This is a genomic window from Flavobacterium magnum (assembly GCF_003055625.1).
GTDB lineage: Bacteria > Bacteroidota > Bacteroidia > Flavobacteriales > Flavobacteriaceae > Flavobacterium > Flavobacterium magnum.
The window spans coordinates 1,153,429-1,211,099 of record NZ_CP028811.1 but is presented as its reverse complement, the minus strand read 5'-3'; the positions used below and the strand labels follow the sequence as shown (position 1 = coordinate 1,211,099).

Below are 57,671 nucleotides of genomic sequence, written 5' to 3'. Positions count from 1 at the left end.
GGCGATGATATCGTCAGCGCTTCAACAGGATTGGACGTTGCCAAAGAGCCATCAGAAATACTTAGTGTGGCCGGAGCTTTCATTACTACGGAATTCACTGCGAATTATTTATAACATTTAAAACTCACGATCATGAATATTATCAAATTTTTAGAGTCATTTACCAATGAGGAAATGATGCGCAGTGAAGGTTCGAGACGCGACAGTTTCGGGCAGTTCGGAAAAATAGGGAAGAATCTTGCGCTGGCAGCAGTGCCATTCGGACTCGCCACCATGTCATCAAAAGCATTTGCGGCAGATATTACACCGACCCCCGCTACGCCAACCGGTGCACTACAATTTGCACTGATACTGGAATACCTTGAAAAAGAGTTTTACATGATGGGCCTTGAATCAGGCGTAATCCCGACGGGAGGCCGCGACGAGAAAGTGTTCATGCAGATTTCTGCCCATGAAACCGATCACGTGACATTCCTGACCAATGCTTTGGGTGCAAGCGCCCCTGCAAAACCTACTTTTGATTTCACCGTCGGCGGGTTGTTCGACCCGTTTAATGACAATGGAATCGGGCAGGCTACGGCATATGCGCAGTTCCTGGCTTTGGCACAGGCATTTGAGGATACCGGTGTAAGGGCTTATAAAGGCCAGGCCGGAAACCTGATCACGCAACCGGATTTACTCACCGCTGCATTGCAGATCCATTCCGTTGAAGCAAGACACGCTTCAGAGGTCAGAAGGCTGCGCGGACTCAAAGGATGGATTGTCGGCAACCAACGTGGTGCCGGAATGCCGGCTGAGACCCAGGCCGTATACAATGGTGAAGAAGTGACCACACAGGCCGGCTTCAATACAGGCGGACCTTTCGGCGCTGATGCGGGAAGCGAAGCATTCGACGAGCCGTTGTCTACACAGCAGGTCGTGGATATTGCCAACCTGTTTATCGTGTAACGAACTGATGTGTCCGGGATTTGGCGTGCATTCCTGATACGCCGACTACAATTCCGCCAACCTATAGCATTAACCATCCGGAAACGGGTGGTTTTTTGTCGTTTTATCGGGAAGGTTTTGTGTTGTTCCAGAGAAGATTACACTTTACAACGAAAACTGAAAAACACTGCCAAAATAATCTTTTACAGACATTTGCATTTAAAATAAATAATTGTACTTTTGCACTCCCTTTATTGGGGATGGAATGTTTAATTAAAATAAATTATTGTGAACACATTAAGTTACAAGACGATTTCAGCCAACAAGGCCACTGTTTCCAAAGAGTGGGTTGTTGTTGACGCTGAAGGGCATAACCTGGGCCGTCTTGCTTCAAAGGTCGCTATGATCCTTAGAGGTAAGTACAAACCGAGTTATACTCCGCACGTAGACTGTGGCGATAACGTAATCGTTATCAATGCAGAGAAAATCAACCTTACGGGTTCAAAAATGGATGACAAAATTTACATGCGTCATACCGGTTACCCAGGAGGTCAGAGAACCTTAACTGCTAAAGTATTACAGCAAAAGAACCCTGCTGCTTTAGTTGAGAAAGCTGTAAAAGGAATGTTGCCAAAGAACAAACTGGGCGCAGAACTTTTCAGAAACCTGAATGTAGTAGTAGGCAGCGAGCACAAACAAGGCGCTCAAAAACCTAAAACTGTTAACCTAAACGACCTTAAGTAATGGCAGTAATCCACAAAATCGGCAGAAGAAAAACTGCTGTAGCGCGTGTTTATGTTTCTGAAGGAACAGGAAAAATCACCGTAAACAAAAAAGAATTCGCAACTTACTTCCCAACGGCAACTTTACAGTACAAGGTATTGCAGCCAATGACCATGACCGAAAACGCTGACAACTATGACGTTAAGATTAACGTATACGGTGGTGGTGTTACAGGCCAGGCTGAAGCGGTACGTATGGCAATTGCAAGGGCAATGTGCGAAGTTGGCGAAGGAAACAGAGCAATCCTGAAGCCAGAAGGTTTATTGACAAGGGACCCACGTATGGTTGAACGTAAGAAGTTCGGTCAGAAGAAAGCCCGTAAGAGATTCCAGTTCTCTAAACGTTAATATTACCTGTCCTGTGCTGAGCGTACAGGGCATCAAGTTCATTAAATTATTAAAAACTAAGTTATTGTTACTATTCCCGCTGAGGCTGGAAATTAGTTTAGCATCTAAATGAAGCCAATAGCCAACAGCTAACAGCTGACAGCTTATGGAACATTGCTAATTCGACAGAACGTAAACTATTACAAATGGCAAACAAAGTAGAAGTTAAAGAATTACTGGAAGCAGGTGTTCACTTCGGGCACATGACCAGAAAATGGGATCCAAACATGGCTCCTTACATCTATATGGAGCGTAATGGTATTCATATCATTAACCTGTATAAGACCGCAGCTAAGATTGAAGAGGCTAACGAAGCCCTTAAGAAAATCGCTGCATCAGGCCGCAAAATCCTTTTCGTTGCGACCAAAAAACAAGCAAAAGACATCGTTGCTGACAAAGCAAAAGCTGCAAACATGCCGTACATCACTGAAAGATGGCCGGGCGGGATGCTGACTAACTTCGTAACCATCCGTAAAGCTGTTAAGAAAATGGCTACTATCGACAGGATGAAGAAAGACGGCACATTCCAGACTTTATCTAAAAAAGAGCGTTTACAGGTTGATCGTCTGCGTGCAAAATTAGAAAAGAACTTAGGTTCTATCGCTGATATGTCAAGACTTCCTGCCGCGTTATTCGTAGTGGATATCAAAGCAGAACACATCGCAATAAAAGAAGCTCAGAAATTAAACATTCCGGTTTTCGCCATGGTAGACACAAACTCCGACCCGCGTGAGGTGGATTATGTGATCCCGGCAAATGATGATGCTTCTAAATCAATCGAGAAAATTTTATCTTTAGTAACTGCCGCTGTAGTTGATGGATTGTCTAACCGTACTTCTGACAAAGAAGAGGCTGATGACGAGACAGAAACTGCGCAGGCTGCACCGGCTGCCGAAGTAGCCGCTCCTGCCGTTGAGGAAGCCCCCGTAGCTGAAACTACTGAGGCTGCCGCTCCTGAAGCTGCTGAGTCAACTGAAGAATAAATCCATTAAATTCCAAAAGTTACATTCCAAGTTCCAAAAGGATCAGCAACTGAAAGTTGATGATTTGATAAAATTGGAATCCGGGATTTAACGATTGGAATTTCTTTTTTTACACAAAATATAATCTTAAAATAAATAAACAATGGCAACAATTACTGCTGCAGATGTAAATAAATTAAGGACAATCACAGGCGCCGGTATGATGGACTGCAAAAAAGCATTGGTGGAAGCTGATGGCGATTTTGACCTGGCTATCGAAAACCTGCGTAAAAAAGGACAAAAAGTAGCTGCCAACCGCTCTGACCGTGAGAACACGGAAGGCGCTGCCGTAGCTTTCGTAAATGCTGATAAAACCGAAGGCGTAGCCATCACACTGAACTGCGAAACAGATTTCGTAGGTAAAAATGAAGGCTTCGTAAAACTGGCGAATGATCTGGCACAGCTGGCCATCCAGTTCGACAATAAAGAGGCTTTCCTTGCTGCCGATTTTAACGGCATCACCGTTGCCGACAAGCTGATTGAGCAAACCGGCGTTATCGGTGAAAAAATTGAAGTAAACTCTTTTGAAAAACTGAGCGGAGCTTTCGTGGGTTCTTATGTTCACTCAGGGAAAATCGCCACTTTGGTAGCGCTTTCTGCTAATGTTGAAGGTGCTGAAGAAGCTGCCCGTAACGTAGCAATGCAGGCCGCTGCCATGTCTCCGATCGCTTTGGACGAGTCAGGCGTTGATTCTGCCGTAATCGAGAAAGAAATCGAGATTGCAAAAGACCAATTGCGCCAGGAAGGCAAAGCGGAAGCTATGCTTGACAACATCGCAAAAGGAAAAATCCAGCGTTTCTTCAAAGACAACACTTTGGTAAACCAGGATTACATCAAGGACGGCTCAATGAGCGTGGCCGCTTATGTGAAGTCTGTTGATTCAGGTCTTACTGTAACAGGATTCAAAAGGGTTGCCCTGGGATAATTATAATTCAAGTTACTTTGAAAGGCATCGGCTTACGCTGGTGCCTTTTTTTATTTGTAAAAGTTGCGAATCGTTGCAATCTTGTCAGTTAGGCCATGCTTAGAATTCCGTACAATGTCTGCAGAGCAAACGTTCCGCCTGGCCCAAGTCGTTACGATTGAAAAACCATGACGCGTTACAAAGCACCCGCTCATGGCCGGTAACGGCGCGTGTCATCAACAGTTAAAATTTTACGATTGATCCGAAAACCGGATCGCCGATAAAATCTGCGGGGTCTCTGAAATCCTGAAATCCAGGCTGAACTGACGTTGCTTTGTGCTGCCAGACACCCGCAGCGTCCCTTTATCTATACGATAATATCCGGTTTGTCCTTTGCAATAACAAAAACGTCCGAACAGCAGCTTTGCGTTCTGCAGCGCAGCCCCTTCCATCACAGTAGCCGTATTCGTATGGACCGATTCAAAAATGATTTCTTCGCGGTACGTCCCATCCTGCACGCCTTCGGGCACATTGCGGGTGTATGTGAGTACATACACATCGGTTGACGGTGCGTCCTGTAGCTGGTAACTCAGGCTGCCGCGTTCGCCTTCGGTAACGACAATAGACTTATTCTGGTATTTGGCAATGGTACATACTCCGTCTTCAGGGCATCCGGATTGGACTGCCAGCGGCCGTGTTGCAGATTGTCTGGCACTTTTCGCCGTATCACAGGAAAACATGGCAGCGCATAGTAATAAGGAAAGGATTTTGTTCATACCTTAAAGATTTTCAGTATTTTGTGGGTTTTAAATGTACAAAAAATAAATTAACAGCCACTCGGGTCAAATTCTCAAAACTTTAATGCACAATTGATATATTTTTTGATACATTTGGAAACTTTTTTACAATCCTTTTAAAACTTTACCCCCTTTTAAGATGAAAAAAATAATACTGTTTTTAATTGCGTTGCTCTTTACCGGGTCGATTTTTGCCCAAAAGAAAAACGCCTGGCAAGCTGCAGATCCGTCCGCTTTTTCGGGACGTGAGACCATACGCAGCGGCGCTTATTCGGAAAACCAGCAGTTCTTCACTTTTGACCTGGCTGCAATGAAAAATATGCTGGCCAATGCCCCTGAAAGGTTTTCCGGACAATCCGGCGTAAGGATCAGCATCCCGACGGTTTCCGGCAACATGGAAGAGTTCCTTGTTTGGGAAAACTCTAATTTCGAGCCGGGACTTCAGGCGAAATATCCTGATATCAGGGCATATATCGGCCGGGGCATCACCGACAATACTGCCAAACTGTATTTCAGCCTAGCGCCGGAAGGAATCCAGACTATGATCCTCAGGGCTGACAAGGGTTCAGAATTTATTGAGCCTTACACCAAAGACCATACATTATATGTATTGTTTGATTCCAATACCCGTCTCAACAACAGCCTTCCGCTGGTTTGCAGTACCGAGGACAAAATCATCAACAAACAAATCAACAGCAACCCAAGTGTCGCGCGATCTAACAATGGCGTGTACAAAACCATGAGGCTTGCTCTTTCCTGTACCGGTGAATATGGCACTTACCACGGCGGTGCAGCAGGTGCATTGGCCGCTATGAATGCGACCATGACGCGCGTGAATGGGGTGTACGATATCGATCTTGCCGTACACCTGAACATGATTGCAAACAACAACCTGATTGTCTACACCAATGCAGCCACCGACGGTTATTCCAACGCTGCCAATATGGACAACTGGAACCTGGAGTTACAGGCCAAGCTGACCTCAATCATCGGAAATGCAAATTATGACATCGGGCACCTGTTCGGGGCTTCAGGCGGCGGCGGTAATGCAGGCTGCATCGGATGCGTATGCGACAACCCGACAAACCAGGTTCCGGAAGGAAAAGGAAGCGGCATTACCTCTCCTGGTGACGGCGTGCCGATGGGAGACACTTTTGACATCGATTACGTAGCACATGAAATGGGTCACCAATTGGGCGGCACACACTCGTATTCGGTAGATTTTGAGGGCTCAGGAACCAATGTTGAGCCAGGCAGCGGATCCACGATTATGGGTTACGCAGGGATTACCGGCTCGACAACGGACGTCCAATTGCACTCGGACGACTATTTCACCTACGCCAATATCATCCAGATCCAGCAGAACCTGGCGACGAAAACCTGCCCGGTTTCGGTGGCATTGAGCAACACCCCTCCGACCGTAGATGCCGGTGCAGACTATACAATCCCTAAAGGAACCCCGTTTATCCTGACTGGCTCAGGAACTGATGCGGAAGGCGACGTACTGGAATACACCTGGGAGCAAAACGACAATTCCAATGTCGCTACGTCCGGCAACTCGAGCATCGCGTCAGCTACAAAAACGGTGGGCCCGACATTCAGGTCATTTTCGCCAACTGCTTCACCGATACGTTACTGCCCCGCTCTTAACAGGGTGTTAAGCAATAACATCACCTCTTCATTTGAATCTGTTTCCAATGTGGCGCGTAACCTAAACTTTACATTAACTGCAAGGGACAATTCACTGAACGGACCGCAGACCAATACAGATGCGATGACCATCACGGTAAGCGCCGCTGCGGGTCCTTTCGCCGTTACAGCGCCTAATTCGGTTATCACATGGCAGGCCGGATCCAATCAGAATGTAACCTGGAATGTAGCCGGAACTACGGCAAACAACATCAATACGCAGTTTGTTGACATTTACCTTTCAACCAATGCCGGACTGACTTTCAACACTTTGCTTGCGAGCCATGTACCAAATGATGGGTCGGAAACCATCACCGTACCCAACACACCGGGAACCAGCAACCGCATTATGGTCAGGGCCAACGGAAACATCTTCTTCGATGTCTCTAACAGCAATTTCGCCATCAGCGCGCCGGTGGCTACGCAGTCCATCGCTTTTACAGGCGATGCAGGAGAACAATATAAAACAGCCTGTGCACAGGACGCGTCCGTAAACTTCATTTTTGATTACTTTACTTTAGCCGGTTTTTCCGGAACAACAACATTTAGTGCCACAGGAAATCCTGCCGGCAGCACGGTAAGCTTCAACCCGACGTCAGCCACGGCCAATGGCGAAATCACGATGAGCATCACCGGACTGGCCAACAGCGCCGCAGGCACTTACCCGATTACGGTAACGGCCACATCGGGAGCCGTCACCAAGACTGTAAACTTCTATCTGCAGGTGCAAACCATCGTTACTCCCGTAGCGACAACTTCACCGGCAAACCTTGCGGTAGATCAGCTGACGGACCTCGCGTTTAGCTGGCAAACGTCTCCTGAAGCCGTATCTTACGTATTCGAATTGGCTACAGATGCTAATTTTACTAACGTTATCGATACTCAAAACATAGAATTCGCTTATTATGTTGCGCATGGCCTGATGGAAAATACTGACTACTACTGGAGGGTTGCCTCTGACAGTGGACAATGCAGGAGCGCCTACAGCCCAGTGAGCAAATTCACCACAGGAAGTTTCGATTGTAACGATTATAATTCGACCACTCCGGTGGCAATTGGAACAGGAGGTAACATTACAATCAACTCCCCGCTGACAATCACTGACAATGTATTGATCAGGGATCTCGACGTGACGGTTGACATTACCCACAGCTGGATCAGCGATCTGAGGGTTTCTTTGGTTAGCCCAAGCGGAACCGTCCTGACGATGATTGCCAATCAATGTAACGTAAATCCCGGTGTTCCGAATATGAGCGCGACCTTTGACGATTTCGGATCAACGTTGGTTTGCGGCACCGATCCTGCGATTGCCGGTACATTGAGGCCATTGAATCCTCTTTCAACATTTAATAACCAATCCGCACAAGGTACATGGACATTACGCATCCTTGATAACCAAAGTGGCGATGGCGGAAGTCTTAATTCATGGAGCATGAAAATATGTTCAGCCACACCGCTGGGCATTGAGGACAAGCCGCTGTTTAATTTTGCCGTTTACCCTAACCCGAACAACGGAAGCTTCACCGTACAATCGGACAAGCTGACTTCAGACAAAATCAATATGATGGTGTACGACATCCGCGGCAGGGTGATTTTCCAGAAGGACTTTGCCGGCAGTGCCAACTTTAACGAGACGGTCCAGTTGGATAACGTCCAGGCCGGAGTATACCTGTTGTCAGTTGCTGACGGACAGAATAAAGAAGTAAAAAGAATTGTGGTGCAATAACCCGCGATTTACCAATATTGAAAAAGGGAAAGCAATGCTTTCCCTTTTTTATTTCCCATTGTAAGTGGTCATCGTATTTTCTAGTCCGGCGGTTCCAAACGACCGTACAGCGTCGGCCGACATTTTAAGCCTTTCAGGCAATTTCGCCTTTTCGGCATCGTCCCACTCGCCCAGGACGTAATTTACCTGCTGCCCTTTCTTGAATTCGTCACTGATGCCGAAACGGAAACGCGTATAATTTTGCGTGTTCAAAACCTGGTTGATACTTTTCAATCCGTTGTGTCCGCCGTCGCTGCCTTTCGGCTTGATGCGGATGGTGCCGAAAGGCAGGTTCAGGTCATCGGTAATCACCAGGATATTTTCCAAAGGGATGTTTTCCTTGTCCATCCAGAACTTTACGGCTTTGCCGCTCAGGTTCATATAGGTATTGGGTTTCAGCAAAAAATAAGTCCGCCCCTTGAATTTATATTCGGCCATCGTGCCCAGCTTCACCGTGTCAAAAGAAAGCGATTCCTCCCTGGCTAAAAAGTCCAATACCTTAAATCCAATGTTATGGCGGGTATTCACATATTCGGCCCCGATATTGCCGAGGCCTACAATAAGGTATTTCTTCATGGGATCAATAAATTCTTTCTTAGTTGATGAAAGTAAGTTGGAAATCCAGTTCATGCTGCAAAGGTAAATGAATTAATGAATTTGACAATTCGCTGATTGCCCAGCCCCGATTGCAACGGAAATCCTTTTTGTTTTTTCTTTAAAAACAAAAAGATTGCAGTGGAAAGCGGGAATCAGCTCCAAAAAAAAAGCACCGGTTTCCCGATGCTTTTCCATAATATGTTGAAAAGATTATTTTTTCTTTCCTTTTGCAGGTGCTCCTTTTGCTGCTTTTGCTGCTTCCTGAGCCGCCTTCATCGCCGCACGCGAGATACGTACCTGAGCTACCACGGTGTTATCCGGATGCATCAGTTTGTAGTTGTCAGCAGCCAGTTTGGTAACGTACAATTTGTTACCCATTTCAAGCGGCGTGATGTCTGCCTCTACGAAATCCGGAAGGTTTTTCGGCAAAGCCTTCACTTTCAAACGACGTTGGTTCAGACGCAATACCCCTCCCAAAAGTACACCAGGAGATGTTCCTGTTACTTTCACCGGAACTTCCATGATGATTTCCTTGTCATCTTTCAGTTGGAAAAAGTCGATGTGCAGGATTTTGTCAGACACAGGGTGCATCTGGATGTCCTGCAGTACAGCATCATACGTTTTCCCACCCAAATCAATCACAACAGTGTGTGCGTTCGGAGTGTAAACGAGGTTCTTGAATTCTTTCTCTTCAGCTGAGAAATGAACTGGCTGACCTCCTCCGTATAATACGCAAGGAACCGCTCCAGCATTACGTACGGCTTTGGTCGCTGCCTTGCCCACGCTTTCTCTTTCTGATCCTTTAATTGTAATCGATTTCATTGTAAAAATATATAGTTAATAATAAAACTCTTTGTTGACAGTTAACGGTTTAAGGTTAACAGTTTGGGCGTTGCCTTTGGCCCGGGCTTTCCGTTTCAATCTTTTTTTGCAAAAAAGGATTTCCACTACAATCCCTAACGCAGTCCCCTCTTACATGAGGAATTTTCCGCTGATCGAGTTGTTCTTCTGCACCATCTTCATCACATCGGCAAACAGCTCGGCACAGGTTACGACCCTTATTTTCGGCGATTGCTTCTTCAACGGAATCGAATCGGTGACAATCAACTCGCTCAGCTGCGACTTTTCAATCTTATCGTACGCCTCACCTGACAAAATCGCGTGCGTACAAATCGCCCTGACGCTTAACGCGCCTTTTTCGATCATCAGGTCCGCGGCTTTCGCCAATGTGCCTCCCGTATCAATCATGTCATCCACCAGGATGACGTTCCTGCCTCTCACCTCCCCGATGAGTTCCATCGTATCGATGATATTGGCCGCTTTCCTTTGCTTGTAACAAATCACCACGTCGGATTCGAGAAATTTCGAATAAGCATATGCCCTTTTCGAACCACCCATATCAGGCGACGCGATCGTGAGGTTTTCCAGGTTCAGGCTCCTGACATACGGCAGGAAAATGGTCGAGGCAAACAGGTGATCCACCGGTTTCTCGAAAAAACCCTGAATCTGGTCTGCATGCAAATCCATCGTCATGATCCTTGTGGCGCCCGCAGCATCAAGCAAATTGGCGACCAGCTTTGCCCCTATCGGAACACGCGGCTTGTCTTTCCGGTCCTGCCTTGCCCACCCGAAATACGGGATGACGGCAGTGACGTGCCTGGCTGAAGCCCTTTTGGCTGCGTCAATCATCAGGAGCAGTTCCATCAGGTTGTCCGCACTTGGAAAGGTCGAACAAACGATAAACACGCGCAATCCCCTGATCGACTCTTCATACGAAGGCTGGAATTCCCCGTCACTATATTTAGAGAACGTAACTTTTCCCAGTGGCACCCCATATTTCTCGGCAATTTTCTCAGCGAGATAGGTGCTTTGTGAACACGCAAAAATTTTTGCTTCCGGTTCCTGGTGTGGCATTGTATTTAGGTTTTTCCTCCGATGTATCCTACGCGGCCTGCCCCTGTTTTTACTCAAAGCGCAGACGGCGTATAAATGCCTCGGGTGTAGTTAGTTAGTTGTGTGCCGCCTTAGCGAGGTGCAAATTTAGAAATAAAATCGGAGTAACGAAGTATATTTTTCAGTAATTTTTGCTTGCAATACAGATTATTTTTTACATTTGCACCGTGTTAGAAAAGCAGTAAGCCATTTTACTGTTTTCGCGTACATATCGATTGGTTCGATATTGTCTTCAACTGCCCGGATGGCGGAATTGGTAGACGCGCTGGTCTCAAACACCTGTGGGAAACCGTGCCGGTTCGACTCCGGCTCCGGGTACTTAAGCTCCTTGTAACGAGGAGCTTTTTTTATGCACTTTTTTTAAATCAGGAATAGCGCAGAGGACGCAAACTTCCAGAGGTTCGACTCCGGCTCCGGGTACTTTAAGCTCCTTGTAACGACGCGCTTTTTTTATGCAATTTTTTTAAATCAGGAATAGTGCAGAGAAGGCAAACTTCTAGAGGTTCGACTCCGGCTCCGGATAATTAAACTCCTTGTAACGACGCGCTTTTTTTATGCAATTTTTTTAATCAGGAATAGTGCAGAGGAGGCAAACTTCTAGAGGTTCGACTCCGGCTCCGGGTACTTTAAGCTCCTTGTAACGATGCGCTTTTTTTATGCAATTTTTTTAAATCAGGAATAGCGCAAATGGAGCAAACTTCTGGAGGTTCGACTTCGGTTCCCGGCACTTAAGCCCCTTGTAAAAAGGAGCTTTTTTATCCATTTTTTTGTCTTGAATAGTTCACGGGAAGCAAACGTCTCAAGGTTCGCCCTGTTTCCCCAATCCGTGCAATTGAGGAATGTTAATTAATATGCATAAAATATCAAACAGGAGTTAATATTTTAGCGATATTTATATTTATAAATATATTATTTTGGTTAATAAGTTCGACTTATGTAACTTTATAATGTTATAATGTCGCATTTGTCAAACTTAAATGATTTTATCATGAAAAGAATTTTACTTGGATGCCTTGTCAGCGGGCTGATAGCATCCGCAATTTATGCACAGGATTGTGGCGGTACCGGCTGGCGGTATACCGACACCACTTACACCAACAACTGCCGCAGTATTAATCTTGGCCTCGTCAAGATCTGGTCAGGCTCGATAAAGGCCACAAGCCACTTCCAAAAGGATGCTACAGGGGAAACCTGCCAGACGACCAACGAGTACCAATGTGGGACGCATGGTGACTTAGAGTGGTTCTGGGAAAACTAATTAAGGGATTAAACACAAAATGGCTGGAACACGCGGGTGATTCAGCCGTTTTATTTTAAGCTGAATTGTCATGGGAAAAATCGTAATCGGAGTTGTTTTATCGGCGATCTGCTATGCCGCGATCCATATAATACTGCTGAACGTTGGTGGCAGCAGCATCCCTGATTTCAAATATTACAGTCTTGAAGGCAAGGTCGTCGGAAAGGAAATCCTTACACAAAAAAAGAAAACGGTATTCCTATATGCGTTGCCGGATTGCGACATCTGCGCGTCCGAACTGAACAAAGTAAACTTGCTGCGCGCACAATCAGACTTTAATTTGGTCGTAATCTTCCCGTTTGACCAAAGCGTGCATTACAGTCAAAATGAGCCACCCATCCAATCCCTCCGCGCCGATGATGCCGTACTGATTGACCGAGACGATAGGTTTCAAAGTGATTTCGGGCTGGGAATTGTGGCTGAATTCCCCACCTTGCTGCTTTACGATGAGACGGATCAATTTGTGTCAAAGTACAGGCAAGTGCCTGATAAGATATAAAAAAACCCGCGAAATGCGGATTTTATCTTGTTGGTTCTACTGATCTTACTTGTCGGTCATCCTTTCGCTTAAGGTTTCCCCTTTGGCATCAAATTCCAGGATCGACAATTTATCCTCCATGGCAATGCCAACTTCGTAAATCGTGCCCTCGGAATTCGTTCCTTGCTTCACAGCGTAAACGAATCCGTTCGCCGGGAAATTCTCCTTAATATATTGCCGGGCATCTTTTGGCAGATTTGCCTTGCTCACCTGCTGCTTTTTTAAAGTCCTTGCAGATTTCTCGGACTTAACTGAATTCTTAACCGGCCGGTTGTCAAGTGCATTTCCGTAAAATGTCAAGCCGGTCATCATGGCTAATGCTATAACTAAATTTTTCATGACTTTGACTGTTAATTTGTATTCCGTGAACTTTATAATAAAATTAATCAGTCTGTCAGTCAATGTGTTACATTTAAATATTCAAGTTTTTCAAAATTCACCCAGAACGAAAAGTTAACTTACAGAGACCGGCGCATAATCAGAGCACTCTGATTCTGGATCTGGGTTTTCCTGCTTTCAGCAACCATCTGCGCCATAATCCGTCCCATCGCAATAAAATCGGTCGAAATGGTTGTAATGCCATTGGCCACAATTTTTTTCAACGGCGTCTCATTGTAGGAAATGATTCCGAAGTCGGTGCCCAAAACCAAACCCATCGCATTCGATTTTTCAATCACCCGCACCAGGTCCCGATCATTGGGGATAATATAGACTTCGCCATTACTGATAGCGCGTTGATCGAATTCCGGAATGACTTCAAACTCAAATTGGTAATCCGAACAGAATTTCAGGAAACCTTCCTTCATCCCCAAAGGCTCGCGAAAACCCGGAAAAATCAGGATCATCTTACGGTACATTTGCAGCCGCTGCCTGCCTTGAAGCAACGCATCGTAAATATCCTTTGCGAAATTCTGGTGCACCGATGGGTAGGCCTCCAATTCCGAATTGGTCTGGTCGAGAATAAAAACCTCGTCAACCGGTAGGGTTTTGATTACGTCGGCAGCAAGCGAAAGATTGGTGGGCATAATTACGTATCGGGTATAATTGCCGTTGGCGTCATCCACAAGCTTCCTGAAAACGTTAATGTTGAAATGGTGAAAGAAGATGTCAACGCGCGCTTTCGACCCAATATTGGCAAGGAACGCGTTGTACAAATCTTCCTTAAAACTGTTCAGCTCATCGAACAGCAGGAAGATTTTCTGCTCTATCGCCACCTCAGTACTTTTCACATAATAGCCCTTTCCGGGAATTGCAAACACGATACCACGCTTCTTGAGCTCTTCATAAGCCAGCAAGACCGTATCGCGCGACAACGAAAATTCCATACTGATTTTATTTACCGACGGCAATTTCACGCCACGCGGCAGGCGCGACTCTTCAATCGCTTTTTCAATCGAGCCGATAATCTGCCGGTATTTGGGCACACCGATATTGTTTTGGATGGTAATGAGCTTCATGGCGAAAAATTTTTCAAATATACCAAACTGGTAGGTACTGGTATGGGTCATACGCATCTTTTTTTATTTTTGATTTTGTATTTGATAACAAAGTGATGCAAACAAAACACATTCCACATTTTCAGACTGAGATTTCTGCGAATTCATTCGGTTTTGATGAGCAGGGTAACGAATGCTTCATTTACGAAATCTCAAACGGTAACGGGATGATTTTGCGCGCTACTGACTTCGGCGCCACGATTACCTCGCTCAAAATTCCGGACAACAGTGGCGCCCTGACCGATGTCGGCCTGGGTTTTGAATGCCTGAAGGATTACATCGATTCGTTCGGTTTGCCCAGCGCACCTTATCTCGGCGCGACGGTCGGCCGGTATGCAGGGCGTATTGCGCATGCTCGCTGCCAGCTAAACGGCAAGACAATCCAACTCGATAGCAACCACAGAAACCACGCGCTTCATGGCGGTCACCGCGGATTCAGCCAGCAAATCTGGAAATGTGTCCCCGGCACAAACACACTCACATTTACCCGCAACAGCCCCGATGGCGAGGGGGGTTATCCCGGAACATTGGATGTTTCTCTGACCTATTCACTTACCGACGACAATGAATTGAAATTAGAATATGTCGCTTCCGCAGATAAGGATACGATCATCAATCTCACACACCACAGCTATTTTAACCTTGACGGTCACGATCAATCCATCGTCTGGCAGCAGTTGACGGTCAATTCAGGGCAGCTGCTCGAGACCGATCCGGATAACGTGCCTACCGGAAATTTTATCAACGTGCAGAATACCGAATTCGATTTCCGGTCCGCCAAACCCTGCCCGAAGCGTATCGACCACACCTTTGTATTGGATAATGAAGAAGTTGCGGCGACATTATCGTCCCGCAGCGGCAACTTGCAAATGGAGGTCCGTACCAACCAGCCCGGGCTTCACATTTATGTCGGCGGCAATTGTTTTGGCAGGATTCAAGGCAAGGAAGATGCCGCGTACCATAACCTCAGCGGCATTTGTTTTGAAACCCAGAACTTTCCTGACGCGCCGAATCACGCGCATTTCCCGACGGCCATATTGAAGAAAGGCGACAGCTACCACCATCGGACGACTTACAAATTTATAAATCCCTCATCATGAAAATGAAAATTATAGCTTTACTGGCGTTTGCAGCCACATTTGCCGCTTCCTGCTCCGGCGACGACAAAAAAACCATCGAAAATCCGGCGGTTGAAGAATTCATCCGTGCGGCCGACATGTCCACGCTGCCTGAAGCAGAAAATAGCGGTGCCGTGTACAAAAGCAACGGCCAGCCCGAAGATCCATTGACCACACTGAAAAATGCGGGATGCAACACGATCCGCATACGGCTCTGGAAGGATCCCGGCACCTCACATTCAGGGATGGCCGAAGTCAAGGCGTTCGCCGCGCGTGTCAAAAACGCCGGAATGAAGGTCTGGCTGACCGTGCACTATTCGGATACCTGGGCCGATCCGGGAAATCAAACCACGCCCGCTGCCTGGCAAAATCTTGGATTTGACGATCTGAAAACGGCTGTTTCGGCTTACACGGCGACTGTCATTGATGAAATCCAGCCGGATATATTTCAGATCGGGAATGAGACCAATGACGGATTTCTTTGGCCAAAAGGGAAACTGACCACCAACGAAGCACAGTACCTGCAACTCGCTGCCGCGGTGAGCAACACGATACGCACCAAGGCGCCTAACACGAAAATCATGTTGCACTTTGCAGGGATTACGGGTGCCGACTGGTTTTTCGGCAAAGTGTCGGGCATCGACTATGATTATATCGGTTTGTCCTATTACCCTGTGTGGCACGGCAAAAATCTGACTGCTCTCAAGAATACGATCGAATCATTGGGCGCAACATATGGCAAGAAAGTCATCATTGCCGAAACTGCCTACCCGTTTACGCTGCAGTGGTCCGATTGGACGAACAACATCGTCGGACTCGAAGAGCAGCTCATCCCGGGCTTTCCCGCAACGCCTACCGGGCAGAGCGGTTTCCTTTCGGCGTTGAAAAATACGGTCCAATCCACTTCAAAAGGTTTTGGTTTCGCGTATTGGGGCGGCGAATGGGTGTCTTTTCGCGGCGCCGAAGCCACAAACGGCTCGACTTTTGAAAATCAGGCGCTCTGGGATTTCGACCACAATGCACTTCCTGTAATGGCTGCTTTCGCCGAATAAGTACTGATTTATGAACAAGAAGAAACTTGCCGGCCACACCGCAGCAGCCTTCGAAAAGGAATTCGGATCCGGGCCGCAACACCTGTTCTTGTCGCCGGGGCGAATCAATATCATTGGCGAACACGTGGACTACAACAATGGTTTTGTGTTGCCTGCCGCCATTAACAAATACGTTTGTTTTGCTGTGTCAGAAAGCGATTCTGAACAATGCACTTTAATAGCGTTGGACCTGAATGAAAAATACAGCTTCAGCCTTCCGGACCCGATTGTGCCGGTTGCCGCCATGTGGCCGAATTACATCCTTGGCGTGCTGCAGCAGCTTATCAGCATGGGATTGCCCGTCAAAGGATTTCAACTCGCTTTCAGCAGTACCATCCCGATGGGTGCGGGGCTGTCATCGTCTGCGGCAGTTGAATGCGGCTTCGGATTTGCAATGAACACCATTTTTTCATTGGGTCTTTCCAAAGAACAGCTGGCGCTTATCGGACAAAAAGCGGAGCACACCTTCGCCGGCGTCCATTGCGGGATTATGGACCAGTTTGCCAGTGTCTTTGGCAAGAAAAACAAGGTAATCAAACTGGATTGCGACAGCCTTGCCTACGAATACCACAACGCCGATTTCCGGAATTACGCGCTGCTGCTGCTCGACAGTAAAGTCAAGCACACCCACCTCACTTCAGGATATAATGACCGGCGCCGTGAGACGGCCGAAGGCCTGGCCGTGGTGAAGGCAAACTTTCCCGATGTAAAGCATTTCCGGGATTGCACAGAAGAACAGTTGCTGCAACTGCGAGAGGTACTGGGAGACGTCAATTTTCGTCGTTGCCATTTTGTGGTCAAGGAAATACAGCGGGTGCGCGACGCGGTCACTGCTTTGGAACAAGCAGATTTTGCATACCTTGGCAGCTTGATAAGCGAAACGCACCGCGGCCTTTCTAAGGAATACGAGGTAAGCTGTCCTGAAATCGATTTCCTGGTCGATATGGTATTGGGCGAGCCCACGGTGCTCGGTGCGCGCATGATGGGTGGCGGTTTCGGCGGCTGTGCGATTTGCCTGGTCGAAAAAGGCAGTGAAGATGACCTCATCGAAAAAACATCGAGAGCCTATTCAGAAAAATTCGGCATCGTGCCTGAAGCATATAAAATTAAGATTTCAGACGGCACGTCGGTATATAAACCATGATGCTTCGGAAGCAATCACAGAACCGAAAAGGTATAACATGAAAACATTCGACCGCAACGAACACCCGCACCGCCGTTACAATCCGCTCACCGGCGAATGGATACTCGTTTCCCCGCACCGGGCCAAAAGGCCATGGCAGGGGCAGAAAGAATCTTTGAGCGAGGACAGGCTGCCGGAATATGATCCCGGCTGCTATTTGTGTCCCGGCAATTTCAGGTCTAATGGTGAACAGAATCCAAACTACGAGCATGCCTATGTTTTCGATAATGATTTCCCGGCGCTGCTCAGCGATGACATTGCTTCCGACGTCAATACCGATGCGCTTTTTCGGTTTCAGCCCGAGCGAGGCATCAACCGCGTGGTGTGCTTCTCGCCAAACCATAACCTTACCATCCCGGAAATGTATGTAGCTGACATCGAGAAAATCATTGCGCTCTGGACCCGGCAATACCTTGAATTAGGGCAGCACGATTTCATCAACCACGTACAGATTTTCGAGAATAAAGGGGCGGTGATGGGCTGCAGCAATCCGCACCCTCACGGACAGATCTGGGCACAATCCTCATTGCCGACCGAAGTAGAAAAAACGCAGAGACAACTCGAGAAATACTATCGCAAAAATAATTCGAGCCTTTTGCAGGATTACCTCGAGCAGGAAATGCAGCGTGAAGAACGAATTGTGCTCTCAAACGCGCACTTTGTCGCTTTGGTCCCATTCTGGGCGACCTGGCCGTATGAAACGATGATCATCAGCAGGCGGCACTTCGGGAGCCTGATCGCTATGAGCCACGATGAGAAGCGCGCTTACGCAGAAATCATGAAGGGCATCACTGTGAAATATGACAACCTTTTTGAAACCTCGTTCCCGTATTCGTCGGGCATACATCAGGCACCGACGGACAAAGCCGCGCACCCGGAATGGCATTTCCACATGCATTTCTATCCGCCTTTGCTGCGGTCCGCGAGCGTCCGTAAGTTTATGGTCGGCTATGAGATGCTAGGCGAGGCGCAGCGAGACATCACCCCGGAAAAGAGTGCCGAAATCCTGAGGCAGCTTCCGGACATCCATTACAAACAACGTTAACTTTTCCTCTTAAACCAAAACCTATGAGCACCTTATCAACCCAGGACTATATCGTTTTCTTTTGCTATTTCATATTGATTGCCGGTTACGGACTATGGATTTACCGCAAAAAGAAGGCAGCCGAAACGTCGAGCAAGGACTATTTTCTTGCAGAAGGTTCGCTGACCTGGTGGGCCATCGGCGCTTCACTGATTGCGAGCAACATCAGTGCAGAGCAGTTCATCGGGATGAGCGGGAGTGGCTTTAAACTCGGACTTGCCATTGCGACTTATGAATGGATGGCGGCAATCACACTGGTCATCGTGGCTGTATTTTTCATTCCGGTGTACCTGAAAAATAAGATATTTACGATGCCCCAATTCCTGAACCAGCGCTATAACGGCACCGTCGCGATGATTATGGCGGTGTTCTGGCTGCTGCTGTACGTGGTGGTCAACCTGATGTCCATCCTGTATTTGGGCGCCTTGGCAATCCATGGTATTTCCGGACTGGATATCCATCTGTGCATCGGGTTGCTGGCATTGTTTGCCATCTTCATCACGTTGGGCGGTATGAAAGTAATTGGATATACCGATGTGGTGCAGGTGTTTTTCCTGGTATTGGGCGGATTGGTTGCGACCTACATCGCATTGGATCTGGTAGCTGATAAATTCGGTGAATCCGGGGTGCTCAATGGGTTCCGGCTGTTGACGACAAAGGCAAACGACCACTTCCACATGATCTTTGACAAAACCAACCCAAATTATATGGATTTGCCGGGCATTTCGGTTCTGGTTGGCGGGATGCTGATCACCAACCTGAATTACTGGGGCTGCAACCAATACATCACACAGAGGGCCTTGGGCGCCGATTTGAAAACCGCGCGTGCCGGCATCCTGTTTAGTGCCTTCCTGAAATTACTCATGCCGCTCATCGTAGTGATTCCCGGAATCGCTGCCTATGTATTATACCAACAGGGCATGTTCCAGACGGAGTTGCTCGATTCGCACGGTATTGTCGATGTGAATAAGGCGTATCCCACATTGCTGAACCTGTTGCCCACCGGACTAAAAGGCGTGGCGTTCGCAGCGCTTACTGCAGCAATCGTGGCCTCGTTGGCCGGAAAGGCAAACAGTATTGCTACCATTTTCTCGCTGGATATTTATAAGAAAGCCATCAACAAAGAGGCGGATGACAAAAAAGTGGTACGCATCGGTAAAATCACGGTAGTAATCTCGATGCTGATGGCGATATTGCTCGCGCTGGTCATCGGTGAAAAACTGATGGGCGAAGGCAAGCAGGGCTTTCAGTACATCCAGGAATACACCGGATTTGTAAGTCCGGGCGTTTTTGCGATGTTCCTGCTTGGCTTCTTTTGGAAAAAGACCACATCAAACGCGGCTTTGTTCGCTATGATTGGCGGGTTTGTATTGTCGATTGCGCTGAAATTCATGCCCGGATTCATGGACTTGTCGTTCCTTTACGATTATGGTTGGGCCGTACCCAACGGCAGTGGCGTGTATGAAATCCCTTTTATTGACCGTATGGCCATTGTGTTTGGATTCTGTGTGGTGGGGATGTATGCAATCAGTAGATATGAAACCCGTAACGGTGTTCAGCCTAATGGCCTTGAGGTGGATTCTTCCATGTTCAAAACCAATGCAAGCTTTACCGTAGGGGCAATTATTGTCTGCGCGATAACGGCGGCGTTATATATGCTGTTCTGGTAGATGGCAGTAGTAAGATGGGCATCTGTCCGATCATTAGCGCACCGGGGATTTTTTAAAAGCAGACAACACGTCCTTAAACGATAGATTACAAAATATATTGATATAAAGTATTTTATTATTGTTTTTCGATAATTTTCATATATTTGATGCGATTAAAACCATCAAAAATGAGAAAGCTGAATATTCTGAAAACACTGATTGATCTGTCCTTCCTGTTTTCGCTTCTGGCCGTTGCGGGCATGACAATCTTCGTCCCGATCTATTTATCCGGATCGGCCGATGAGGGCCCTTTAAAAATTAACGGACAGGAAGTCAGCGCTGCGGAATGGGGCGGAAAACTGGTAATCATGCTGGGCGCTGCGGGCGGACTGTTCTTTGTTTACGCTATTTATCTTTTGCGTAAGACTGTGGCGCATTTCAGAAAAAGGGAAATTTTCCATGAGGATGTCATCCGATATTTTAATGCAATCGGAAAATGTATTATTACATCAACCTTATTGACACATATTCCGCTATTTTTTTACAATATGCTTCACAGGAACCATTTGGGAATTCAAATCGATGGCGGCGGATTTGACTCGCTTTTGCTTTCGATCAGCCTCGGATTGTTCTTTATGGTGTTGGCCGAGGCTTTTAAGATCGCCAAAAACCTGAAAGAAGAGAATGAATTAACTGTTTAGTCATGCCTATAATAATCAATGTAGACGTGATGCTGGCCAAACGCAAGATGCGTTCAAACGAGCTTGCAGAGAGGATTGGCATTACAACAGCAAATCTTTCTATTTTAAAGACCGGAAAAGCGAAAGCCATCCGGTTTTCGACGTTGGATGCCATTTGTGCGGTTTTGGAATGTCAGCCCGGCGATATTATGGAATATGTAGATGACGGTACGGATAACCGTCAAAGTATGCTGGAGGCGGTTTGATGGGTTATCTGGAGTAAATTTTAAATTCATGGACAAAGCCCTAGCCCCGATGGAAGCGGCATCCTTTTTATTTTTTCTTAAAAAATAAAAAGATATAGCGGACAGCGGGAATGGCTCCTGAAAAATTAATTGATAAAAGAGAATTTATCTACACGATGGAAATTTCCTTTTTCGGTTGCATCAAGTAAATCGATATCAAGCTTTACAGCAACATTAGCAGCAAATTTCATGGCGTTTTTCTTTTCTTCAAAAGCATACATATTATAGTGCTTGTTCCCTTTATACCAAAGATTAACCTGATGGTACCCTTTGCCATCCAGGAAGACAGAAACGTATTCAAGTTGTGGAATTTCAGAGCGTACGTTCCTGCAAAATGGCCCTACATTAAATTTGGACACTAACCTATTTTTGTCAAGGTCTATCATTACGGATTTTCTTAAGGAAAAAGAAATTCCGCCTGCAAGAGTCATCCCGACGAGTTTTATGTCTCCGGCAAAACGCCTGTTCGTAGCATCATTGAGGCCGTAATCCCAGATAACAACAAACATGTCATATAAAAAATAAAGCATACCTGTAAAAAGTATGGCGGCCAGTAATGTTTTCCAGATTGGCATTCTGCCCTGGTGAACGACCAGTTCAAATTCGTCATCTTCTTTCATGGGATAAAAATAAAAAAAAGCCTGACAAATCTGTCAGACTTTTCTATTATATATCGGATCGGCTTAGTCGGCCAATACAATCACTTTGTTGTCATTCATTTCGATAGTGCCCGAGTTGATCGACAAACGGTAGGTGTTGTTGTCTACTTTCTCGAAACGATCCGCAACTTCTTTTCCGATGTTGAAGCTATTTGCCACAATCTTCACGTCACCGGCCTTCAGGATGGAGACGATAGGCGCGTGGTGGTTCAGGATCTGAAAAGAACCGTCTACACCCGGCAATGTCACTGAAGTGACTTCACCTTTAAAAAGGGAGGCTTCCGGAGAAACTATTTCTAAAATCATATTTTTTTAGTTTACTGTTTACAGCTTACAGTCTGCGACCGAATACTGCCAACTACAATTTTAAGCCTCAGCCAACATTTTCTGTCCTGCCTCGATAGCATCCTCAATAGTCCCTTTCAGGTTAAAGGCAGCTTCAGGAAGGTGATCCAGTTCCCCGTCGATGATCATGTTGAAACCTTTGATGGTGTCTTTGATATCAACCAAAACCCCAGGGATACCCGTAAATTGCTCGGCTACGTGGAAAGGCTGAGAAAGGAAACGTTGTACACGACGTGCGCGTGATACAGCCAGTTTATCTTCTTCTGAAAGCTCTTCCATACCAAGAATCGCGATGATATCCTGCAATTGCTTGTATTTCTGAAGGATTTCCTTCACACGTTGTGCACAGTTGTAGTGCTCGTCACCAAGGATGTGCGGGGTAAGAATCCTCGAAGTCGAATCCAATGGATCCACAGCAGGATAAATACCCAACTCAGCAATCTTACGCGACAATACCGTGGTGGCATCAAGGTGGGCAAATGTTGTTGCCGGTGCAGGGTCAGTCAAGTCATCCGCAGGAACGTAAACCGCCTGTACAGATGTGATCGAACCTTTATTTGTAGAGGTGATACGCTCTTGCATCGCTCCCATTTCAGTTGCCAATGTTGGCTGGTAACCTACCGCCGATGGCATACGTCCAAGAAGTGCGGACACCTCAGAACCTGCCTGTGTAAAACGGAAGATGTTGTCAACGAAGAAAAGTACGTCTTTCCCCTGGTCAGAACCAGCTCCGTCACGGAAATATTCAGCGATAGAAAGACCAGACAAGGCAACACGAGCACGTGCTCCAGGCGGCTCATTCATCTGTCCGAATACGAAAGTCGCTTTAGAATCACGCATACCGGCTTTATCTACTTTAGACAAATCCCATCCGCCTTCTTCCATAGAGTGCATGAAAGCATCTCCGTATTTGATAATGCCTGACTCAAGCATCTCGCGCAGAAGGTCATTTCCTTCACGGGTCCTTTCGCCTACTCCTGCGAATACGGAAAGACCACCGTGACCTTTTGCAATATTGTTGATCAACTCCTGGATCAATACGGTCTTACCTACACCGGCACCACCGAAGAGACCGATCTTACCACCTTTTGCATAAGGCTCGATCAGGTCGATAACTTTGATACCTGTAAAAAGTACTTCCGTTGAAGTTGATAATTCGTCGAATCTTGGAGCCTGGCGGTGAATAGACATTCCGTTAGCACCTGCTTTTGGCAAATCGCCCAAACCGTCGATAGCATCTCCGATCACGTTGAACAAACGTCCGTAAACATCCGGACCGATCGGCATCTGGATTGGTGCACCGGTACCGACAACTTCAGCGCCGCGTGCCAAACCGTCCGTAGAATCCATCGAAATGGTACGCACAGCGTTTTCACCGATGTGTGATTGCACTTCAAGTACCAACAGCGTACCGTCTTTTTTAGTGATTTCCAATGAATCGTAGATTTTTGGAAGCTCAACATCTCCGCTGAACACCACGTCCACTACCGGACCGATAATTTGCGCAACTTTTCCTATTACTTTTGACATTGCTTATGTATTTATTAAATAGCTATTTAGGTTCGGGAGCAAGCAGGTAAAAAACACCTGTTTTTTCCGAGTGCAAAGATAATTTTTTAAAATATAAAATCAATAATTTTTTGATAAAAAAATATGCGGTTGTTGCAGGATTATCTGCTTTGCAGAGTGAATACTGCTTTATTGCGTCAATTTGTACGCGAGTGTTAAGACCTACTGCCGCTTGAGTGCCATCATTGTGCTTGCTTCTGACTGTACTGCAATAATTGCCCATTCAGGGTAAAAAAAACCATTCCTGGCTGGAATGGTTTTTTTATACGTTGCCTGAGGATTTATTGAAACGCCTGCGGGTACAAAATACGGTAGTCGCCCAGGTTGACACCAGGCAGGTTCGAGCCGTACTTGGCATTGATTGCGTCAGCGAACATGTTGGCGATGAACGCGTAGCCACGTGGACTCGGGTGGATTCCGTCAAGGGAGAACGTACCACCGGTCACATAAGTCGAGGTCAGCGTAAAACTGTCGCTTACGATACCGCCGTTTGCAAGCTGTGCGAGGATTGTTTTTGTGTCCACCAACGCCAGTCCTTTTTCATTGGCAGCGGCTTCGATAATCGCATTGTATGCATCGGTAGCCGTTTTCACCTCGGCCACTTCCTCTTTCGAAAGCACCCAGTTGTCAGCCAGGGGAACAGAAACGCCGTTGACCTGCAAAGGGTTTCCATTCACCTGCGTACCGATGAACGCACGGGCTGGAAGCACAATAAAATCATCGGAAGTCGCCTGCCGGTATGATGGAATTCCGAATGCAGAAAGATTTGTCAGGTAACTGTCGTTCATTACGACCGCGTTCCCGGCACCGGCATGGAATGCAATCGTCCTCCTGTCAGCTTCAGCCTGTGAAATCAGACCCTGCGATTTTGCAAACTGGATTCCGGCGTTATACTGCCCGTAACCATTGGCACCGTTGAGCAGTGCTGCGGTATTCGCTTCCAGTGGAACCGGATTGTATGGTACTGTGGTAAAAAACGGCAGAGCATTGATGTAAGGCAGGTTAGCCACGACGCCCTTGGTACCGTTCACGGCGAGTGCGCTGAGAATCTGATTGTAAGCAAAAGCAAAAACGCCCGGGTCAGTGATATCCGAATTGCCATAAGTGGCGAAATTTGGGTTTCCCGTCTGATTCATGCCGCTTCCGCCGGAAGTGGCATAGGCCAGGACATCGTTCCCGCCGATCCACAATGAGAAGAAAGTTGGGGATTGCGCTACGGCATCTCCAAGCACAGACGCATCGGCAGCCGAGGCAAACCTTCGAAAATATGGGTTGGCCTGACCGTAACCAGAAGCCAGAAGATGAAAACTCTTCGCTCCCGGCACACCCAGATTATTAATAGGTCCCGTTACATGCGCGTCGATAGCCGTTGCGGAAATCCCGGCTACGTTCATCGGTGTGCTCGTGGCGGCGTTGAAATAAAGCCGCGTCGGGAATTGCGGTATCTGCATGCCACCCATTGAAAATCCGCCAAGGTCATCGGCCATAAGTGGGCTCGTAAAAATGCCGCCACCCGCAAGTGCAAATTGCTGTGAAAGGATATTTGGATACGAGTTCTCCTGCCCGGCCTTGAACAGCGCATTGTCACTGTATCCGGCCGCAAACGAATCGCCGAGGGCCACATATTTAGAGAAATCCGCAGTGCCCGATGTAACAACTACCGGCGCCTCACCATTGTCATCATCGCTGCTGCACGCCGTAATACTGAGCGAAAGCAAAAGCAGCCATTTGAAATTTTTTATCATGATTGAAACTTTTTATATTGATGGATTATGGATTGATTGTCAATGAGGCAAACCATTGCTGGCCGATGGCCCCTGCACCGATTACCTGGATGTAGTCTTTTCCGAAAAGGTTGGTTGCACCTACTTTAAGCACTGATTTGAGGTATGGGATCGCGTAATTGACCTGAGCATCAAATACGGTGTTTTCAGGCACCATGCCGTCGGCGAATGAAGACTGCCAAAGGTATGCGGTATTGTACCTTACGTTCATGTTAAACCCAAAATTCTTAAACAATTTCGAGTTTCCGAAGGAACCTTTGATCCTGTGCTTCGGCGTGTTAAATCCGGGGATAAAACTTGGGTCTTCAGCCTGGTCAAAACTAAATTCGGCATAATTGTAATTCACCCCTACTTCGAAATCCCTGTATACTTTTTTCGAAACGCCGATACCGAAACCTAAAGATGTTACCTGGGCTTTAGAGTTCGTATAAATCTGGTATACCCTTCTGTCGCCGTTGATCAGCGCCTGATAGGACTTCAGGTTTTCAGGGTTTGTCACATCGTTGCCCACCAGACCATAGTAAGGCGTAAACACCCTTGCCTGGCTCAGGAAGTCGTTGTAAATATTGTAGTAGGTGCTGACATCGACCGAAAGGTCATTTTTTACAACGGCACGGTAGCCAAGTTCAAAAGCCTGAACCCTTTCCGGTTTTACCAATCCGATTTCGGCGACATCAAGCAAGGCCGCCGCGCCGGCAAGGTCACCGGGATTTGCAGCCAATGCCGCGCCAAAAGCCTGTACTGATGGGATAGTATAAGAATTGTTATATGCCTGCACTCCTGAAAGCGTGGAGACAGGACCGTTCCCTGCAATAGCTGCACCAGCGGCACTGTTTGTGCGTGTTTCCACGTACCTGGTCAGGTTGTCCGGTGCCGAACCGATCAATGCAAAAGGCCCGAGATCAAGTCCGATGTATTGGTCCTGTGTCGTAGGATTTCGGAAACCGGTCTGGTACGACAGGCGGAAATTATGTTTCTTGTCTGCGCCGGCAGAGTATACGAAAGCCACCCTTGGCGAAACGAAACCATCAAAATTCTGGCTTTTGTCATAGCGAACAGAACCTGTGAATTTCAGGCGCTCATCCGTTAGGAATTTTTTAGTAACCTGCGTATAGGCACCATACTCATCGTAACGGATGGGGCCATCAAAATCTGTAAAAATTGTTCCTGCCGAGTTCATTTCGTATTGCCTGAAGGAACCTCCGAGCTGGATTTCGGCAAATTTCACGAGATCCTTGAAATTATAATTTACATCAGAATGGTACAATTTAGACCTGTCGATGAATTTAGCGCCTTCTGTAAGGTCCGGATTGTCAATAACACCGGCCAGCGCATTGTTGAACTGGGTGGAACCGGGGAGGAAGCGTCCGGTATCTGCCACTCCTCTGGCGATTGCATGGGCCGTTTCCGGAGCTTGCCCGGCAAGCGTGGCCTGAATATAAGCCCCGGCATATTGTCCGAACCAGGTGCTGTCATCTTTCCAGGCACGGTTGACATTCCACGCTGCAAAACGCATATCGTAGGAGTTTCCGGCATCCTCAGTAGTCATGTAAGCCCTTACGAAAAAGTTTTTAGCCTTCACTTCGAAACGGGTCTGGTTCATGTAGAAATCTTTAAGCGCATAACGGTTGGCTCCCTGATAAATCGTATTCCCAAATCCGAGCTTGTGCTGAAGAATGAATTCCACATCATTCGCCCAAGGACGGAAATGCAAAGAAAAATCCGCTTTTACGCTCCTGATCTTATTGTCAGTCAGATCCTGCTCCCTGTAACCGGTCCTGGCCACATTGTAATTAGGCAGGATGTTGACGGCACTGGCAGGGATCAACCCCAGCGAAGCCAGCGTCTTGCCGACATCCTTAATATTTGTTGACACCTCATCACCGTAAAGGTTGAGTCCGTCATAATTTGGATTTGGCGACAGGCCTTCCGGATTGGCGCCGGTATCCGTAGCATCTGCGGCGATCCATTCGGTGCCTTTCATATAGGTGAAATTCGCTTTTCCTGCAAAGGTATCGCTGAAAGCATGAGCCGCCCTGATGCCGAAATCATGAAATTCATTGGTACCCGCAACATCCTGTGACGTTTCGCCTCGTTTATAATAGAAACTGATGCCCTGATTTGTAAACGGGCTTTTGCTATTCATGAACAGGATCCCGTTGAATGCGTTTGCCCCGTAAAGCGCCGAAGACGCGCCGGGAAGCAACTCGACGTTGGCTGCATCAAGATCGGAGATACCGATTAAATTCCCTAAAACGAAATTCAATGCCGGCGAAGAGTTGTCCATACCGTCAACCAATTGCATAAAACGCGTGTTGGCAACCGTTGCGAAACCGCGCGTGTTGATTGATTTAAAGGAGAGACTGCTGGTATTAAAGTGTACTTCCTTAAGGTTTTCCAAACCATCGTAGAACGTTGCAGACGTGGTATTCCTGATGTCCTGCGCATTCATCCGTTCAATAGTAACCGGCGACTCCAACACCCTTTCAGGCGTCCTCGAAGCCGAAATGACAATTTCATTAAGTTTGGTCTCCTCTTCCTGCAAGCTGACGCTGAGCTTTTGACTGGCTGAAGTGACCTGCACGGTCTGCGTCGTGAACCCTACATTACTCACCTGAACGGAAAAGGGCGGCATCTGTGACGTCCGAAGCGAGAATTTTCCGTCAGAGTCAGTAATCGTACCGGTAGCGTCTCCCATTACAGCGACGCTCGCTCCTGGCACAGGCAGTCCGTTGCCATCGGTTACGGTTCCCGAAATTGAACTTTGCGCAAAAGAAATGCTGCAAAAGAACAATGACAAAATAAATAAATACACTTTCATTGGTTATGTTTTTGTTAGTTTACCCCGACAATGTACAAAGAATTTTAATATCGGTAATAAAATCAAATAAAAATTTAAGTATCGTCAGTTTTTTGGTTTTTTTCTGAATATAACACGACAATATCGATTTTTTAAATTTTCCTTAACAATTTGGTAACGCGCTTACATTAAATACTATGCATACATATTAAACAGTCCGATTTATGAAGAAAACGCAATGTGAGGGCACAAAAAAAGGCAGGAAAAAATCCCGCCTTTGTGTGTGTTAACGTAGTAAAATTTATTCCACCGTAACTGATTTCGCCAAATTACGCGGCTGGTCGACGTTGCAATTGCGCATTACGGCAATATGGTACGACAGCAATTGCAGCGGAATAGTGGTGAGCAGCGGCGATAACGCGTCGGAGGTGTCAGGAATTTCGATAACATAATCCGCGAGTTCCCTCACCTGCGTGTCGCCTTTGGTCACTACCGCAATAATTTTACCACTGCGCGACTTGATTTCCTGGATGTTACTTACCACCTTATCGTAGTGTCCCTGTTTTGGCGCAATGACGATTACCGGCATCAGCTCGTCGATCAGCGCGATTGGTCCATGCTTCATCTCTGCAGCCGGATAGCCTTCAGCATGTATGTAAGAAATCTCTTTTAATTTTAATGCTCCTTCCAGCGCTACCGGAAAGTTGTAGCCACGCCCAAGGTAAAGGCAATTGGGCGCATCTTTGAATCTTGCCGCGATCTCTTTGGCTTTATCATTGGTGAGGAGCGCTTCGGCGACTTTCTCCGGGATGATTTCAAGTTCCTGCAGGTAGCGGTGGAAATCGGTATGTGATAAAGTCCCTTTGGCCTTCGCCAGGCGCAATGCGATCAAAGTCAATATGGTAATCTGTGTTGTAAAAGCCTTGGTTGAGGCCACGCCTATTTCAGGTCCGGCATGGGTATAAGCTCCTGCATGCGTCTCTCTCGAAATGGAAGATCCGACCACATTACAGACACCGAAAACAAACGCTCCTTTTTCTTTTGACAATTTTATTGCCGCAAGCGTATCTGCTGTTTCACCGGATTGCGAAATGGCAATCACGACATCTGACTTATTGATGATTGGGTTACGGTACCTGAACTCAGAAGCATACTCTACTTCAACAGGAATCCGCGTGAATTCTTCAAGAATGTATTCGGCTACCAGACCCGCATGCCATGACGTACCGCAGGCTACAATCAAAATCCGTTCGGCGTTGAGGAATTTCTCGAGATTGTCCTCAACTCCTGCCATCTTGATGATGCCCTCATTGGCTAAAAGCCTGCCTCGGTATGTATCCCTGATGACGTTGGGCTGCTCGTAGATTTCCTTGAGCATAAAGTGGTCATAACCGTCTTTCTCAATCTGCTCCAGGTTCAGCTGCAGTTCCTGCACGTAGGGATCAACCAAAGTATCATCCTTGATTTTCCTGATCTTCAGCGGCTTATGCAACCTTACGATGGCCATTTCCTCGTCTTCAAGGTATACGGCGTTTGAAGTATATTCGATGAATGGCGAGGCATCTGACGCAATGAAAAACTCATCCTCACCCACGCCGATTGCCAGCGGGCTACCGAGACGCGCGGCCACGATTTCATCCGGGTTTTGTTTATCAAACACAGCGATGGCGTACGCACCTACAACTTGGTTCAATGCAACCTGGACCGCTTTGCCCAGCTTGAGGTTTTCTTTTTTCTGGACTTCCTCAATCAGGTTGACCAGTACTTCAGTATCGGTATCAGATTGAAAGGTGTATCCTCTTTTAATAAGCTCCTTCTTGAGCGGCTCATAATTTTCTATGATCCCGTTATGGATAATGGCGAGGTTTCCGGAATTGGAAAGATGTGGGTGCGAATTGATATCGTTCGGCACGCCATGGGTCGCCCAGCGGGTGTGGCCGATACCGATGGTACCATTGGTAGTCATTTGTTTGGCACGCTCTTCAAGATCAGACACTTTTCCCTTTGTTTTGGAAAGTTTAAGGCTGTCGCCATCGTACAGCATCACGCCGGCACTGTCATACCCCCTGTACTCAAGCCTTTTAAGGCCTTTTATAATAATGGGATAAGCCTCCCTATGTCCGATATAACCTACAATTCCGCACATAATCCTTAATTCGTGTTAGTTTGTTCCGTGTAATAAATTTCGAGTTTCAGTCGTTTATCCTCAGCAACCGTTGGGGCACTTCCCCAAAGCACTGTACCTAAAGGGTGTATCACGGCGGCCGATGGCAACCTGTCAAATGTAGTGGAAGTATTTGTAAATGGCAAAGGAAGTGTCGCAGGATTTTTAAGCTTAGCGTTCGAAATAATGTTGATTGATTCGGTCACCGCCAATCCGATGCGCACGTTTGTCGAGTCATTCCTGATCAGGTTCCTGAGGTGGTTGGTAATCCTGACCCTGTATTTCACGCCACGGCCTTTGACTTCTTCACGCTGTATAATCCCGTCATGGATGATTTTGGCAAACTTTGGCTTTGTAGAATTTGTCGTACCATCAGTGGCATAATCATATAATGGACGTTTGTTAGTGAGGTCATAAAGATACAGCCGTTCCGGTTCTGCCGGCTTCGCAACGCCGCTGCCTTCATCTGATTTCATGCTTTCACGGTCAATATAAAAGGTCAGGTTCGCTTCATTGATCAGCCATTTTTTGCTGCGTATCGCTTCAAGTTCGCCCGGACCGAACAAATCGATCACTGCGATAGAACCCTGCCCGCCTTTAAGATAAAGTTTTTCATCGCCTACCGTGGTATTGGTTGATGCCAACGCTGCGTTGTAATCGGCCGTGCCGCTATGCTGCTGCAGGCTGATGGTATTTCCCCTGAGATTCAGTACATACTTTTTCGGCACCCGCGTGAGGCTGTCCGCCGTATTGGCCTTGTTCCGGATAATCTTGTCCTCGGTGTAGGCAATATTTACGGTTCCTTTCGAGAAATCCATCATTGCCATGCTTGTGCCGTCGCTTGTGTCGTCATCTTCCATCTTAAAATAAAGTCCGCGGAAATAGTCCCTGAACGACGCATTGGTCGCAATCATTGCCGCAGGCGCGTTAAGTATCTTCTTCTGGAAGAAATCCTTGTTTAGCCTCATCCGCATGGCAGGCACTGATCTTGAGATGACCTGCTCGCCATCGTCGTTTGTCGTAGTGGAAATTACCTCTTTGTTGCTGAATGAAAAATGGTCATCCGTGAAATCTGTTGCATTGGCCATCGCATCGTTTAACTGCATCCCGTTTGCAATCGATGTGCCATCAGTATGGGATGCGGCTCCCCTTTTGTAGCTTTCGATATTCGGATCATCGTTGTAAAACGCCTGTGTGTCCTCAAATCCCGTGGAAGGATCCAGATCATTCAGGAAATAACCATTTTCGAAAATTTTAAGCTTCATTTTCCCTCCGCCGTAAATCGAATCCAGCTCGTACGTGCTTGCCCCGTCGGCAGTGCCGGTCCGGGTGCTGAAATAAGGGATTGACATGTACACGCTGTCTACGACGGCGTTGTTCCCGATTTTTGTATTCAGGTTGGTGATATCGATTTCAAGCTGCGTTACGAATGCCGCCTTGGTTACGCCAAACGTGGGGTTATCATAAATGCCCAGCGGATTCACCGGAAGGTTGTTCGACTGTACCACGCCGGTGGATTTGTCAACTGCAACCACCGTCGCGCCGGTATATTTGTCAACGAGGAAATGGTCCTCACCGATCACATCAGTCCCTATGTCGTTATAATCCTTATCGCAAGATGCAAAAAAGGCGGTCATAATCGTCAACAGGACGAGTGGTCTCAATGTGTTGTAATTCATGGGTAATCAGGAATAATTTATAGCACTTTTGTTTTGTAAAAATCGGTGTAAGCCGCTGCGAATTTGTCTTTCGGGGCGAAAGGTAAAAAAGGTTTGCCCGACGATTCTATAAATTTTGTTAAACTTGGGGAAATGGTCTCAGAGGCAATGATTACCGCGTCAGAATGCAATACGGATGCCCTGATGATGTTTTCGTAAGTAGGGGTTTCAAGATCGGAAACGGCGTCGCCGGGGATGCCGTCAAACTTGACTTTGTTGATCATTTCGATGTTCAGCGTCTCATCAAAAGGCTGTGAATACACTGAGGTTACAATCTTGGTGTCGGCGAACAACGCCTCATCCTTGTAATAATGCTTCATGTAAATCGGGAGCATGGCTGCGAGCCAGCCGTGCACATGGATGATGTCAGGAACCCAGTTGAGCTTTTTTACCGTTTCGACCACACCTTTGGCAAAGAAAATAGCGCGCTCGTCATTGTCAGGATACAACACGCCCTCTTCGTCCGCGAACGTCGCCTTGCGCTTGAAGTATTCATCGTTATCGATAAAATAAACCTGAATCCGCTCTTTTGGTATCGAGGCCACTTTAATGATGAGCGGCATGTCCAGGTCATTGACGACAAGATTCATTCCGGACAGCCTGATCACTTCGTGCAACTGGTGCCTGCGCTCGTTGATATTGCCGTATCTCGGCATGAAAATCCTAATCTGCCCGCCTTGATCATTAATCATTTTGGGGACATCATATGACATTGAAGAAACTTCATTTTCTGCCAGGTAAGGCACCACTTCAGATGATACAAACAATATCCTCTTATCCTCCATATAATACTGTGCTTTATGTATTGCCGATAAAAAACAGGCAAAAGTACAAAATTTTATGGATTTATGGGCTAATATCTTAAGTTTGCAAATTATTAATCCCATGCCCATGCAGATTTTCGAACGGCAGTCTGATTTAAAATCATACCTCAAATCAGTGGCTGACCAAACCACGGCAATAGGTTTTGTGCCCACTATGGGCGCACTGCACCAAGGGCATCTCTCGCTCATTGCACAATCCCTGAAGGATAACGATCTCACCGTGATGAGTATTTTCGTGAACCCGACGCAATTCAATAACGCGGACGACCTGAAGAAATACCCACGTACACTTCAGGCCGATATTGAGAAAATCCGCTCGGTAAGCGACAAGGTAATTGTCTATGCGCCGGCTGTAGAAGACATCTATGAAGGAAAAACGACCTCAGAAACCTTTGATTTCGACGGCATCGACAAACAAATGGAAGGGCGCCACCGCCCCGGGCATTTCGATGGGGTGGGCACCGTGGTCCGGCGGCTGTTCGACATCGTGCAACCCTCGAACGCCTACTTTGGCGAAAAGGATTTCCAGCAACTGCAGGTCATCCGCAAATTGGTTTCCAAATACAATATCCCGGTAAATATTATAGGCATGCCGATATTCCGTGAGGAAAACGGCCTCGCCATGAGTTCGCGCAACGAGCGATTGCTCCCTCAGCAAAAACAGCAGGCCTCGGTCATCTACAAGACATTGCAGCAGGCGCGGAAAATGTTTGACACCAAAAGCGCCAGGGAAGTCACACGATTCGTGGAAAAAACGCTCAGCGGCATGGCCGACTTCAGGCTTGAATATTTCGAAATTGCTGATGAATCCACGCTGTTGCCCGTCATCCGCAAAAGCAAAAACAAAAAATACCGTGGTTTTATAGCCGTTTTTGTTAAGGATATCCGTTTAATTGACACGATTTCATTTAATTAATTACTTTTGCGCCATGCAGATTGAAGTAGTAAAATCAAAAATACACCGCGTCAGCGTTACCGGCGCCGACCTGAATTATATCGGCAGCATCACCATTGATGAGGCTTTAATGGAAGCCGCCAATATTATTGAAGGCGAAAAGGTATCCATCGTCAACATCAACAACGGGGAGCGACTTGAAACCTATGCCATCAAAGGAAACCGCAACAGCGGCGACATCACCTTAAACGGCCCGGCAGCGCGCAAGGTACAGAAAGGCGACATCATCATCATCATCTCATACGGAATCCTTGACTTCGAAGAAGCGAAATCCTTCAAGCCTTCGCTTGTCTTTCCGAATGAAAAGGACAATTCGCTGACATAACCGGTGAAAAAACAGGTTACAAAATGGCTTTCCATATTGCTCCCGCTTTTGCTGGGGGTTTTCCTGATATATTACACGTACGACAAGTTCACGCCGGCCCAGCTGAAGGAAATCAAGACGCATTTCCGCAGGGCAGATTATTTTTACGTGATCATCTCACTTATCATCGCCAATCTGGGTAACCTCTCCCGCGCCTACCGCTGGAAATTTTCGCTGGAACATATGGGCTACAAAAGTTCATTTGCGAACAATTTCATGGCCATATCGGTGGGCTACCTGATGAACATGACCATTCCGAGATCGGGCGAGTTCTCCCGTGCGCTCATCGTAAAAAAATACGACAACATCCCGTTTGACAAAGGTTTCGGAAGCATTGTTGCCGAACGCATTGTCGATTCGATCGTGCTGCTTTTCCTAATGCTGCTCACCGTGCTGCTGCAATTTGAGGCGGTCAAGAAATTCGTGTTGGACAAAATCCCGCTGCGCGAAACGATTTATCTGCTTGTCATCGGCGGAACCCTTGCCATCATTGCGCTGCTGCTTTATTTCTATTCCAGGATGAAATTCATCCTGTCACTGAAGGCAAAAATTTCAGGACTCAAGGAAGGCATGCTTAGCGTGGTACGGATGGAAAAAAAATGGCCCTACCTGTTCCATACCCTCTTTATCTGGGTGAGTTACCTCGCCATGTTTTACATCACCATTTTCACGCTGCAGGAAACCAGTGACATCGGTTTTGGCGCAGTGTTGTCGTCCTTCCTTGTAGGTAGTGTAACCATTGCAATCACCAGCAGCGGCTTCGGGACCTATCCGGTACTGATGGCCAAGATCCTGTTTTTCTACGGCATTGCCGAAACAGCCGGAAGCGCCTTTGGCTGGATCGTATGGTTTTCTCAGGTATTACTGGCGATTATTACCGGAATCATCTCAATTTTCCTGCTGCCCATCCTGAATAGAAAAAAATAATTTCTTAACTTCCCCGACTGTTTTAAATGGATCCATTCCTTTAATCGTCAACGGGCTATGAAAAAAATAATTATTCTACTGGCTTTCCTCGGCTGCCTCCCCGCGTTTTCACAAAGAAGCCGCGACACCATATTCTCCGAAAAAATGAATATGGATCGCGAATTTACCGTGTCCCTCCCGCTGTCCTATGGCAAAAATAAAGACCGTAAATACCCGTTATTACTGCTTTTGGATGGGGAATACCTGCTTGACGCGTATGATGGGGCGCTTGCATATGGCAATTACTGGGACGACCTCCCTGAAGTCGTGATTGTCGCGTTGAACCAGAACAGCAACGGCGAACGCGAAGCCGATTCGGTAATGAACGAGGAAGGATTGCCCACAGAGACCGGCGCGTCATTTTTTGAATTCATCGGGACCGAACTGCTGCCCGCACTGGAAAAGAAATACCGACTGTCTCCATTCCGGATTATCGGCGGGCACGATGTCACCGCAGGCTTCCTGAACCTCTTTCTGTACAAGGAAAACCCGCTGTTTAACGCCTATATCTGCTTCAGCCCTGAATTCGGCGAACAAATGATGGAACGCATCCCCGTCATGCTGCAAACCACCAAAAAACCGATTTTCTACTATATGGCCAGCGGCGATGGCGACCTTAAGAAGAACCTTGCCGATATGCGCACGCTCGATAACAACATCAAAACCGTATTGCATGCTAACGTGTATTACGAATATGATGAGTTCAAGGGTGCGTCGCACTATTCACTGGTCCTGTACGGCATTCCGGCATCACTTTACCACATTTTCGGGCAATACCAACCCATTTCCACGGCGGAGTTTCAGGAAAAGATTGTCAAGATGGAGAAAGGCTATGTCGATTACCTGGTCAAGAAATACGACATTATTGAAAAATCGTACGGCATGAAAATGCCCGTGAGGATCAGTGATTTCAAAGCGATTGAAGCGGCCATCATTAAGAACAACGCTTTTGACGAACTCGAAAAATTAGCGGCCATGGCCAAAAAAAGCTATCCCAAAGCGATGCTCTCCCAATATGAGATGGGATTGTTTTATGAAAAAACCGGCGATACCAAAAAAGCCGCGAAAGCCTATCAGAACGCATACCTGATGGACGAAATCGGGGACCTTACCAAAGACATGATGCTCGAAAAAGCAGATGAATTAAAAAAAGGAGGAAGCAAATAATGTCGAAAATAAAGACGGCTTTTTTTTGCCAGCATTGCGGGACACAGTACCCAAAATGGCAGGGACAGTGTAACGCCTGCAAGCAGTGGAACACGATTGTGGAGGAGGTCATACAGAAAGAGGAAAAAACGTCCTGGAAGCCGTCGGCCGAAAATAAGAAAGCGGCCAAACCCCTTAAAATCGAAGAAATCGATTCGGCGCAGGAAATCCGGATGGACAGCCTCGACGGCGAATTGAACCGTGTCCTCGGCGGCGGCATCGTGCCCGGATCGTTAATCCTGCTGGGCGGCGAACCCGGCATCGGCAAAAGCACACTGCTGCTGCAGATTTCGCTCAAACTGCCTTACCGTACCTTGTATGTTTCAGGCGAAGAAAGCCAGAAGCAGATTAAAATGCGCGCGGAACGGATTACCAGCCGCGCCAACAACTGCTACATTTTAACCGAAACCAAAACCCAGCACATCTTTCACCAGATTCGTGAAATCGAGCCAGAAGTCGTCATCATCGATTCAATACAAACGCTGCATACGGATTACATCGAAGCCTCCCCCGGAAGTATTTTGCAAATCCGGGAATGCACCGCGGAACTGATCAAATTTGCCAAAGAAACGAACGTCCCCGTCATCCTTATCGGGCATATTACCAAAGACGGCAGCATTGCCGGGCCGAAAATCCTCGAGCACATGGTCGATACCGTGTTGCAGTTTGAAGGCGACCGCAACCATGTATACCGTATCCTGCGCTCGCTGAAAAATCGTTTCGGCTCTACCGCGGAATTGGGCATTTATGAAATGCAGGGCAGCGGACTGCGCGAAGTATCCAATCCGTCTGAAATACTGATTTCACCGAAAAGTGAGGAATTATCCGGTACGGCCATCGCATCCACCATGGAAGGCATGCGTCCGCTGATGATCGAAATCCAGGCGTTGGTCAGCACTGCAGTCTATGGCACGCCACAACGGAGCACGACCGGGTACAATGCCAAAAGGCTCAACATGATCTTAGCTGTCCTGGAAAAACGCGCCGGCTTCAGACTCGGTACCAAGGACGTTTTCCTGAACATCACCGGAGGTATCACCGTAGACGATCCGGCAATAGACCTCGCCGTAGTGGCAGCAATCCTTTCCTCGAACGAAGATATTCCTGTAGGAAAAGATTTTTGTTTTGCTGCGGAAGTCGGGCTTTCCGGCGAAATACGTCCGGTAAATCGTATCGAACAACGCATACAGGAAGCCGAGAAACTCGGATTTTCGAGTATTTTTGTATCGAAGCACAATAAAATCCCTGTAAAAGACTTTGGCATTAAGGTACTGATGGTCGGGAGGATTGAAGAAGTGGCCGGAGAACTGTTCGGATAAAAATTACTATTGTACATGGCGAGGAGCAGGAAACAGAAAACCTTTTTAGCATTAAAAATCACCGCAGTATTCGTAATCCTTGTCATTGCGGGGTTTTTTATATTCAGGAATACCCTGCTTGAACAAGCCATTGCACGCGTATCAGGCAAAATGGATCGCGAATACAACAGCACATTTGCTGTAAAAAAAGCATCGTTTGAAGGTTTTTGCGGGATTAACGCTGAAGGTGTTTCTTTGGTTCCGAAAAATGCCGACACGCTTTTCAATATCAGAAAAATACGGACAAGCGTCAGTTTCTGGAAACTGCTGACGGGCAATGTGCAGATCGGAACACTCGAAATCCACGACGGCTTTGTACAACTGGTCAAAAAAGGAAACGTCAAAAACTTTGATGCCTTCCTGAAAAAGGATAAGTCCGAAGACCTGCCCAGCGAAAAAAGGGATTACGCCGAGTTTGCCTATCGTCTGATTTCAAAGGCGCTGAACCTTATCCCTACTGACATGAAGCTGGAAAATCTGGCCTTCAGGCTGAACGACAATGGCAAGCAGGCTAACATCAATTTCAGCAAACTCAGCCTGATTGACAAGCAACTGGAAACGGCCATCAATGTGCGAACGAACAACTTTTCACAAAACTGGCGGATTACCGGTTTCGCCGACCCGAGGGACAACAAGGCCGACATCCGGTTTTTCAATATTGATACGGGCGCAATCCGCGTTCCGTATCTCGACGAACGGTACCACTTAAAGTCCAGCTTCGATTCGATTCGGGTGAAGGTTGACAACATCGACATGGACGGCGACGAACTGCATATCGACGGATTTGCCTCGATTGCCAACCTCAGGATCAACCACCGCCGGATCGCAAGCAAAGATGTCATCATCAAGAATGCACGGTTTGACTACCGCTTCCTGTTGGGTGAAAATTTCGTTTCGGTCGACAGCACCTCAACGGTACGCCTCAATGCGCTCAGGTTCCATCCGTTTTTATCATACGATACGGCATCCGATACGATTTACCGTTTAAAAGTAGCCATACCCAAAATGCAGGCGCAGGATTTCATCTCGTCGCTGCCCGACGGCCTTTTTACCCATTTCCAGGGCATGGAAACTGAAGGCAGTTTCAGCTACAACCTCGACTTCATGTTCAATAAAAACAAGCCCGGTGCTTTGGTTTTCGATAGTAAACTTCAAAAAGAGGGCCTGAAAATCATTAAGTACGGAGACGCCAACCTCAACAAACTCAACGGCGATTTCGTCTATCATGCCATCGAAAATGGCCGCGAGCAAAGGGGAATACTTGTCGGGCAGGCGAATCCCAATTACACACCGCTCAGCCAGATTTCGCCTTATCTCCGTAAATCGGTGCTCACTACCGAAGACCCTTCGTTCTTCTCACACCGCGGATTCATCAGCGAAGCCTTCAAGCAATCCATCATCAAGAACATCAGGACCAAAAAATTCTCCCGTGGCGCTAGCACCATCAGCATGCAGTTGATTAAGAATGTATTCCTCACCAGGGAAAAAACCTTGTCGCGCAAACTCGAAGAAATATTGCTCGTGTACATCCTGGAAAACAACCGCATCGCAAGCAAGGAGCGGATGCTCGAAGTGTATTTCAACATTATTGAATGGGGCCCGAATGTGTACGGCATCGGTGAGGCAAGTCGTTTTTATTTCCAAAAAAGCCCGTCCGAGCTTTCGCTCAACGAGTGCCTGTACCTGGCCGGCATTATACCAAGCCCGAAGCGGTTCATGTGGCAGTTTGACGGCGAAGGAAACCTGCGTTCGTACGTCAGGAAAAACCATGCCGGACTGACCAACCTGATGTTGCGGCGCGGCGTACTCAGCGCCGAAGACACCATTTATAAATCGCTGCCGGTGATTATCAACGGTCCTGCAAAAAACTACATCAGGATTACTGCCAAAGACACAACCCGGGTGGATTCCCTGCGGATCGACGAGGAGTTCGAATTTTAGCGGAAATGCTTCAGGAACGCCTCCTTGTATGTTGGTGAGACTTCTATTTCAGCGCCGTCGTGTAAGGTCAGGAAGCCTCCCTTGTTATACGATTTTACGAAATGCAGGTTGACGATGTGCGACTTGTGGATGCGCAAAAACGGCAGCGGCAGGATTTCGGAAAAATGTTTCAGGAACCGGCACACCATTTTCCTGTTGCCGTCAGTCAGGTACAAATCGGTGAAATTACCATTGCCGCGCAGCCGTACGATGTCTTCCATCCTGACGACTTCAAATCCTTCGAGGGTTGGTAAGATTACCTGCTGCTTTTCCGGTTTCGGTTCGCGGAAATTGTCAAGGATGATTTTGTTGCGGTTCAGGATTTCCTGGTTGCGGATCTGGTGCTGGACCTTGTTTACCGCCAGGATCAGCTCTTCAATACTGATGGGCTTGAGCAGGTAATACGCAGCGCTTTGGTTCAGGGCCCTGAGCGAATATTCCGAAAATGCGGTCACAAAAATGGTTTCGAATTGCAAATCCTTACAGGCTTCGAGCACGTCAAACGCATTGCCAAACGGCATTTCGACATCGAGAAATACCAATTGCGGCTGCGTATCATGCAACAGGGGCACGGCTTCGCGGATGTCCTGGGCTTCGCCGGTCACGACCACCTGCGGGCAGTATTTCGAGATGTAACTCTTTAAGGCTTCGCGCGCGGCCCGCTCATCTTCTACGATCACTGCCGAAATTTTATCAAATGCCATCATACATTATGGATTATCGGAAAATAAATGACCACTATGGTGCCGGTTTCGGGTTGTTGCTTTTCGGTTATTGAACAGCTGATCCCTTTCTTATACAACCCGTTTAGAAGTGCCAGACGTTCTTCGGTGTTGGTGATACCGCGTGACTGGTGTGCTTTTTGGTTCTTCGTTTTCAATTCCGCACTTTTCGCCAAACCGATGCCGTTGTCATCAATGGTCACTTTAATCTTCTTATCCGAAGCCGTAAAGGACAAGGCCAACAACCCTTTCGATTCCTTGTACCGCAATCCGTGCCAGATCGCGTTTTCAAGATGCGGCTGCAGGATCATATTCGGGATGAATGTATGCTCTGTGTCAATCCTTTCATCGACCGTGATGGTGTAATCAAATTTATCCGAAAAACGCAGGTGCTCCAGTTCGAGGTATTTTTTCAACTGCCCGATTTCGCTGCCGATGGTAATGAAATCCCTGTTCGAATTTTCCATGATGTCCCGCATCAGATGTGAATACGAGGAGAGGTATTTATTGGCTTCAAGTTCCTTATTCTGCGAAATGAATTGGTTAACGCTGTTGAGGCTGTTGAAGATAAAATGCGGATTCATCTCGCGGCGCAGCGATTGCAGCGCGATTTCCTTGTTCTTGATCTTGATTGCGTACAATGCCCTGGCAATGAATATAAATAGCAGGAACAACAGCACTACCGAACCGATCAAAAAATAATTGAACGTATTCTTCTTTGAAATCAACTCGTCTTTTAAGGATTTCTCCTTTTCGAGCTGCCTGATCTTTTCTTCGGTAACCCGGAACGTCCTGGCATCAATCAAGGAACTGTCGGCACGGATCAACGCATCGAAATTTTCAAAAAACTGCTCATACAGCCTCATGCTTGCCTGATCATCGCCTTTCGCCCGGTAGTATTTTAGCAACGCCCCGAGGTTTTGTTTCGCCGCGTCACTGCGACCGGATTGTAGTGCAATGCGATACGATTCTCTGAGTAAATCAATACCCTCGTTGGCCTGGCTATTCTTAAGATAGACCGACGAGAGGAGTTGCAATTGTGCGATTTCAGTGTCTGTGTCATGATTTTTCCGCGCATCTTCAAGTAGTTTCCGGTGGATTGCGATGGCTTTCTCAAATTGGTTTTCAGTGGTGTACACCTTCGCGATTTGACTTTGTATCTTAATGACCTCCTCCGGTTTGTCCTTTGAAAACGTGATTGCCTGCTCATAATTCCTGATGGCTGCCTCAGGCTTTCTCTCTTTTAAATTCAGTACCGCGTTCTGCTGGTAGGCATCCGCAGCTTCTTCGTTTTTATCCGATTCTTTTGCGATTTCCGCGTTGGAAGTGTTAAAGGTCATTTGGGCCTGCGGGCTGTTCGCGTTTTGGAGTCGGCTGAAATCATTGGCATTCAGTTTTTCAGTCGTCTTATCGCCGGTGATTTCCGCTGCTTTAAGGTAATTCATCGAAGCGGCCGCAAGATTGTTACGGCTTTCCTGGACTTTGGCCATACTGCGCCTCAGACGTGCTATGTCCTCGGCCTGACCCGGCTTGGTGTACTGCAAAGCCTTCTGTAGATACTCCTCTGCTTTCTTAAAATCCCCTTTGCTGATAAAGGTTTCCGCTAGCGATTCATAATTTCTCGCAATCGATTCGCGGTCGTTTTTTTTCAACGCGTTTTCAAGGTCGGCGGCGGCGGCGCTTACTTTCCTGGACCTGGATACTTTTTTCTTCAATTCCAGTTTGGGCGCTTTCTTTATGGTATCCTGTGACCACGCGGCCTGCGGGATCAGCAGGCAAAAACAAAAGCAACAGGCAAAAAGTCGTGGTAATTGCATACAGGGATTTTTCGGAATGTAAAGTAAATGAATCCGATACGCTTTTCCAATTGTTTTCACCAAGTCGAAACGGCGTTTCACCATTTCTCCAAACCGCGTTTCGGTCATTCGGATAATTTTGACCTGAGTTTTTAACCGATAACCATTTAAAATTATTATTATGCAAACTTCACTTACGTTCTCCGCAGTATTGCTGGCGACTACATTGAGCTTCGCCGGATGTAAAAAAGATCATGTAACCACTGCGACGGCGATGACCCAGCCGCACGTCACGGGTGAAAACACCAGGATACAGGTGGCGCTTTTGCTCGACACCTCGAACAGCATGGACGGATTGATTGACCAGGCCAAATCCAGGCTTTGGAACATTGTCAATACCCTAACCACATTGAAATATTCCGGAAAATCGCCCGAAATCGAGATCAGCCTGTATGAGTATGGCAACGACGGTCTTTCTGCGGAAGCGAATTACATCAGGCAGGTCACACCCTTGACCACCGACCTCGACCTGATTTCCGAAAAACTGTTCTCGCTGCGCACCAATGGCGGTTCCGAATACTGCGGGGCAGTGATCAGCGACGCGACACGCCGGCTGCAATGGTCTAGAGAGAAAACAGACATGAAGCTGCTGTACATCGCCGGAAACGAGGCGTTTGACCAAGGCGGCATCAGCTACAAGGAAAGTGTCGCCGACGCACTTAAAAACGACATTTTTGTAAACACTATTTTTTGCGGAAACGCCTATGAGGGCATCAATACCCACTGGAAAGACGGCGCAGACCGCGGAAACGGTAAATATTTCAACATCAACTCCGATGAAAAAGTGCGCTACATCGTGACCCCGTATGACGAGCGGATTTACAAATGCAATGAGCGGTTGAATGCCACGTACATCGGGTATGGAAAATCGGGAAAAGAGAAAAAAATGGCGCAGCTACAGCAGGATGCGAATGCGGAAACGGTGTCAAAAGCCAATTATGCGGAGCGGACCGTGAGCAAATCCAAAATGGCTTACAAGAATGCCAATTGGGATCTGGTCGATAAAGCCAAAGACGATAAAGAAGCTGTCACCAATATGAAAAAGGAAGAACTGCCGGAGGAACTGCAGGGCAAAACCAAAGAAGAACTCCGGGCATTCATTGACCGGAAAACGAAGGAACGCAGTGACATACAAAAAGAAATTGCGGAACTGGCCGTAAAACGCGAGGCTTTCATCAATACTGAAAGTAAAAAAACCAAAACACAGGACGATCTGGGCAAGGCGATCAGCCAGTCGATCATCGCGTTTGCCGAAGCTAAAGGCTACACTTCCGAAAAATAGGTATCTTTCCGTTTCCAAAAATAATGTAAAAACCAAGCTATGAAAAACATCGCTTTGCTCCTGCTTTTGATTGGCGGCGCGGCTTTGGCCCAAAAACCGCTTTTTGTGACTGCCAAAGTCAAAGCTGCTACCGTATATTCCAACTCAGCCGAATTGGTCCAGACCACTTCCGCAGTGCTCCCGAAAGGGACCAGCGAGATTGTCGTGAAAAATGTCGCGGATTTCCTGAATGAAAGTTCGGTACAGATTGCGGCGCCATCGACGGTGACGGTCCTCTCGGTGCAATTCACGAATAATTACATGAGTGAATACGAGATTGATGAGCATTCAACAGAGGTGAAAAAAGTACGTGACAGCATTAAAATCGCCGAAAAGGAAATCGGCCGACTTACCAATGCCCTGAATTCTGAAGCCAAGACGCTGGAATTGCTCGATAAAAATCAGCAGGTCTCAGGCACCAACACGGGACTGAATCTTGCAGAACTGGCCAAGGTTGTTGAATATTACAAAGCCAAACGCACCGAAATCAGCGACAATTACGACACGCTTGAAGAGAAAATCAGGAATTGGAACGCCGTTTTGGCCCGGCTGAACACAAAATTAGAAATCAATACCAAAAACCAGGAAAAAACCTCAAACGGAAAGCTGATCCTGCAAGTGATGAACGATGTGGCCGGCAACGTTGATTTTGCAATCAATTACCTGACGGCAAATGCATCATGGCAACCTTTTTACGACCTGCGTGCCAACAGCATCTCTGAACCCATACAAATGATGTACAAGGCGCGGGTGACTCAAAGTACGGGCATCGACTGGAAAAAGGTAAAACTGACGCTGTCAAGCGGCAACCCGACACAAAACAACACGGCGCCGCTATTGCAGGCTTGGTTTTTAAGGTACGCCCCGACCTATGGCGCGGTCTATCGGGACAAGGAAGAATCCGTCATCAACTCGCTGAACGGACAGATGGCAGGCGTTACTGTAAGCGCAGGCTATAAAACCCTAGCCAGCGTTTCCCCATACACTACAATCAATGAGAACCAACTCAACATTTCGTTTGACATCGACATCCCTTACGACATTCTATCCAATGGCAAAGCGCACAGCGTGGCATTGAAGGAAATCGGGCTGCCCGCGTCGTACAAATATTACAGTGCGCCGCGGGTTGAAAACGAGGCGTTCCTGCTGGCTGAAATCAGCGACTATTCGAAATACAACCTGCTTCCCGGCGATGCCAATATCATATTTGAAGGCTTGTATGTCGGTAAAACCTTTATCAACCCGAATCAGACGTCGGATACCCTGAACCTGAGTATGGGCCGCGATAAAAAAATAAGTATCAGGCGGGAAAAAGTCGTCGACAAATCTGGGACAAAATTTCTTTCTTCCAAAAAAGAGCAGCTATTTACCTACGATATTACGATTCGGAATAACAAAAAGGAAACCGTAAATCTGATGCTGAAAGACCAATATCCGCTGAGCCCGGACAAGGATATCGAAGTCGAACTCAAAGAGAGCGACGGCGCAAAAGTCAATACTGACACCGGCATAATGACCTGGCAGCTCAACCTCAAGCCGAATGAGACCCGCAAAATCCGGATCAGTTACAAAATCCGGTACCCTAAAGATCGGGTGATAGACAATTTGTAAACAGAAAGGATGTTCCCGCAAGCCAGTGTGCTTCCGGGAACATCCTTGATATTGAATAGTTGTAAACCCACCCACAAACCTCATAAGACTTAATGATTTGATGTGCGGGAAAAATTCCTACTTTTACGACTCAACACATTTTTAAATCGCTTGCTATGAAACAATTGTACGCCCTCCTTCTTCTTTTTGCGCTCAATGGCTTTTCACAAACCATCGCATTGCAGTCTTTCGCGACCGGCTTCAACAGCCCGGTCGAAATCGTAAACGCAGGCGACGACCGCCTGTTCGTTGTCCAGCAAACCGGTGTAATCAAGATCCTGAACGCAAATCAGGTCACAAACCCTTCTGCCTTCCTGAACATTTCATCGCTGATCAGCACGGGTGGCGAGCGCGGCCTGCTCGGACTCGCCTTCCATCCGAATTATGCGACGAACGGCTATTTTTACGTTAATTACACCAACACTTCGGGCTCTACTGTGGTGGCGCGCTATTCGGTAAATGCGTCGAACCCGAATCTGGCCAATACGGTCGGCACCATCCTTCTTACCATTCCACAGCCTTATGCCAACCATAACGGCGGTACGCTGCGTTTTGGCCCCGATGGCTACCTGTATATCGGTATGGGTGACGGGGGAAGCGGTGGCGATCCGGGCAACAGGGCCCAGAATAAGAACGAACTGCTGGGCAAGATGCTTCGCCTGGATGTCGATAACGGCACACCGTACGCAATCCCGGCTGCAAATCCTTACGCCGCTGCAGATGGCGCTGATGAAATATGGGCCATCGGGATGCGAAATCCGTGGAAATTTTCGTTTGACACGGTCGACGGGAATTTGTGGATTGCCGACGTAGGTCAGGAAAATGTGGAGGAAATCAACAAGGTACCTGTAGGCGACGGCGGCTACAATTTCGGATGGCGTTGCTATGAAGGCAACAGCGCATACGACACTTCCGGTTGTGCGGCGCAAAATACAATGACGTTCCCTTTTGCGACTTACTCGTCTGCCGGAGGAAGCGGAAATTGCTCAGTCACCGGCGGTTATGTGTACCGTGGCACGGCTTATCCCAACTTTGTCGGGAAGTATTTTTTCGCAGACTACTGCTCCGATAAAATCGGCATGGTCAGTAGCACCGGCTCGATTTCCTATTCATCCGTATTGCCCGGTGGCGGTTTCACGACATTTGGCGTGAATGCCTCAAACGAGCTCTTTGTTGCTTCACAAAATAACGGCGTCGTTTACAAAGTGGTAGATACATCTCTTGGCGTCAATGACGTGGAGAAGTCGCCTTTTTCGGTGTATCCGAATCCGGCTCACGGTACTTTTGCAGTCCATTCCGGAACCGGGGCGTTCCCATTACAGATTACGGTGTTTGACATCAGCGGAAAGAAACTCCTATCCCGAACCATTGAAAGTGATAACGAAAACATCGATGTCAGCGGGCTCAGTTCCGGCTTGTATCTGGTCAATGCCCAGGACAACTCCGGCATGCCATCGGTTTCGAGATTGGTTATTGAGTAATCAGGGCGCGGGATTAGGAAATTTTGTATGGATCCTTTCAATGCCCGAAATGATTTCAGGCGTGAGTACCACATGAACCGATCCGATGTTTTCGCTAAGCTGCCCCAACGTAGTTGCCCCGACGATCGTACTGCTCACCCACGGCTGCGCCTGTATAAAAGCCAATGCCAGCTGCGCAGGGCTGATACCATGTTGGTTTGCCAGATCCACGTAACAGGCTGCGGCGTCCCGGGCTTCCTTACTGTTGTATCTGGTAAAATTCGGGAACAGGTTCAGGCGCGCTTCCTGTTGGTATTGGCCCATGCCATATTTACCGGTCAGTATCCCGAAGCCCAGCGGCGAATAGGCCAGCAAACCCACCTTCTCCCTGAATAGTATTTCCGATATACCAATTTCAAGCGTCCGGTTTACGAGTGAATAGGGATTCTGGATGGTCACTGGCTTCGGCAAACCGTGTTTCTTACTTTCTTCCAAAAACCGCATCAGTCCCCAAGGTGTTTCGTTTGAGATCCCGAAATGCCTGATCTTGCCTTCAGACACCAGTATTGCCATGGTTTCAAGAACTGCTTTGGTGTTGTCTTCCCAGGCATCTTCTGAAATTTGAAACCCCAACTGCCCGAACATGTTGGATTTCCTTTCAGGCCAATGAAGCTGAAATAAATCGATATAATCAGTTTGCAGCCTGTTGAGGCTTTTTTCGACAGACAGCCGGATGGTTGCGGGTGTATACCGTAAGTCTTCGCGGACAAAGGGCAGGCCGCGGTTTGCTCCGGCCATTTTCGTAGCCAGCACCATATTGTGCCTTTTTCCGGATTTCTTTAGCCATGACCCTATGATTTTTTCCGTCGCACCGTAATTTTTCTCCAATGCCGGTACAGGATACATCTCGGCAGTATCCATGAAGTTGATCCCGCTGTCGAGTGCCATTTCAATTTGCGCATGCGCTTCGGCTTCCGTATTCTGACGTCCGAAAGTCATTGTGCCAAGACAAAGGGTGCTGACCTCAGTAGTGGTTCCTGGTAAAAAAACGTAGTTCATGAAGGTTGTTTGGGCCGCAAAGGTAAGGATCAGGCCGCATTCTCGAAGGCGATGAAATGGGAAAGCCTGCCTTTGACATCAAATATAGGGTAACTCCTGATGGCACAGTCATATGGGGTGCCGTCTTTTCGGTAATTGACAACGGTCGTTTCAAACGGCTGCGCATTGCTGATGGCACTGCGTATGGTTTTCGTCGTTGTTTTAGAAGTGGCCTGGCCCTGAAACATTTTCGGACTTTTCCCGATCATTTCCGAAGGCTCGTACCCTGTCATGCCGGTGACATTTTGAGTGGCAAATACAATATTCACCTGGGCGTCGGTTACCACAATAACCGTGTCGTATGACAGGTCGCGAACTGTCTCAAAGTTAAAATTCCAATGGTGCTGCTGCGCCATGCTCGCGAGTTGCCTGACGTCTGCGGTATTCCCGAACACTTTCTGGAGGTGCATTGAAAAAAGATCCCAACTCAGCAACAACGGGCGCACGGTTCTTTGGCTTGCACCAAAGCGGGCGATACTTTCATCATATGTACGGAGTTCTTTCATTGGAGAATTAAAACGCTAAAATAACGCTTTTAAGACATCAAAAGTCCAAATGGCTTTAGTTTAACGCTTGTTTAGCCATCAGAAGTCAAATCGCAGCTGTACCACTACGGTCTTCTTGACTTCCGTATTCAGGTTATTCAGGGAAATCCCAAGCAAGCGGACTGAATTTTTCATGCGTTCCTGATACAGCAGCTCTTTCGCAGTGTCAAACAACAGCGATTTATCCGAAATGAAATAGGGTAGCGTTTTACTGCGGGTCTGCAAGGTAAAATCGCTGTACTTGATCTTAAGCGTGACGGTTTTCCCTGCAATATTGTAGCGCTTAAGCCGGCGTTCCAGTTCGCCCGCAATGGTTTGCAGCTTTTCTTCCATGAAAATTTCGGACGTCAGGTTCTCATTAAACGTGTGCTCAGTGGCGACTGATTTGGCAATGCGTTCCGGCTTCACCTCGCTGTTGTGGATGCCCCGTACTATGTAATAGTAGTAGACCCCTGATTTCCCGAAATGCTTTTCCAGGAAATCAAGCGGCTTCTGTTTCAAATCCAAGCCTGTAAAAATCCCAAGTTGGTACATTTTATCACGCGTCACTTTTCCTACGCCGTAGAACTTCCCGATCGGTAGCGCTTCAAGGAACGGGATCACCTCGTCGGGCGTCACGGTCTTCTGTCCGTTGGGTTTGTTGTAGTCTGACGCCACTTTAGCAATGAATTTGTTGATTGAAATCCCCGCTGAGGCCGTCAACCCGGTTTCGGTGAAAATCCTTTGGCGGATTTCACGGGCAATCAGTGTGGCGCTCGGATTGCCTTTTTTGTTCTGCGTCACGTCGAGATAGGCCTCATCAAGCGACAAAGGCTCAACCAGATCAGTATAGTCAAGAAAGATTTTGCGTATTTTCTGTGAGATTTCCTTGTAGCGGTCAAATCGCGGTTTCACAAAGATAATTTCAGGGCAATATCTTTTGGCCAAAGCGCCGCTCAAGGCACTCCGAACCCCGAATTTCCGCGCTTCATAACTTGCCGCCGACACCACCCCGCGGGTTTCACTGCCGCCCACGGCCACCGGTTTGCCGCGCAACTCCGGATGGTCCATCTGTTCGACTGAGGCATAAAACGCATCCATGTCGACGTGTATGATCTTGCGGTCCCGGTTGAAGTCATCCATACCGCAAATTTAAATACGTTTTGAAAAAAGCGCATCACTATCATTGAAAATAGTGATACATTTGACCGAAACAGCAGTGTCCATGATAGAAATTGAACGCAAATTCCTTGTCGTCTCTGAAGATTTTAAGGAACAGGCTTTTGCCAAAAACCACATCGCACAGGGCTACCTGAATTCGCATCCGGAACGGACCGTCAGGATCAGGATTAAAGGAGAAATTGGATTTTTGACCATTAAGGGAAAAGGAAATGAAAGCGGCACCACGCGGCTGGAATGGGAAACCGAATTGTCGCTAATGGACGCCAAACCGCTGTTGGCACTTTGCGAAAAAGGCGTGATTGACAAGACGCGGTATGAGGTAAAAGTCGGGAGACACGTGTTTGAAATCGATGAATTCCACGGCGACAATGAAGGACTTCTTATTGCCGAGATCGAACTGCGCGATGAAAATGAAAGTTTCCAGCATCCGGCGTGGCTCGGAAAAGAAGTCACCGGAGAGGCAAAATATTACAATGCGTACCTGAGCAAAAACCCTTTTTCGGAATGGAAAGATAAACACTAAAAACAAGAATATGAGCAAAACGAAATTAACCATCAACAGTAACGGCTCGGTAAAAGTGGAGGGCGATTTTGAAATCGTCGACAAAGACGGCAATGTGTACGGCCTTCAGGGCAGGACAACGGTAAGCATTTGCCGCTGCGGCCTGTCAGCGAACAAACCGTTTTGCGACGGATCGCACCGCAACCATTTTGAGCACGATGCCAAGGCATTCGACCTGCCGCCAATGAAATCGTAAGCCGTGAACCGATTAAAAAATATTATGTTGCTGGGATGCTGCCTGTTATTATTTCAGGCGGAAGCCCAGAAAATGCAAACGCTGACCTATTTCCGGAATGATACGCTAAAACTAGATCTCGATTTGTTTCTACCGGAAAAAGCGTCAAATACCGGATTTCCATTATTGCTGTTCGTGCATGGAGGTGGGTTTTCGGGTGGTGAAAGGCAGCAAGGCCATTCCATCTGTAAATACCTTTCGCAACACGGTTATGCTGCGGCAACCATCAGTTACACGTTGTATATGAAGGGCAGGAAATTCAGCTGCGACGGCGTGCTGTCCGAAAAAATCCAGGCATTCCGATATGCCGTAAACGATTTGTGGCTGGCGACCGATTTCTTCCTCAGCAATAGCCAGAAATACAATATCGACGTGTCCCGGATTTTTATCTCGGGTTCAAGTGCCGGCGCAGAGACCGTATTGCATGCCGCATATTGGAATCGGGATTTGATGCAAATCTATGGTTTAAAACTACCTGAAAATTTCAAATATGCCGGGCTCGTTTCGGGCGCAGGGGCGATCATGGACCTGAACCTGATTACCAAAAACAACCTCATCCCGATGATGCTGTTTCACGGCAATGGTGATTCCACTGTTCCGTATGCGACGGCCGCTCACCATTATTGCCCCACGGATGCAACCGGCTGGCTGATGCTTTTCGGGTCGTATTCAATTTACAATCACGTTAAAGAACTGAACGGCACTGTTTCCCTCTTCACTTTCTGCGGCGGGGGGCATGAATACAGCGGAACATTATTTGAAAAAGACCAGCAGTTGATACTCGGTTTTATGGATGACGTCCTGGCGGGAAAAAAATTCGGGGCACATAACATAATCCCTACAGGAAAAAAGAATGAAAAATCAGCGGCTTACAGTTTCTGTGATTGAGTTTTTTATACTGTGAAATCCCGAAACTTTGAATTATATTTGCCGACTGGTCAAGGCCTCGCCGAATCGCGGTGAAACGTCCGGCTATGAACGAATTGCGTCAGGGATTGCAGCGGAAATCCTTTTTTGTTTCCTGCAGCGAAGCGAAGGGAAATCGAAAAAGATTGCAGCGGAAAGCCCGGCCCGGAGGGAGACGCCAAAAAACTGAACGAAAAGACAAATGAAGCATATCAGGAATTTTTGCATTATTGCACACATTGACCACGGGAAAAGTACGCTGGCAGACAGGCTTTTAGGCGCCACCCAGACCGTGACCGCGCGTGAGGAAAAGGCACAGCTGCTCGACAATATGGATCTGGAACGCGAACGCGGGATTACGATTAAAAGCCACGCCATCCAGATGGAATATACTTACAAAGGCGAGCAGTACATCCTGAACCTGATTGATACCCCGGGACACGTAGATTTCTCTTATGAGGTTTCCCGTTCGATTGCCGCCTGCGAAGGCGCGCTTTTGATTGTTGATGCCGCACAGAGCATACAGGCCCAAACCATTTCGAATTTATACCTTGCTTTGGAAAATGACCTGGAAATCATCCCGGTGCTGAACAAGGTAGATTTACCCAGCGCCAATCCCGAGGAAGTAAGCGATGATATTATCGACCTTTTGGGTTGTAAATTAGAAGACATTATCCACGCTTCGGGTAAAACCGGTTTTGGTGTGGAAAACATACTGGCTGCGATCATCGAAAAGATCCCTGCCCCGAAAGGAGACCCGGCAGAGCCATTGCAGGCTTTGATTTTTGATTCGGTCTACAATCCATTCCGGGGCATTGAGGTTATCTTCCGTGTCAAAAACGGGGAAATCAGGAAAGGCCAGAAGATCAAGTTCATGGCAACCGGAAATGAATATTTTGCTGATGAAATCGGGACATTAAAACTGAATCAGGTACCGAAACAGGTCATTTCCACCGGAGACGTGGGTTACCTGATATCTGGTATCAAGGAAGCAAAGGAAGTGAAGGTTGGCGACACGCTCACAGATGCGAAAACACCGACCACCAATATGATTCAGGGTTTTGAAGATGTAAAACCGATGGTTTTCGCAGGAATTTATCCCGTGGACACAGAAGATTACGAAGAACTCCGCGCCTCGATGGAAAAACTCCAGCTCAATGATGCGTCATTGGTATTCCAGGCTGAAAGTTCTGCCGCGCTGGGATTCGGTTTCCGTTGTGGATTCTTAGGGATGCTCCACATGGAAATCATTCAGGAACGATTGGAGCGTGAGTTTGACATGACGGTAATCACTACGGTGCCTAACGTGTCGTACAACGCGTACACCAAAAAAGATGTTGACAAGGCCATTATCGTAAACAACCCGTCTGACTTGCCGGAACCTTCAAAACTGGATCGTGTTGAGGAGCCTTACATCAAAGCAACCATCATTACGAAGTCCGATTTCGTAGGAAACGTCATGTCGTTGTGTATCGAAAAACGCGGATTGATTACCAATCAGACGTATCTGACCACTGAGAGGGTAGAATTGAATTTCGATATGCCTCTCGCTGAAATCGTATTTGATTTTTATGATCGTTTGAAGACCGTTTCAAAAGGATATGCATCATTTGACTACCATCCGATTGGGATGCGCACGTCGAACCTCGTAAAAGTGGACGTTTTACTGAATGCGAATCCGGTAGATGCGCTTTCCGCATTGATCCATGCTGACAACGCGTACAATATCGGGAAAAAAATGACTGAGAAGTTGAAGGAGCTCATTCCGCGACAACAGTTCGATATCCCGATCCAGGCCGCCATCGGTGCAAAAATCATTGCGCGTGAAACGGTCAAAGCCTTAAGGAAAGACGTTACCGCCAAATGTTACGGAGGCGATATCTCTCGTAAACGCAAGCTTTTGGAAAAACAGAAAAAAGGTAAGAAACGCATGCGCCAGGTAGGAAATGTGGAAATTCCGCAGGAGGCGTTTATGGCGGTACTGAAATTAAACGACTAAACCCGGTTTTAAAATAGAATGACCCTGATGATTTTGTTGTCAGGGTTTTTTATTTGATTTTCTGTTATCTTTGGGAAGCTTAATGCCATCAAATGCAGTACCAAACCTTCGCGCCGCCGGTTCACCTCGCCCCCTACGTCCGGTTTTTCTGGACGCTGGAAGGCGCCGTAGCAGCCCACACACCCTTTGTGCATCGTTGCCTCGCGGACGGCTGCCCCGAACTGCTGTTTCATTACAAAGGCAAACTCGACAGGATTGACGATGAGGGCAAACCTCAAAACTGCTTCCTGTCCGGCATCCAGGGACAGGCCAGGCACTTCAGGCGTTTCGCGGCCGGCTCCGATTTTGGGTTGTTTGGCGTCTACCTGTATCCCAATGCGTTGCCTGAACTGTTCCATTTTGCCGCAACCGATGTCACCAATGAGATGCCCGACCTGACAGCCATTTTAGGTCCGCAGGCCGGCAGCCTTGAGTACCAAATGGCAATGGCCGGAAGTCATTCGGAGCGGATAGCCCTCATCACGAAATTCCTCGGGACTAAAATGACCAGGTCCAAATCCGTGCGGCCTGAAATTGCGCAAACCATCCGCCACATCATCGCTACAAAAGGCAGTGATTCTGTGGAAACGATCGCCGAAAAACAATTCCTGTCGTTACGGCAGTTTGAGAGGCAGTTCAAGACGTTGTCGGGCTTCAGTCCCAAATTATTTACAAGAATCGTCCGGTTCCAGTCTGCCGCTTCGGGCGCGCAAGCGCAGAACCGCTCGCTCACGCAGGTCGCTTATGATTGCGGCTATTACGACCAGTCCCATTTCATCCATGAATTCCGGGAGTTTTCGGGTTACCATCCAAAACATTATTTTTCGGGGACATCCGAGGCGCCCATCCTGTATTAAAAATGTCGTTTTCTTACAATTTCAGCCGGCACTTTCGGACCAATTTTGCTGAAAACATTACAAATGAAAAGACAGATCATATTGGGTGCCTTGCTCATGGTTGCTTGCGCGACAGCTCAAAAACCGGAAAAAACGGGAAAGGAAATTTTTGAAAACCGCTGTGCGAAATGCCACGGCAAAGACGGCACGAAGGGGCTTTGGGGGGCCATTAACCTAAAGGGGAGCCAGATCACGGATTCGGAACGGCTGCTGACCATCTCCAACGGCCGCCGCCTGATGCCGTCCTGGCGAAAACGGCTGACCGAAAATGAAATCAGGCGTGTAGCCGAATACGTAAAAAAACTCAAATCATGAACTTACCCAATCTTTCACTCTGGCTGGCACTGTTGTGTACGGCGCTGATCTCAGGCCTCTATTACGCGTACTCCTGCTCCGTCAATCCCGGACTGGCCACGCTTCGGGATGGGGAATACCTGGGGGCGATGCAGGCAATCAACCGCGCCATCCTCAACGGCTTATTCTTCCTGAGCTTTTTCGGTTCGTTGATTATGCTAAGTGTGACGTCTGTATGGCACTATAATACGCCGCGTTTCGCATGGCTTTTGGCCGCAACCGCAGTATACGCGATAGGTTCATTTGCGGTAACAGTCATCGGGAATGTGCCGTTAAATGAGGCTTTGGATGGATTTGACGTGCATAGCGCTTCCGCAGGCGAGCTTCGGGAAATGAGGCTGCGCTTCGAAAATCCATGGAGTGTTTACCATCGGATCAGGAGCGTGGCAACCTGTATTTCGTTGGCATTAATCGCCACCGCAGCGGTGCTTGTCACTGAAGATAGCCAGACTGTGAACTAGACTCCTAAAATGAGTTTGGCAATGGTGAAATACAGTATGATCCCGAACACGTCATTGGAGGTCGTGATAAACGGGCCTGTGGCGATGGCCGGGTCAATCTTGTTCTTGTGCAGGAACAGCGGGACCATCGTGCCTAAGGTTCCGGCAAATAAGATGACCACAATCATTGAGATCGATATCGCAAATCCGACGAGGTATTGCTGGAATACGACCGAGTGGTAAATGAGCAGCAGGACAGAAATGATTGTGCCCGATATCATAGCTACCGATAACTCCTTGCTCAGGTAACGGCGGTTGAATTCTTTCAGTGTGCCGTTAGCAAGGCCCTGCACCACGATTGCCGACGCCTGTACGCCGATATTTCCGGCCGTTGCAGAGAGCAGCGGCACAAATATGATGAGTGTCTTGTATTGGTCAAATGCCTTTTCATTGCCATCGAGCACCACCGAGGCGACCAATTCAATGAAAAATCCGATCAGCAGCCACGGAAGCCTCGCCTTGGTGAGTTCCAGGACGCTGTCGCTGGCTTCGACGTCCTGCGTGATACCTGCCGCCAACTGGTAATCTTTCTCGGCTTCATCACGGATAACGTCTACGATGTCGTCAATGGTAATTCGGCCTACGAGCCTGCCCAGCTCATCTACGACCGGAATCGCTTCCAGATCGTATTTCTGCATAATCCGCGCCACCTCGACATCTTCGGTATCGACTTTAACAGAGTTCAGCTTTCGGATGTAAATGTCATTAATCTGCTGCCGTGTCGAAGTGATCAGCAGGTCTTTCAACGACAGCCGACCCTTGAGCCGGTCTTCATCATCGACGACATAGATTGAGTGGACGCGTGAGATGTTCTCGGCCTGGATGCGCATTTCCTTGACACAGGTCAGTACGCTCCAGTTTTCGTTCACTTTAACCAATTCTTTGTGCATAATCCCCCCGCAGTATTCTCGTTGTAGCGAAGCAGGTCTACGATGTCTTTGGCATGCTCGACGTCCTGTAGTTCAGAGATAACCTCTTCCTTACGGTCCTTGAGTTCGGCGATGATGTCGGCCGCATCATTGGTTTCAAGTTCGTCGAGTTCTTCGGCAATTTCCTTTGGCGAAAGCCTCTTTAGGATATTCTCGCGCACGTCATCCTCCATTTCGAGAAGGATTTCGGCAGTTTTTTCGCTGTCGAGGACTTTGAAGATGTAAGTCGCGTCATCGAAGTCGAGTTCGTCAAGGATTTCAGCGATATCAGCATGGTGTAAATCATTCAGCAACGCTTCCAGTTCGTGGTCGCTCTTAGACTGGATCAGTTCTTCGAGCTGCGTGATGAGTTCCTTGCTGATTTTAAATTCCATCGGCTTCTATTTTTTGTGTCAAAGCGATAAAGGCTTCCACCGACAGTTGTTCCGGGCGGAGGTCAAAGATAGCATCTTCTCGTAAATTATCCGACAAATTTAAGGTTTTTAAACTATTTCTTAATGTCTTGCGACGCTGCTGAAACGCCGTTTTCACTACTGTAAAGAACAGTTTTTCGCTGCACGGCAGGCTGTAATTTTCCTTTCTGCGGAGGCGCAAAACCCCTGATTTTACTTTGGGCGGCGGATTAAATACGTGTTCCGGAACGGTGAAAAGGTATTCTGCATCGTAAAACGCCTGTGCCAGCACAGACAGTATCCCGTAGGCCTTACTGCCCTTCTTCTCGCAAATCCTTTCTGCCACTTCTTTCTGGAACATGCCTGCGAATTCCGGAATCTGGTCGCGGAACTCCAAAGCCCGAAAGACAATCTGTGTCGAGATATTGTAAGGGAAATTGCCGATAATGGCAAAAGGCTTTCCGTCAAACGTTTTGTTGATATTGTACTTCAGGAAATCTTCGCTGATGATTTTCCCGTGTAGTTTGGGGTAATTGGCATTAAGGTATTCCACCGATTCAGTGTCGATTTCAATCACGTAAGTCGTAAAGGGCTGTTCGAGAAGGTACTTCGTGAGCACACCCATTCCCGGCCCGATTTCAAGTACATTGTCATAGCCCTTCCCACTGAGCGTGGCCGCAATATCGGCTGCGACGCTTTCGTCTTTAAGAAAATGCTGGCCGAGGTGTTTTTTTGCTCTTACGGGGTCCATGTTTGGGATTGTTTAAATTATTGAAGCCTGGGCACACCGGGCGGCAGGATGTACGGGTGGCTGAATGGTTCAGTGCCCATCGCAATTCCGATGCTGTGCGGGTTCGGCGAGGACGACAGCATCGCAAAGTGTCCGGCGACGACTTTACTCTACGCTGTAATGATCGCTCATGACTTCCAGCTCTGTGCGGAAGGCGATCATCTTTGCCCCGAAAAGGCGCTGGCCCTCCTCGCGGAGTCTCGGCGCATCCTCGTCATAATAACGCTGCAACGTCTCGCGACTGTCAGTGGTGTATTGCACAGCATAGGTCACTCCTCCCATTTCCTCTTCGACCAAAAC

The 57,671-nt window shown here is 47.5% G+C and carries 53 protein-coding genes, 1 tRNA gene and 1 pseudogene (2 of these 55 only partly in view); 33 read left to right on the top strand and 22 right to left on the bottom strand.

All coding sequences use genetic code 11. The features are described from left to right. From HYN48_RS05000 to tsf, 6 genes are all read left to right on the top strand, one after another. Positions 1 to 114 carry the final stretch of a ferritin-like domain-containing protein gene (locus HYN48_RS05000; RefSeq protein ID WP_108373378.1) on the top strand. It extends 630 nt beyond the left edge of the window, so only the last 114 of its 744 coding nucleotides appear in the window; its start codon lies beyond the left edge, outside the window; the stop codon is at positions 112 to 114. A gap of 18 nt (positions 115 to 132) precedes the next feature. Next, positions 133 to 948, top strand: coding sequence for a ferritin-like domain-containing protein (locus tag HYN48_RS04995; RefSeq protein WP_108370080.1), 816 nt, complete (start codon positions 133 to 135; stop codon positions 946 to 948). Between the two features lie 267 nt (positions 949 to 1,215). Continuing rightward, positions 1,216 to 1,671 (top strand): 50S ribosomal protein L13, encoded by a 456-nt coding sequence (gene rplM, locus HYN48_RS04990; protein ID WP_108370079.1) that lies wholly within the window; start codon positions 1,216 to 1,218, stop codon positions 1,669 to 1,671. Continuing rightward, entirely contained in the window at positions 1,671 to 2,057 is a 387-nt protein-coding gene (rpsI, locus tag HYN48_RS04985) for a 30S ribosomal protein S9 (protein WP_108370078.1), read from the top strand. The genes rplM and rpsI overlap by 1 nt, the downstream gene beginning before the upstream one ends. A 185-nt stretch (positions 2,058 to 2,242) precedes the next feature. Beyond that, positions 2,243 to 3,079: a 30S ribosomal protein S2 gene (gene rpsB, locus HYN48_RS04980; RefSeq protein WP_108370077.1), complete on the top strand. Its 837-nt coding sequence runs from the start codon at positions 2,243 to 2,245 to the stop codon at positions 3,077 to 3,079. 142 nt (positions 3,080 to 3,221) lie between these two features. After that, complete coding sequence (gene tsf, locus HYN48_RS04975) at positions 3,222 to 4,043, top strand: translation elongation factor Ts (protein WP_108370076.1); 822 nt, start codon at positions 3,222 to 3,224, stop codon at positions 4,041 to 4,043. Between the two features lie 230 nt (positions 4,044 to 4,273). Here tsf and HYN48_RS04970 read toward each other — a convergent pair whose 3' ends face one another. Next, on the bottom strand, positions 4,274 to 4,798 hold the full coding sequence (locus HYN48_RS04970) for a hypothetical protein (RefSeq protein WP_108370075.1): 525 nt from the start codon (positions 4,796 to 4,798) through the stop codon (positions 4,274 to 4,276). A gap of 160 nt (positions 4,799 to 4,958) precedes the next feature. Here HYN48_RS04970 and HYN48_RS04965 point away from each other — a divergent pair, with 160 nt between their 5' ends. Then, positions 4,959 to 8,234, top strand: a complete 3,276-nt coding sequence (locus HYN48_RS04965) for a zinc-dependent metalloprotease (RefSeq protein WP_108370074.1) — start codon at positions 4,959 to 4,961, stop codon at positions 8,232 to 8,234. Between the two features lie 48 nt (positions 8,235 to 8,282). Here the strand turns inward: HYN48_RS04965 and pth are convergent, their stop codons facing one another. From pth to HYN48_RS04950, 3 genes are all read right to left on the bottom strand, one after another. Then, positions 8,283 to 8,849: an aminoacyl-tRNA hydrolase gene (gene pth, locus HYN48_RS04960; protein WP_245945988.1), complete on the bottom strand. Its 567-nt coding sequence runs from the start codon at positions 8,847 to 8,849 to the stop codon at positions 8,283 to 8,285. Positions 8,850 to 9,080: 231 nt separating this feature from the next. Further along, positions 9,081 to 9,692, bottom strand: coding sequence for a 50S ribosomal protein L25/general stress protein Ctc (locus HYN48_RS04955; RefSeq protein ID WP_108370072.1), 612 nt, complete (start codon positions 9,690 to 9,692; stop codon positions 9,081 to 9,083). Between the two features lie 150 nt (positions 9,693 to 9,842). Beyond that, positions 9,843 to 10,784, bottom strand: a complete 942-nt coding sequence (locus tag HYN48_RS04950; protein ID WP_108370071.1) for a ribose-phosphate pyrophosphokinase — start codon at positions 10,782 to 10,784, stop codon at positions 9,843 to 9,845. A gap of 277 nt (positions 10,785 to 11,061) precedes the next feature. Between HYN48_RS04950 and HYN48_RS04945 the strand changes: the two genes are divergently transcribed. The 3 genes from HYN48_RS04945 (at position 11,062) to HYN48_RS04935 (ending at position 12,619) form a co-directional block, all read left to right on the top strand. Further along, a tRNA-Leu gene (locus HYN48_RS04945) sits at positions 11,062 to 11,141 on the top strand. Between the two features lie 670 nt (positions 11,142 to 11,811). Next, positions 11,812 to 12,081 carry a hypothetical protein gene (locus HYN48_RS04940; RefSeq protein WP_146171725.1) on the top strand — a complete coding sequence of 90 codons (270 nt, stop codon included), beginning with the start codon at positions 11,812 to 11,814 and terminating at the stop codon, positions 12,079 to 12,081. Between the two features lie 70 nt (positions 12,082 to 12,151). Further along, positions 12,152 to 12,619: a hypothetical protein gene (locus HYN48_RS04935; protein WP_108370069.1), complete on the top strand. Its 468-nt coding sequence runs from the start codon at positions 12,152 to 12,154 to the stop codon at positions 12,617 to 12,619. A 45-nt stretch (positions 12,620 to 12,664) separates the two neighbouring features. Here HYN48_RS04935 and HYN48_RS04930 read toward each other — a convergent pair whose 3' ends face one another. Both HYN48_RS04930 and HYN48_RS04925 read right to left on the bottom strand, forming a co-directional pair. Further along, a complete protein-coding gene (locus HYN48_RS04930; RefSeq protein ID WP_146171724.1) occupies positions 12,665 to 12,997 on the bottom strand; it encodes a hypothetical protein in 333 nt (110 codons plus the stop codon). 119 nt (positions 12,998 to 13,116) lie between these two features. Further along, entirely contained in the window at positions 13,117 to 14,115 is a 999-nt protein-coding gene (locus tag HYN48_RS04925; protein WP_108373376.1) for a GntR family transcriptional regulator, read from the bottom strand. A gap of 95 nt (positions 14,116 to 14,210) precedes the next feature. On the opposite strand from HYN48_RS04925, the gene HYN48_RS04920 reads away from it, so the two are divergent. From HYN48_RS04920 to HYN48_RS04890, 7 genes are all read left to right on the top strand, one after another. Next, positions 14,211 to 15,254, top strand: coding sequence for an aldose epimerase family protein (locus HYN48_RS04920; protein WP_108370067.1), 1,044 nt, complete (start codon positions 14,211 to 14,213; stop codon positions 15,252 to 15,254). Further along, positions 15,251 to 16,324: a glycoside hydrolase family 53 protein gene (locus tag HYN48_RS04915; protein WP_108370066.1), complete on the top strand. Its 1,074-nt coding sequence runs from the start codon at positions 15,251 to 15,253 to the stop codon at positions 16,322 to 16,324. The genes HYN48_RS04920 and HYN48_RS04915 overlap by 4 nt, the downstream gene beginning before the upstream one ends. Before the next feature lie 10 nt (positions 16,325 to 16,334). After that, a complete protein-coding gene (gene galK / locus HYN48_RS04910; protein WP_108370065.1) occupies positions 16,335 to 17,507 on the top strand; it encodes a galactokinase in 1,173 nt (390 codons plus the stop codon). 37 nt (positions 17,508 to 17,544) lie between these two features. Then, positions 17,545 to 18,591: a UDP-glucose--hexose-1-phosphate uridylyltransferase gene (locus HYN48_RS04905; RefSeq protein ID WP_108370064.1), complete on the top strand. Its 1,047-nt coding sequence runs from the start codon at positions 17,545 to 17,547 to the stop codon at positions 18,589 to 18,591. Positions 18,592 to 18,614: 23 nt separating this feature from the next. Then, positions 18,615 to 20,300 (top strand): sodium/sugar symporter, encoded by a 1,686-nt coding sequence (locus HYN48_RS04900; RefSeq protein WP_108370063.1) that lies wholly within the window; start codon positions 18,615 to 18,617, stop codon positions 20,298 to 20,300. Positions 20,301 to 20,467: 167 nt separating this feature from the next. After that, a complete protein-coding gene (locus tag HYN48_RS04895; protein WP_181248532.1) occupies positions 20,468 to 20,980 on the top strand; it encodes a DUF2975 domain-containing protein in 513 nt (170 codons plus the stop codon). A 2-nt stretch (positions 20,981 to 20,982) separates the two neighbouring features. Beyond that, positions 20,983 to 21,225 (top strand): helix-turn-helix domain-containing protein, encoded by a 243-nt coding sequence (locus HYN48_RS04890; protein WP_108370061.1) that lies wholly within the window; start codon positions 20,983 to 20,985, stop codon positions 21,223 to 21,225. A 125-nt stretch (positions 21,226 to 21,350) separates the two neighbouring features. On the opposite strand, the gene HYN48_RS04885 is transcribed toward HYN48_RS04890, so the two are convergent. From HYN48_RS04885 to HYN48_RS04845, 8 genes are all read right to left on the bottom strand, one after another. Next, positions 21,351 to 21,884, bottom strand: coding sequence for a hypothetical protein (locus HYN48_RS04885; RefSeq protein ID WP_108370060.1), 534 nt, complete (start codon positions 21,882 to 21,884; stop codon positions 21,351 to 21,353). Positions 21,885 to 21,947: 63 nt separating this feature from the next. Beyond that, positions 21,948 to 22,229 carry a F0F1 ATP synthase subunit delta/epsilon gene (locus tag HYN48_RS04880; RefSeq protein WP_108370059.1) on the bottom strand — a complete coding sequence of 94 codons (282 nt, stop codon included), beginning with the start codon at positions 22,227 to 22,229 and terminating at the stop codon, positions 21,948 to 21,950. 60 nt (positions 22,230 to 22,289) lie between these two features. After that, complete coding sequence (atpD, locus tag HYN48_RS04875) at positions 22,290 to 23,798, bottom strand: F0F1 ATP synthase subunit beta (protein WP_108370058.1); 1,509 nt, start codon at positions 23,796 to 23,798, stop codon at positions 22,290 to 22,292. A gap of 320 nt (positions 23,799 to 24,118) precedes the next feature. Then, entirely contained in the window at positions 24,119 to 25,582 is a 1,464-nt protein-coding gene (locus tag HYN48_RS04865; RefSeq protein ID WP_108370056.1) for an SGNH/GDSL hydrolase family protein, read from the bottom strand. Between the two features lie 25 nt (positions 25,583 to 25,607). Beyond that, entirely contained in the window at positions 25,608 to 28,442 is a 2,835-nt protein-coding gene (locus tag HYN48_RS04860; RefSeq protein ID WP_108370055.1) for a TonB-dependent receptor, read from the bottom strand. 280 nt (positions 28,443 to 28,722) lie between these two features. Continuing rightward, complete coding sequence (gene glmS / locus HYN48_RS04855) at positions 28,723 to 30,567, bottom strand: glutamine--fructose-6-phosphate transaminase (isomerizing) (protein WP_108370054.1); 1,845 nt, start codon at positions 30,565 to 30,567, stop codon at positions 28,723 to 28,725. Positions 30,568 to 30,572: 5 nt separating this feature from the next. Then, positions 30,573 to 32,264, bottom strand: coding sequence for a BamH family beta-barrel-assembly machinery protein (gene bamH / locus HYN48_RS04850; protein ID WP_108370053.1), 1,692 nt, complete (start codon positions 32,262 to 32,264; stop codon positions 30,573 to 30,575). 17 nt (positions 32,265 to 32,281) lie between these two features. Continuing rightward, on the bottom strand, positions 32,282 to 33,088 hold the full coding sequence (locus tag HYN48_RS04845) for a glycogen/starch synthase (RefSeq protein WP_108370052.1): 807 nt from the start codon (positions 33,086 to 33,088) through the stop codon (positions 32,282 to 32,284). A gap of 106 nt (positions 33,089 to 33,194) precedes the next feature. Between HYN48_RS04845 and panC the strand changes: the two genes are divergently transcribed. From panC to HYN48_RS04815, 6 genes are read left to right on the top strand one after another with little or no spacing between them, the layout of a single operon-like run. After that, positions 33,195 to 34,043, top strand: coding sequence for a pantoate--beta-alanine ligase (panC, locus tag HYN48_RS04840; protein WP_108370051.1), 849 nt, complete (start codon positions 33,195 to 33,197; stop codon positions 34,041 to 34,043). 13 nt (positions 34,044 to 34,056) lie between these two features. Then, entirely contained in the window at positions 34,057 to 34,407 is a 351-nt protein-coding gene (gene panD / locus HYN48_RS04835) for an aspartate 1-decarboxylase (protein ID WP_108370050.1), read from the top strand. Positions 34,408 to 34,410: 3 nt separating this feature from the next. Beyond that, positions 34,411 to 35,373, top strand: coding sequence for a lysylphosphatidylglycerol synthase transmembrane domain-containing protein (locus HYN48_RS04830; RefSeq protein ID WP_108370049.1), 963 nt, complete (start codon positions 34,411 to 34,413; stop codon positions 35,371 to 35,373). Between the two features lie 57 nt (positions 35,374 to 35,430). Continuing rightward, positions 35,431 to 36,579 carry an alpha/beta hydrolase gene (locus HYN48_RS04825; protein WP_108370048.1) on the top strand — a complete coding sequence of 383 codons (1,149 nt, stop codon included), beginning with the start codon at positions 35,431 to 35,433 and terminating at the stop codon, positions 36,577 to 36,579. Then, the gene (gene radA, locus HYN48_RS04820) at positions 36,579 to 37,937 is read left to right on the top strand and encodes a DNA repair protein RadA (protein ID WP_108370047.1); all 1,359 of its coding nucleotides are present in this window, start codon (positions 36,579 to 36,581) and stop codon (positions 37,935 to 37,937) included. Before HYN48_RS04825 ends, radA begins: the two co-directional genes overlap by 1 nt. A 15-nt stretch (positions 37,938 to 37,952) precedes the next feature. After that, positions 37,953 to 39,917, top strand: a complete 1,965-nt coding sequence (locus HYN48_RS04815) for a transglycosylase domain-containing protein (RefSeq protein ID WP_108370046.1) — start codon at positions 37,953 to 37,955, stop codon at positions 39,915 to 39,917. Here HYN48_RS04815 and HYN48_RS04810 read toward each other — a convergent pair. Both HYN48_RS04810 and HYN48_RS04805 read right to left on the bottom strand, forming a co-directional pair. Next, a complete protein-coding gene (locus tag HYN48_RS04810) occupies positions 39,914 to 40,663 on the bottom strand; it encodes a LytR/AlgR family response regulator transcription factor (protein ID WP_245945987.1) in 750 nt (249 codons plus the stop codon). The two genes, HYN48_RS04815 and HYN48_RS04810, sit on opposite strands and share 4 nt — an antisense overlap. Further along, positions 40,660 to 42,495, bottom strand: a complete 1,836-nt coding sequence (locus HYN48_RS04805; RefSeq protein WP_181248531.1) for a tetratricopeptide repeat-containing sensor histidine kinase — start codon at positions 42,493 to 42,495, stop codon at positions 40,660 to 40,662. Before HYN48_RS04805 ends, HYN48_RS04810 begins: the two co-directional genes overlap by 4 nt. A gap of 160 nt (positions 42,496 to 42,655) precedes the next feature. Between HYN48_RS04805 and HYN48_RS04800 the strand changes: the two genes are divergently transcribed. From HYN48_RS04800 to HYN48_RS04790, 3 genes are all read left to right on the top strand, one after another. Further along, positions 42,656 to 43,816 (top strand): vWA domain-containing protein, encoded by a 1,161-nt coding sequence (locus tag HYN48_RS04800; protein ID WP_108370043.1) that lies wholly within the window; start codon positions 42,656 to 42,658, stop codon positions 43,814 to 43,816. 39 nt (positions 43,817 to 43,855) lie between these two features. Beyond that, positions 43,856 to 45,466: a DUF4139 domain-containing protein gene (locus HYN48_RS04795; RefSeq protein ID WP_108370042.1), complete on the top strand. Its 1,611-nt coding sequence runs from the start codon at positions 43,856 to 43,858 to the stop codon at positions 45,464 to 45,466. A 155-nt stretch (positions 45,467 to 45,621) separates the two neighbouring features. Beyond that, positions 45,622 to 46,986 carry a PQQ-dependent sugar dehydrogenase gene (locus HYN48_RS04790; RefSeq protein WP_108370041.1) on the top strand — a complete coding sequence of 455 codons (1,365 nt, stop codon included), beginning with the start codon at positions 45,622 to 45,624 and terminating at the stop codon, positions 46,984 to 46,986. Here HYN48_RS04790 and HYN48_RS04785 read toward each other — a convergent pair whose 3' ends face one another. The 3 genes from HYN48_RS04785 to dinB form a co-directional block, all read right to left on the bottom strand. Continuing rightward, complete coding sequence (locus HYN48_RS04785; protein WP_108370040.1) at positions 46,987 to 48,024, bottom strand: aldo/keto reductase; 1,038 nt, start codon at positions 48,022 to 48,024, stop codon at positions 46,987 to 46,989. Positions 48,025 to 48,053: 29 nt separating this feature from the next. Continuing rightward, positions 48,054 to 48,569 carry a PAS domain-containing protein gene (locus tag HYN48_RS04780; protein WP_108370039.1) on the bottom strand — a complete coding sequence of 172 codons (516 nt, stop codon included), beginning with the start codon at positions 48,567 to 48,569 and terminating at the stop codon, positions 48,054 to 48,056. Between the two features lie 78 nt (positions 48,570 to 48,647). Then, positions 48,648 to 49,730, bottom strand: coding sequence for a DNA polymerase IV (gene dinB / locus HYN48_RS04775; protein WP_108370038.1), 1,083 nt, complete (start codon positions 49,728 to 49,730; stop codon positions 48,648 to 48,650). 82 nt (positions 49,731 to 49,812) lie between these two features. Between dinB and HYN48_RS04770 the strand changes: the two genes are divergently transcribed. The 7 genes from HYN48_RS04770 to HYN48_RS04735 all read left to right on the top strand — a co-directional run bounded on the left by HYN48_RS04770 (position 49,813) and on the right by HYN48_RS04735 (position 55,221). Beyond that, the gene (locus tag HYN48_RS04770) at positions 49,813 to 50,292 is read left to right on the top strand and encodes a CYTH domain-containing protein (RefSeq protein ID WP_108370037.1); all 480 of its coding nucleotides are present in this window, start codon (positions 49,813 to 49,815) and stop codon (positions 50,290 to 50,292) included. Between the two features lie 10 nt (positions 50,293 to 50,302). Then, the gene (locus HYN48_RS04765; RefSeq protein ID WP_108370036.1) at positions 50,303 to 50,527 is read left to right on the top strand and encodes a CDGSH iron-sulfur domain-containing protein; all 225 of its coding nucleotides are present in this window, start codon (positions 50,303 to 50,305) and stop codon (positions 50,525 to 50,527) included. 3 nt (positions 50,528 to 50,530) lie between these two features. Continuing rightward, positions 50,531 to 51,454 (top strand): alpha/beta hydrolase, encoded by a 924-nt coding sequence (locus tag HYN48_RS04760; protein ID WP_245945986.1) that lies wholly within the window; start codon positions 50,531 to 50,533, stop codon positions 51,452 to 51,454. Positions 51,455 to 51,674: 220 nt separating this feature from the next. Further along, complete coding sequence (lepA, locus tag HYN48_RS04750; RefSeq protein ID WP_108370033.1) at positions 51,675 to 53,471, top strand: translation elongation factor 4; 1,797 nt, start codon at positions 51,675 to 51,677, stop codon at positions 53,469 to 53,471. Positions 53,472 to 53,563: 92 nt separating this feature from the next. Continuing rightward, on the top strand, positions 53,564 to 54,367 hold the full coding sequence (locus tag HYN48_RS04745; protein ID WP_108370032.1) for a helix-turn-helix transcriptional regulator: 804 nt from the start codon (positions 53,564 to 53,566) through the stop codon (positions 54,365 to 54,367). A gap of 63 nt (positions 54,368 to 54,430) precedes the next feature. After that, the gene (locus HYN48_RS04740) at positions 54,431 to 54,721 is read left to right on the top strand and encodes a c-type cytochrome (protein WP_108370031.1); all 291 of its coding nucleotides are present in this window, start codon (positions 54,431 to 54,433) and stop codon (positions 54,719 to 54,721) included. Next, positions 54,718 to 55,221, top strand: a complete 504-nt coding sequence (locus tag HYN48_RS04735; protein ID WP_108370030.1) for an anthrone oxygenase family protein — start codon at positions 54,718 to 54,720, stop codon at positions 55,219 to 55,221. Before HYN48_RS04740 ends, HYN48_RS04735 begins: the two co-directional genes overlap by 4 nt. On the opposite strand, the pseudogene mgtE reads toward HYN48_RS04735, so the two are convergent. The 3 genes and pseudogenes from mgtE to HYN48_RS04720 form a co-directional block, all read right to left on the bottom strand. Next, a pseudogene (mgtE, locus tag HYN48_RS04730) lies at positions 55,218 to 56,563 on the bottom strand (magnesium transporter). The gene HYN48_RS04735 and the pseudogene mgtE sit on opposite strands and share 4 nt — an antisense overlap. Next, a complete protein-coding gene (rsmA, locus tag HYN48_RS04725; protein ID WP_108370029.1) occupies positions 56,553 to 57,332 on the bottom strand; it encodes a 16S rRNA (adenine(1518)-N(6)/adenine(1519)-N(6))-dimethyltransferase RsmA in 780 nt (259 codons plus the stop codon). The pseudogene mgtE and the gene rsmA overlap by 11 nt, the downstream one beginning before the upstream one ends. Before the next feature lie 144 nt (positions 57,333 to 57,476). Continuing rightward, on the bottom strand, positions 57,477 to 57,671 hold the 3' portion of the coding sequence (locus HYN48_RS04720; protein WP_108370028.1) for a DUF4286 family protein. The gene runs 129 nt beyond the window's last position; only the last 195 of its 324 coding nucleotides appear in the window; its start codon lies off the right edge, out of view; its stop codon occupies positions 57,477 to 57,479.

What these genes read in the sequence shown, in the direction of transcription:
- HYN48_RS04995 (WP_108370080.1), top strand. Translation starts at nt 133, where the DNA reads ATGAATATTATCAAATTTTTAGAGTCATTTACCAATGAGGAAATGATG.
- rpsI (WP_108370078.1), top strand. Translation starts at nt 1,671, where the DNA reads ATGGCAGTAATCCACAAAATCGGCAGAAGAAAAACTGCTGTAGCGCGT.
- rpsB (WP_108370077.1), top strand. Translation starts at nt 2,243, where the DNA reads ATGGCAAACAAAGTAGAAGTTAAAGAATTACTGGAAGCAGGTGTTCAC.
- tsf (WP_108370076.1), top strand. Translation starts at nt 3,222, where the DNA reads ATGGCAACAATTACTGCTGCAGATGTAAATAAATTAAGGACAATCACA.
- HYN48_RS04970 (WP_108370075.1), bottom strand. Translation starts at nt 4,798, where the DNA reads ATGAACAAAATCCTTTCCTTATTACTATGCGCTGCCATGTTTTCCTGT.
- HYN48_RS04965 (WP_108370074.1), top strand. Translation starts at nt 4,959, where the DNA reads ATGAAAAAAATAATACTGTTTTTAATTGCGTTGCTCTTTACCGGGTCG.
- pth (WP_245945988.1), bottom strand. Translation starts at nt 8,849, where the DNA reads ATGAAGAAATACCTTATTGTAGGCCTCGGCAATATCGGGGCCGAATAT.
- HYN48_RS04955 (WP_108370072.1), bottom strand. Translation starts at nt 9,692, where the DNA reads ATGAAATCGATTACAATTAAAGGATCAGAAAGAGAAAGCGTGGGCAAG.
- HYN48_RS04950 (WP_108370071.1), bottom strand. Translation starts at nt 10,784, where the DNA reads ATGCCACACCAGGAACCGGAAGCAAAAATTTTTGCGTGTTCACAAAGC.
- HYN48_RS04940 (WP_146171725.1), top strand. Translation starts at nt 11,812, where the DNA reads ATGAAAAGAATTTTACTTGGATGCCTTGTCAGCGGGCTGATAGCATCC.
- HYN48_RS04935 (WP_108370069.1), top strand. Translation starts at nt 12,152, where the DNA reads ATGGGAAAAATCGTAATCGGAGTTGTTTTATCGGCGATCTGCTATGCC.
- HYN48_RS04930 (WP_146171724.1), bottom strand. Translation starts at nt 12,997, where the DNA reads ATGAAAAATTTAGTTATAGCATTAGCCATGATGACCGGCTTGACATTT.
- HYN48_RS04925 (WP_108373376.1), bottom strand. Translation starts at nt 14,115, where the DNA reads ATGAAGCTCATTACCATCCAAAACAATATCGGTGTGCCCAAATACCGG.
- HYN48_RS04920 (WP_108370067.1), top strand. Translation starts at nt 14,211, where the DNA reads ATGCAAACAAAACACATTCCACATTTTCAGACTGAGATTTCTGCGAAT.
- HYN48_RS04915 (WP_108370066.1), top strand. Translation starts at nt 15,251, where the DNA reads ATGAAAATGAAAATTATAGCTTTACTGGCGTTTGCAGCCACATTTGCC.
- galK (WP_108370065.1), top strand. Translation starts at nt 16,335, where the DNA reads ATGAACAAGAAGAAACTTGCCGGCCACACCGCAGCAGCCTTCGAAAAG.
- HYN48_RS04905 (WP_108370064.1), top strand. Translation starts at nt 17,545, where the DNA reads ATGAAAACATTCGACCGCAACGAACACCCGCACCGCCGTTACAATCCG.
- HYN48_RS04900 (WP_108370063.1), top strand. Translation starts at nt 18,615, where the DNA reads ATGAGCACCTTATCAACCCAGGACTATATCGTTTTCTTTTGCTATTTC.
- HYN48_RS04895 (WP_181248532.1), top strand. Translation starts at nt 20,468, where the DNA reads ATGAGAAAGCTGAATATTCTGAAAACACTGATTGATCTGTCCTTCCTG.
- HYN48_RS04890 (WP_108370061.1), top strand. Translation starts at nt 20,983, where the DNA reads ATGCCTATAATAATCAATGTAGACGTGATGCTGGCCAAACGCAAGATG.
- HYN48_RS04885 (WP_108370060.1), bottom strand. Translation starts at nt 21,884, where the DNA reads ATGAAAGAAGATGACGAATTTGAACTGGTCGTTCACCAGGGCAGAATG.
- HYN48_RS04880 (WP_108370059.1), bottom strand. Translation starts at nt 22,229, where the DNA reads ATGATTTTAGAAATAGTTTCTCCGGAAGCCTCCCTTTTTAAAGGTGAA.
- atpD (WP_108370058.1), bottom strand. Translation starts at nt 23,798, where the DNA reads ATGTCAAAAGTAATAGGAAAAGTTGCGCAAATTATCGGTCCGGTAGTG.
- HYN48_RS04865 (WP_108370056.1), bottom strand. Translation starts at nt 25,582, where the DNA reads ATGATAAAAAATTTCAAATGGCTGCTTTTGCTTTCGCTCAGTATTACG.
- HYN48_RS04860 (WP_108370055.1), bottom strand. Translation starts at nt 28,442, where the DNA reads ATGAAAGTGTATTTATTTATTTTGTCATTGTTCTTTTGCAGCATTTCT.
- glmS (WP_108370054.1), bottom strand. Translation starts at nt 30,567, where the DNA reads ATGTGCGGAATTGTAGGTTATATCGGACATAGGGAGGCTTATCCCATT.
- bamH (WP_108370053.1), bottom strand. Translation starts at nt 32,264, where the DNA reads ATGAATTACAACACATTGAGACCACTCGTCCTGTTGACGATTATGACC.
- HYN48_RS04845 (WP_108370052.1), bottom strand. Translation starts at nt 33,088, where the DNA reads ATGGAGGATAAGAGGATATTGTTTGTATCATCTGAAGTGGTGCCTTAC.
- panC (WP_108370051.1), top strand. Translation starts at nt 33,195, where the DNA reads ATGCAGATTTTCGAACGGCAGTCTGATTTAAAATCATACCTCAAATCA.
- panD (WP_108370050.1), top strand. Translation starts at nt 34,057, where the DNA reads ATGCAGATTGAAGTAGTAAAATCAAAAATACACCGCGTCAGCGTTACC.
- HYN48_RS04825 (WP_108370048.1), top strand. Translation starts at nt 35,431, where the DNA reads ATGAAAAAAATAATTATTCTACTGGCTTTCCTCGGCTGCCTCCCCGCG.
- radA (WP_108370047.1), top strand. Translation starts at nt 36,579, where the DNA reads ATGTCGAAAATAAAGACGGCTTTTTTTTGCCAGCATTGCGGGACACAG.
- HYN48_RS04815 (WP_108370046.1), top strand. Translation starts at nt 37,953, where the DNA reads ATGGCGAGGAGCAGGAAACAGAAAACCTTTTTAGCATTAAAAATCACC.
- HYN48_RS04810 (WP_245945987.1), bottom strand. Translation starts at nt 40,663, where the DNA reads ATGATGGCATTTGATAAAATTTCGGCAGTGATCGTAGAAGATGAGCGG.
- HYN48_RS04805 (WP_181248531.1), bottom strand. Translation starts at nt 42,495, where the DNA reads ATGCAATTACCACGACTTTTTGCCTGTTGCTTTTGTTTTTGCCTGCTG.
- HYN48_RS04800 (WP_108370043.1), top strand. Translation starts at nt 42,656, where the DNA reads ATGCAAACTTCACTTACGTTCTCCGCAGTATTGCTGGCGACTACATTG.
- HYN48_RS04795 (WP_108370042.1), top strand. Translation starts at nt 43,856, where the DNA reads ATGAAAAACATCGCTTTGCTCCTGCTTTTGATTGGCGGCGCGGCTTTG.
- HYN48_RS04790 (WP_108370041.1), top strand. Translation starts at nt 45,622, where the DNA reads ATGAAACAATTGTACGCCCTCCTTCTTCTTTTTGCGCTCAATGGCTTT.
- HYN48_RS04785 (WP_108370040.1), bottom strand. Translation starts at nt 48,024, where the DNA reads ATGAACTACGTTTTTTTACCAGGAACCACTACTGAGGTCAGCACCCTT.
- HYN48_RS04780 (WP_108370039.1), bottom strand. Translation starts at nt 48,569, where the DNA reads ATGAAAGAACTCCGTACATATGATGAAAGTATCGCCCGCTTTGGTGCA.
- dinB (WP_108370038.1), bottom strand. Translation starts at nt 49,730, where the DNA reads ATGGATGACTTCAACCGGGACCGCAAGATCATACACGTCGACATGGAT.
- HYN48_RS04770 (WP_108370037.1), top strand. Translation starts at nt 49,813, where the DNA reads ATGATAGAAATTGAACGCAAATTCCTTGTCGTCTCTGAAGATTTTAAG.
- HYN48_RS04765 (WP_108370036.1), top strand. Translation starts at nt 50,303, where the DNA reads ATGAGCAAAACGAAATTAACCATCAACAGTAACGGCTCGGTAAAAGTG.
- lepA (WP_108370033.1), top strand. Translation starts at nt 51,675, where the DNA reads ATGAAGCATATCAGGAATTTTTGCATTATTGCACACATTGACCACGGG.
- HYN48_RS04745 (WP_108370032.1), top strand. Translation starts at nt 53,564, where the DNA reads ATGCAGTACCAAACCTTCGCGCCGCCGGTTCACCTCGCCCCCTACGTC.
- HYN48_RS04740 (WP_108370031.1), top strand. Translation starts at nt 54,431, where the DNA reads ATGAAAAGACAGATCATATTGGGTGCCTTGCTCATGGTTGCTTGCGCG.
- HYN48_RS04735 (WP_108370030.1), top strand. Translation starts at nt 54,718, where the DNA reads ATGAACTTACCCAATCTTTCACTCTGGCTGGCACTGTTGTGTACGGCG.
- rsmA (WP_108370029.1), bottom strand. Translation starts at nt 57,332, where the DNA reads ATGGACCCCGTAAGAGCAAAAAAACACCTCGGCCAGCATTTTCTTAAA.